Below are 56489 nucleotides of genomic sequence, written 5' to 3'. Positions count from 1 at the left end.
CCTTGCGATGCGCCTCGCCCATCGCCTCGGCGAGGGGGCCGAGAAGCTGGTCCTTCTTCTTGACGAGGTGCAGCGCCGCGCGGCGCGCCGAGCGCGGGCCGAGACCCGGCACCTTTGCCAGAAGCTGGATGAGTTTTTCGATTTCGGGACCGGTGACTCGTTTTGCCATTGCCGCTATCTAGCCCATATCCAGGGGAAACGGAATCCACCTCTCGGGAGGCAGCGCTTGATCAGAATTCTCGCCGTATGCACGGGCCTTGCCCGACCGGTTCCCGGCAAAAGCTACAAGACCGGCATTTTCAAGACGCCGACCGATGCGGCCGTGGTCGTCGACCGGGAAGGCCTGCTGGGCGACGCCATCTGCAACCGCAAACATCACGGCGGGCCGGAACAGGCCGTGTACGGCCTCGGCTCCATCGATCTCGACTGGTGGTCGAAGGAACTCGGCCGCACCGTCGCGCCCAGCACCTTCGGCGAGAACCTCGTCGTCGAGGGCGTCGACAGCCGGAACGTTTCCGTCGGCGACCGCTTCGAGACGGAGAGCGTGCTGCTGGAAGTGACCTCGACGCGCATTCCCTGCAACACGCTGACCGCCCGCATGGGCGATCCCGCCTTCGCAAGACGCTTCATGCAGGCCGGGCGACCCGGCTTTTACTGCCGGGTGCTGCGCGACGGCGTCATCCAGACCGGCGATACCGTGACCTATACGCCCTTCGACGGCGACCCTGTCACCATGCCGGAGCTGCTGCGCACCTACGGCCGGAACCTTTCCGAGGAAGATCGCCTCCGCTACCTCGCCGCGCCCATCAACGACAAGCTGCGTGCGGCCCTCACCGGCTGATCAGCGGGCGGCAATCGCCGCAGCCGCGCCGGCCATCGTGCCGGCACTGAGCCGGTTGGCGATGCGCACGGCGCGCGGGCTTTTCAGGAAGAGCCGGGCGCGCGAGGCGAGGAACACCCAGGCAAGATCGATCGCGACGAGAACGACGAACATGGTCGCCACCAGTTCCGCCCAGCCGACCAGCGTGACGGCGCCGAGATCGATGATCGCCGGCAGCAGCGCGACGTAGAACATCATGATCTTGGGATTGCCGAGCGTCACGGTCAGCCCGGCGAAGAACAGCTTCAGGCCGGAGCGCGCCTCGGGCAATGCCTCGTCGCCCGTATCGGTAGGGGCGAACCACATCTTCCAGGCGAGATAGAGCAGATAGGCAACGCCGAGCCACTTAATGGCGACGAAGGCGGCGTGGAAGGTTTCCGCGATGGCGGCAAGGCCGAGCACGGCGCAGGTGAGCCAGACACCCTCGCCGATCCACATGGCGGCGAGGAAGGGCAGCACATCCTTCGGCCCGCGGGACAGGACGCGGGCGACCAGAGCGGCGATGCTCGGGCCGGGAGAGCCGGCCGCCATCATCAGCGCACCGGCAAAGATCAGCAGGGTCGTCAGGCTCATGGGAATTCCTCCTCGGGAGCCACGACCCTACAGGATCAGAACGGCAGTTTGAAGCCGGGCGGGATCGGCAGGCCGGCGGTCAGCGCCTTGGTCTTTTCGGCGGTCTCGGCCTCGGCCTTGTCCTTGGCATCCTTGTGGGCTGCGACGATCAGGTCCTCGAGGATTTCGACATCGTCTTCCTTGAAGAGCGAGGGATCGATCTTCAGGCCCTTGAGGTTACCCTTGCCGTCGAGCGTGACGGAGACGAGGCCGCCGCCGGAGGTGCCGCTCACTTCGAGCGCAGCGATCTCCTCCTGCATCTTCTCCATCTTGGCCTGCATTTCCTTGACCTTGCCCATCATGCCCATGATGTCGCGCATCGGTCTCTCCTCTTCGTCCTGTTACGTCAGTGTTCGATGTCGTCGCCGGGCAGGATGTCGCCCTCGGCGGATTCAGCGGCGGCCGCAACCTCGACGGTCTCGGCCTCGTCTTCCGTTTCCTGCACCTTGATGCGCACGTCGGTGATCTTGGCGCCGGGGAAACGCTGCAGGATAGCAGCAACATCAGGATCCTGGCGCGCATCGGCGACGCGCGCTTCCTGCGCCATGGTTTCGGCTTCCGACAGGGTCGGCCCGCCGGCTTCCCGCGAGAGGATCACCAGCCAGCGGATGCCGGTCCATTCCAGAAGCCGGTTCTGGAGGTCGGCGATAAGCGACTTGGGGGCATCGTTGGCAAGGCCGATTTCCAGCTTGCCAGCCTCCACGCTCACCGGGCGGACAAAGGCGCGCACGAGCGCGCGCAAGCGGATGTCACGGTTCTTCGTGCAGAGGTCGGCGATGTCGGAGATCGACTTGACCGGCACTTTCGGCGTAGCCGCCGGCTGTTCGGCAGGTGCGGCCTCGGTGCGGCCGACGGGCTGGGGCGCGGGATCGGCCTGCGGCACCGCACGCAGCATGGTCGCGCCGTTCGACTGGGCACGCACCGGCGCATCGGGCTGGCGCGCGACGGCGGCGACGGATGCCTGAGCCGAGGGCTGGCCCGAATAGCCGCCGGATTGCGGCGCACGCCCGCCATTGCCGCCACCCTCGCCGCTCGAAAGCTCGGCAAGGCGGCGCGCGGCCTCTTCCGGCGAGGGAAGGTTGGCGGCATGGGCGAGGCGGATGATGACCATCTCGGCGGCGCCCGCCGGGCGACTGGAGGCTTCGGTTTCCGGAATGCCCTTCAGCAGCATCTGCCACATGCGCGAAAGCGCGGTGACCGCGATGGAATTGGCGAATTCGACGCCGCGCGTGCGCTCGATCTCGCTCAGCGACTGGTCGCCGGCAGCGTCGGGCACGTATTTCATGCGGGTGACGAGATGGGTGAAATCAGCAAGATCGGTCAGCACGACGGAGGGGCTTGCGCCGGCCTCGTATTGCGCGCCGAATTCGGCAAGCGCCGCCGCCGCATCGCCCTTCACGATATGCTCGAAGAGATCGACGATGCGGGCGCGGTCGGCAAGGCCGAGCATGGAGCGCACGGCATCGACCTCGACGCGGCCCGCGCCATGGGCGATCGCCTGGTCGAGCAGCGACAGGCCGTCACGCGCCGAGCCTTCGGCCGCGCGAGCGACCATGGCGAGCGCATCCGGCTCGAACTCGACGCCTTCCTTGCCGAGGATGGTGGTGAAGAGGCCGACGAGGTCCGACGCGCCGATGCGGCGCAGGTCGAAGCGCTGGCAGCGCGACAGGACGGTGATCGGGACTTTACGGATTTCCGTCGTCGCGAAGATGAACTTCACGTGCTCCGGCGGCTCTTCCAACGTCTTCAAGAGGCCGTTGAAGGCCTGCGTGGAGAGCATGTGCACTTCGTCGATGATGTAGACTTTATAACGCGCCGAAACCGGGCGGTAGCGCACCTGCTCGATGATCTCTCTGATGTCGTCGATGCCGGTATGGGAGGCAGCGTCCATCTCGATGACATCGACATGCCGACCTTCCATGATGGCCTGGCAATGTTCGCCGGGCACGCGAAGGTCGATGGTCGGTCGGTCGATCTCCGGTGTCTTGTAGTTCAGCGCGCGGGCGAGGATGCGGGCGGTCGTCGTCTTGCCGACGCCGCGCACGCCGGTCAGCATATAGGCCTGGGCGATGCGGCCGGTCTCGAACGCATTGGTCAGCGTTCGGACCATCGGCTCCTGGCCGACCATCAGGTCGGAGAAGTCCTTCGGCCGGTATTTTCGCGCAAGAACGCGATAGGCGGCCGGTTTTTCGCTGGACGGATTTGAGGTTACGTCGCTCATCGACCCTGCCGCTAATCGAACTCAAGAGTCCCGACAGGACGGCCAGGATCAGGACGGTAGGTGGGAGGCTGGCACGATGACCCGTGCCGGGGCTCGTTAGGGCTGCTTCCTTCCGGACCTGACCCGGTTGGCGAGTGGCTCGTCCACCACCAACCTCCCGTCCCCCATATCGGCAATATTCCATCCGAATGCAAGCCGAGCCGATAAAAAACTGTTGGAGCAAGATCGGGTGCGTGTCATGAATCAGGCAAAAGCATTTCGGGAGGGACCCTTGAGCGATTTTCGACCCGACGAACGGCTGGTCCGCGACAGCGATCTCGTGACGAAGATCGGCCTGTGCGAACTTCGGCTGATGAAGGATGCGCGCTGGCCCTGGCTGGTGCTCGTGCCGCAGCGTCCCGGCGCCAGCGAGGTCTTCGACCTGACGCCGCTCGACCAGACGATGCTGACCTTCGAGACGACGCTGGTGGCGGAAGCCCTGAAGAAGGTAACGGGCGCGGCCAAGATCAATACCGGCGCGCTCGGCAACATCGTCCGACAGCTTCATGTGCATGTCATCGCGCGCAGCGAGGGCGATCCGAACTGGCCCGGCCCCGTCTGGGGCTTCGGCGCCGCCGAGCCGCGCTCGGCCGAGGAAACCAAGGCCTTTTCCGCCAAACTGCTGGACGCGCTCACTCCATGAAGCCATCGCTTTTCGATCAATACCGCCCGCATCCGGAACCCAGCACCATGGTGGCCTTTGCGGAAAACAGCCTCGACCGCCAGTCGGAGCACCGCGCGCCGGACTGCCTGGAGCAGGCCTTCAAGGCCGAGAATGTGCATGCCTTCGCGCTGGCCGGCGGCAAGCTCGTCGTCAAGCACGACGAGAAGATCATCGATCCGCTCTTCGCGCCCTATGAACTGGCCGAACTTGGCCCGATGCCGGACGAATCCATCCTGCTCGGCTATCTGAGGAACGGCGAGCCGCGCCTCGCCATCCCCGTCAGCGCCGATCCCGACACCTTACAGGAGCCGCTGAAGGCCGCCGACGGGCGCACGCTCTATCGCCAGCAGATGCTCGACGACGATCTGCTTGGCCAGTTCGCGCAGGCCTCCAGCCTGATGACATGGAACGGCAACAACCGCTTCTGCGGCAAATGCGGCTCCCCGACGCGCTCGGAAATCGGCGGCTACCGCCGCGTCTGCGAGGCGTGCAGCCACACGATCTTCCCACGCACCGATCCGGTGGCGATCATGCTGGTCATCGATATCGAGCGGGACCTGTGCCTGCTCGGCCGCTCGCCGCATTTCCAGCCGGGCGTCTATTCCTGCCTTGCCGGTTTCCTTGAACCGGGCGAGACCATAGAGCATACCGTGCGCCGCGAGACGCTGGAGGAATCCGGCATCAGGGTCGGCCGCGTGCGCTACCATGCCTCGCAGCCCTGGCCGATGCCGCATTCGCTGATGATCGGCTGCTATGGCGAGGCGATCTCCTTCGACATCCGCCGCGACGAGACGGAACTGGAGGATTGCCGCTGGTTCACCCGCGAGGAGACCGCGGCTATGATCGAGCACAGCGCGACGTCCGGCGCCGCGCCCGGCATGGCGACCCCGCCCAAGGGGGCCATCGCGCACCGGCTGATGCGCGACTGGCTCGACTGGAAAAGCTAGAAGGCGCTGCGCATCGGGTGCGCCCGGTAGGTGCCGAGGATACGGACCTTTTCCGAGAAGAAGCGCAGTTCCTCCAGCGCGCGGCGCACCGGCAGGTCGTCCGGATGGCCTTCGATATCGGCATAGAACTGCGTGGCGTAGAACTTGCCGCCGATCTGGTAGCTTTCCAGCTTCGTCATGTTGATGCCGTTGGTCGCAAAGCCGCCCATCGCCTTGTAAAGCGCGGCCGGGATGTTGCGGACATTGAAGACGAAGGTGGTGACGATGATCTCGTCGCCGTCACGCTCGATCGGCGCGGGATCGCGCGAGAGCACGACGAAACGCGTGACGTTGCTTTCCGTGTCCTCGACATTCTCCGCGATGATCGACAGGCCGTAGAGATCGGCGGCAAGGCGCGGAGCGAGCGCCGCCATGGAGCGGTCGCCGGTTTCCGAGACGAGCTTGGCCGCGCCCGCCGTATCACCGGCGATCACCGGCTTCCAGCCGTTGAGGCGGACGATCTTGCGGCACTGGCCGAGCGCATGGATATGGCTGTGGACCGTGCGCACCTCGTCCTTCGTCACGCCCGGCAGCACCATGAGCTGGAAGCGGATCGGCATGAAATATTCGCCGACGATATGCAGGCGGGATTCCGGCAGGAGATGATGGATATCGGCGACGCGGCCGGCAATCGTGTTCTCGATCGGGATCATGCCGAGATCGGCATCGCCATTCTCGACGGCAAGGAAGGCATCCTCGAAGGTCTGGCAGGGCAGCGGCTCCATGCTGGGGAACATGTCGCGGCTCGCCATGTCGGAATTCGCGCCGAATTCGCCCTGGAAGGCGATCTTGTTGGTCTTCATGATCATGGCAGCTATCCGTGTCAGATGGGGTGGGCCGCAAGCATCGCGCGGGCCTTTTCGAGATCGGCCGGAGTATCGACACCGAGCGGAACCGTGTCAACGATCTCCGCATCGATGCGCATGCCTGCCTCCAGCGCCCGGAGCTGCTCCAGCGATTCCCGCTTTTCCAGCGTCGAGGGCTTCAGCGTGACGAAGGTTTCCAGCGCCTTGCGGCGATAGGCGTAGAGGCCGATGTGGTGATAGAGCGGCCCCTCGCCATGCGGCGCGGTCGCGCGCGTGAAGTAGAGTGCGCGCAGACGGCTCTCGCTCAGCGGCGAGCCGACGATCTTCACCACGTTGGGATTGGTCTTCTCGTGTTCGTCGCGGATTTCGGTCGTGAGCGTCGCGATGTCGGTCGAGGCGTTTTCCAGCGGGCGAAGGGCGGCGCGGATCGTGTCGGGGTCGATGGTCGGCAGGTCGCCCTGCACGTTGATGACGATCTCGGCCCGGCCTTCCGGGTCGCTCTTCGTCAGCGCCTCGTGGATGCGGTCGGAGCCGGACTGATGATCCACCCGCGTCATCACCGCCGTGAAACCCGCCGCCACGACCGCATCGAAAATGTCCTGGTGGTCGACCGCGACGACGATCCGGCCGACATCGGCCGCCGCCGCCCGGCGCGCAACCTGCACGATCATCGGCAGGCCCGCAATATCGGCGAGCGGCTTGCCGGGAAGGCGCGTGGAGGCCATGCGCGCGGGAATGAGCACGAGGGTCTTGTCAAAATTGCCGGGAATCATCGCAGGCCCTTCAAAACCCCCGGGAAAAGTGTCAAAAGGTCTCAGTGCGGGGGCTACAATCACTGTTGCAACGAAGCAGCAAAAGACATAGGTTCCGCGCGATTTCAAGACTGGCCGGTAGTCTGTCCGCCGGTTGCTAGGGGAGCGTTTGGATGAACTCTTATGTGAACATGGGCGTGGGTGCCCTTTTGGGCACCGTCTTCGTGCTGATGTCCGTGTCGATCGCTTCTGAAGGCATTTTCCATTCGGAAGCTCCCGAGAAGGAAGGTTTCACGATCGTCGCCGAGGAAGCGGCCGGCGGTGAAGCGGCAGGCGGCGGCGAAGAGGCCAAGGGCACGCCGATCGCGACCCTGCTCGCCAGCGCCGATGCGGCAGCCGGCGAAACCGTCTTCAAGAAGTGTGCGAGCTGTCACACCTCGGAGAAGGGCGGACCGAACAAGGTCGGCCCCAATCTCTGGGATATCGTGAACCGCCCGATCGCCGCGCATGAAGGCTTCAGCTACTCCGCCGGCATGACCACCTTCTCCGAAGGCCACAAGATCGTCTGGGACTTCGATCACCTGAATTTCTTCCTCGAAGCGCCGAAGAAGCACGTCCCGGGCACCGCCATGGGCTTCGCGGGCCTCAAGAAGGAAGACGAGCGCGCCAACCTGATCGCCTACCTGCGCACGCTCTCCGACAATCCCGCCGCCCTGCCGACCGCTTCGAGCGAAGGCGCGGATGCCGGCGCTGCCGCAACGACCGAGGGCGGCGCTGCCGCGACGGAAGCCGCTGCTCCCGCAGAGGGCGCGACCACGACGGAAGGCGGCGCCGCCGCCACGACGACCGAAGGCGCGACGGCTCCTGCCGAAGGCGGCGCTGCGGCGACCACGACCGAGGGTGGCGCTGCAACGACGACCGAGGGTGCTGCCCCGGCCGAAGGCGCGACGCAGGGCACCACGACGGAACAGCCGGCGGCTCAGTAAGTGTCAGCCAAATAGAGAGAATGAAGAAAACCCGGCCTTCGTGCCGGGTTTTTTGTTGGAAGTTGACCGCGCCGATGCTCTCGTGGCGCGCCGTCAGGCCAACAGCCAGGCCCAAAAGGAAACCGTGAAGACACCGAGAGCCGTGGTCATGGTGATGGTGGAGGAGGCGAGCGCGTGGCCGACGCCGAAATGGTTGGCGAGCAGCCAGGCATTGACACCCGTCGGCACCGAGGATGTCAGCACCATCGCGGCGGTCCATTCGGGGCTGAGGCCGAGCAGCCGGCAGGCGACATAGACCGACCCCGGCAGCAACAGGAGCTTGAGCGCGGTCATCGCCAGCGCGATGCCGGCATTGCCGCCGAGCTTGTACTTGTTGAGCGCCATGCCGATGGAGATGAGCGCGGCGGGCGCAGCCGTCGCCGCGATCTGGTCGACGACCGCTTTCACCGGTCCACCGAGCGGCACGCCACCGACATGGAAGAGCGCACCGACGACGAGGCCGATGACGAGAGGATTGTGCACGAGGCTCTTCCCGATACCGAGGAGAAGCGCGGCAAAGCTCTGCGGCGGGCGTGTGCCCTCCTTGCGCTCCGCCCGCTCCATCAGGATCGTGCCGGCGATCATCATGACCGGCAGATGCACGGACAGAAGCACCGAGATCGCCACAAGGCCCTCGTCGCCGACGACCCGCGAGACGAGCGGCAGGCCGATGAAGACGGTATTGGCGAAAGCGGAGGAGACACCGGCGAGAACGCCGATCCGCCGGTCGCGTGCAAAGCCGAGCGTGGCGACGAGATGCGCCACCGTCCATGTCGCCGCCACGCCCGCGAAATAGCCGACCCAGATGCGCCAGGGGGCTTCCCCGGCGAAATCGGCCTCCGCGATGGTGCGGAAGAGCAGCACCGGCACGGCGACCCGGAAGACGAATTCGCCCAGCCCTTCCCCCAGCTCTTCCCGGAGATAGCCGGTGCGCACGAGCAGCCAGCCGATCAGGATCAGCGCGAAGATAGGAAGGACATTGAGGGCGACGTCAGACATGAAACCGTCCGGCAAAGGAGGAAAGGCGGTGTCATGGGTAGGGCAATCGCGGGGATGGGTCCAGCCTTCGCGGCGGGAAGAAGACATGAAAAAAGCGAGGGTTATCCCCCCGCTTCCTCATCCCGGCCTTGCCGGGGAAGTGTTTCGCGCGGTGCCAGTACATCCGTGGTCACTGCGTTTGCGAAACACGACTTTCGTGTCTGACGAGGTTTCTACCGGCCGCCTGTTACAGCGGCATGACAGAGAAGCGCCCGTCGATGATTTGGAGTCTGCGCCGATATGGTTAACAAAAGGTTAACGCAGCGATCCGTGAAAATTTTTCGCATTTCCAGCGATTGAACCGGCCGATCCAAACGTCTTCCCCCTGGTTCCATGCGCCATCCCCTTTCCGGCATCCACAGCGGGCTTCGTCTTTCGATTGACAAGCCCCGGCGGGGTCGGAACAGTGACGGCGACAACGAGACGGGCAGCGGTAGGAGGACTTCATGTCTATGCGCGCAATCTTCGGTTTCTCGGCACTTCTTCTGTCTGCCGTCGCCTCTCCACTCCATATCGCCCATGCCGAAGAGACACGCACCGTCGTGACCACGGACAATGGCGACTATTTCGGTTTCGACCTGCGCACCGTGCAGGATGTGACGCTCGACCAGTGCAAGACCGATTGCATCGACGACATGTCCTGCCGCGCCTTCACCTATAATCCCAAGGTGAAGTGGTGCTTCCTGAAGAGCGACTTCAACCAGCTCAACCATTTCCAGGGCGCCGTCGCCGGCAAGATCATAAAGGCCGACAATGCCGCCGACATCGGTGCGGCGCCGGCCCTTGCCTTCATCACCGAATATATGACGAACGATGCCCGCGCCTTCCGCGATAATCTCGCCATTCCCTCCGGCCAGGAAGGACAAGGTGCGGAAAGCCTTGCCTCGCTCGGCCGTATCGAGACGGCTTCCAGCCGCTTCGACGAGGCGCTCGCCGCCTACAAGGGCGCGCTCTCGATTGCCCCGGACGACTACTATCTCTGGCTCGAGACCGCCGAATCCATGGCCCGTGCCACCAACAACAGCTATCTGGCCGGCCAGGGCGCCCTTGCGGCGATCAACGCCTACCAGCTTTCCCGCACGACGGAAACGCGCGCCCGAGCGCTCGCCGTGCTCGGCGATACGCTCGACGTTTCGGGCAGCTACCGCGCCGGCATCAACGCCTACAAGGCAAGCCTGGAGCAGGAGGAAGACGTCGCCGTGCGCTCGGCCTATGTCAGCCTTCGCACGCGACAGGGCTTCCGCATCGTCAACCACACGATCGATTCCGACAGCGCCAATCCGCGCGCCTGCGTCGAGTTCTCCGAACCGCTCGTCAAGTCGGGCGCCGACTATGCCTCCTTCGTCACGCTCGACGGCGCGGCGCCCAAGGCGGTGGAGGCGAAGGACCGGCAAATCTGCGTGGAGGGCCTGTCTCACGGCCAGCACTACAAGATCGCCTTCCGCACCGGCCTGCCGTCCGCCGTCGATGAGCCGCTGGCCGCGCCGGTCGATCTCGATATCTATGTGCAGGACCGTGCCGCCACGGTGCGCTTCACCGGCGACGGCTTCGTGCTGCCGGGCAGCGTTCGCCGCGGCATCCCGATCGTCTCGGTCAACACCGATAGCGCCGATCTGAAGCTCTACCGCGTCGGCGACCGCGCCATTGCGGGCCTGCTCGCCGAAAGCCGCTTCCTCACCCAGCTCGACGGTTATTCCGCCAGCAATATCGAGAACCAGAACGGCGAATTGGTCTGGCAGGGCAAGATCGAGATCTCGCCGGAGCTGAACAAGGACGTCGTCACCAGCTTCCCGGTCGACGAGGCCCTGCCGGAGCGCAAGCCCGGCGTCTATGTGCTGACCGCCGCCGCCACGAACGGCCGCAGCAACGAATGGGACAGCAAGGCGACGCAATGGTTCGTCGTCTCGGATGTCGGTCTCACCACCTATGCCGGTACGGACGGGCTCAACGTCTTCGCCCGCTCGCTCGACAGCGCCGGTCCGCTGGAAGGCGTCGAACTGCAGCTCATCGCCAAGAACAACGAGATCCTCGGCACGGCGACGACCAATGCGGACGGCCGCGCGACCTTCACCGCCGGCCTGATGCGCGGCACCGCCGCCAACACGCCCGCCGTGATCCTTGCCCGCAAGGGCGAAGGCGACTTCGTCTTCCTCGACATGACGCGCGCCGGCTTCGACCTTTCCGACCGCGGCGTCACCGGCCGCCCCGCGCCGGGCGCCATCGACGTGCTGACCTGGACCGAGCGCGGCATCTACCGCGCCGGCGAGACGGTGCATGCCTCGGCGCTCGCCCGAGACATCGAATCGAACGCCGTCGAGAAGCTGCCGCTCACCTTCATCTTCAACCGTCCTGACGGCGTGGAAGACCGCCGCATGGTGGCCGAAGCCACGCTCGGCGGCTACGCCATCGACCTGCTGCTGATGGAAAACAGCATGCGCGGCACCTGGACCATGCAGGTCTATACCGACCCGAAGGGCACCGCGATTGCCGAAAAGACCTTCCTCGTCGACGACTTCGTACCCGACCGCATCGAATTCGACATGACGAGCGAGGCCAAGGCCATCGAGACCGGCGTGCCTGTCCCCGTTTCGGTCGAGGGTCGCTACCTCTACGGCGCCCCCGGCGCTGGCCTCGAGATCGAGGGCGACGTCGCGCTGAAGCCGACGCGCCAGGACGCCGCCTATCCGGGCTACGTCTTCGGCCTTGCCGACGAAGAGGCCATCGAGGAGAGCCGCATCCCGCTCGACGGTCTCGACGTGCTCGATGACGAGGGCAAGACGACCTTCGACGTGACCGTCAACGACCTGCCCTCCACGACCCAGCGTCTCGAAGCGCTCGTGACCCTGCGCATGATGGAGGCGGGCGGCCGCGCCGTCGAACGCAACCTCACCCTGCCCGTCAAGGCGACCGGCGCGATGATCGGCGTGAAGCCGGAATTTGGCGGCGACCTTTCGGAAAACAGTGTCGCCAACTTCCACGTCGTCGCCGTCGATCCCGATGGCAAGCGCGAGGCGATGCAGGGCATGCCCTGGAAGCTGCTGGAGATCGAGCGCAATTACCAATGGTATCGCGAGGGGAGCTCCTGGCGTTACGAGCCTGTCATGACGACGAAGCAGATCGCCAACGGCACGCTCGACGTCACCGCAGACGGCGGTCGTATCTCCGCACCCGTCACCTGGGGCCGCTACCGCCTCGAAGTCGAAAGCGCCGAGCCCGATGGACCGGCGACCAGCGTGGAATTCGATGCCGGCTGGTATGTCGCGGCAAGCTCGACGGAAACACCCGACGCACTGGAAATCTCGCTAGACAAGGAAAGCTATGCGATCGGCGACACGGCGAAGCTGAAGGTCTCGCCGCGCCATGCCGGCCAGCTTCTCATCACGGTCGGCGCCGAAAGCCTCGTCTCCACCCAGACCGCCAGCATCGGCGCGGAAGGCGGCGAGGTGGAAATCCCCGTGACCGAAGCGTGGGGCTCCGGCTCCTATGTCACGGCGACACTCTTCCGCCCCGGCTCGGACCAGGAAAGCCGCATGCCGATGCGCGCCATCGGCATCACCTGGCTGAAGGTCGACCCGGCCGATCGCAAGCTCGATATCGCGCTCGACGTGCCGGAAAAGACCCTGCCGCGCCAGCCGCTCGACATTTCGCTGAAGGTCGCCGGTGCTGGCGCGAACGAGGAGGCCTATGTCACGGTGGCCGCGGTCGACGTCGGCATCCTCAACCTCACCCGCTATGAAGCGCCTGATCCGGCCGGCTGGTACTTCGGCCAGCGCCGCCTCGGCATGGAAATCCGCGACCTCTACGGCCGCCTGATCGACGGCTCGCTCGGCGCCACCGGGCGGCTGCGCACCGGCGGCGACGGCGGCGAAGGCGCGCTCCAGGGCGATCCGCCGAAGGAAAAGCTCGTCGCCTTCTTCGCCGGTCCCGTGAAGCTCGATGCTGACGGAAATGCCAAGGTCAGCTTCGACATCCCGCAGTTCAACGGCACCGCCCGCGTTATGGCCGTCGCCTGGACGAAGACCGGCGTCGGCAGCGCATCCAAGGACGTCGTGATCCGCGATCCTGTCGTCGTGACCGCGAGCCTGCCGAAGTTCCTCGCCCCCGGGGACCGTTCGGACCTGCGCCTCGATATCGCCAACACGGATGCACCTGCCGGCGACTACACGGTCGAGATCACCCACAACGCCTCCGTGATGGTCGAACAATCAGGCGCGGGCCAGACGATCCAGCTCACGCCCGGCGGCAAGACCGCGCTCACCCTGCCGCTCATCGGCGGCGAGGCGGGCGACGGCCTCGTGACGGTCAAGCTCACCAACGGTTCCGGCATGTCGCTGGAACAGGCGCTCAACGTGCCGGTCCGCCCGGCCGCCATGCCGATCACCACGCGCCGGCCGATCGAGATCGCCGCCAATGGCAGCCTCACCATCGACGACCAGCTTCTGGCAGACAGCCAGCTTGCCGACGCGTCCGTCAGCCTCAGCGTCTCGCGCGCCGCGGCCTTCGTCATCCCGGCCCTGCTGATGGCGCTCGACCGCTACCCCTATGGCTGCACGGAGCAGACGACCAGCCGCGCGCTGCCGCTGCTCTATCTCAGCGAACTCTCCAAGCAGTCCGGCCTGCCGGAGGACCCGGAGACACAGAAGCGAGTGCAGGATGCGATCTATCGCGTGCTCGCCAACCAGTCCTCCTCCGGCAGCTTCGGCCTCTGGTCTCCGGGCTACGGCGACCTCTGGCTCGACGCCTTCGTCACGGACTTCCTGACCCGCGCCCGCGAACAGAAGTTCGACGTGCCGGAGCAGGCGATGCTGCAGGCCCTTTCCAACCTGCAGAATTCCATCTCCTATGACGTGAACGTCTCCACTCAGGGCAACGAGATCGCCTATGCCCTCTATGTGCTCGCCCGCAACCGCAAGGCCGCGATCAGCGATCTGCGCTACTATGCCGACACGAAGCTCTCGGAATTCTCCTCGCCGCTCGCCCGCGCGCAGATCGGCGGCGCGCTCGGCCTCTATGGCGATGCCCAGCGCTCGATGACGATCTTCTCCAACGCGCTCGGCCTTTCCCGCGAAACCGCCATGAACGCCAGCCTCTCGCGCACCGACTACGGCTCGTCGCTGCGCGACGGCGCCGCGATCCTGGCGCTTGCGGCGGAAGCCCGGCCGGTCCCGACCATCATTCCGGACCTTTCCAAGCAGGTTGCCAAGCAATGGGAGGACAAGCGCTGGACCAGTACGCAGGAACAGACCTGGATGCTGCTTGCCGCGCGCTCCGTGCGGGATGCCGACAAGGACCTGAAGCTCGAAATCAACGGCGCCGAACACGCCGGCGGCTATGCCGCACAGATGACGGGCAAGTCGCTGCTGGAAAATCCGCTGACCGTCGCCAACCGCACGAACGAGCCCGTCTCCGCCGTGCTGACGACGGTGGCCGCCCCTGCCGATCCCCTGCCCGCGGGCGGCGACGGCTTCTCCATCGAACGCACCTACTACACGCTCGACGGCGAGGAGGCGAACATCACCGAGGCGACACAGAACGAGCGTTACGTCGTGGTGCTGAAGGCGACGGAGCACAATGACTGGGCCTCGCGCATCATCATCACCGACCTCCTGCCCGCCGGGTTCGAGATCGACAATCCGAGCCTTGTCGACAGCGCGAAGCTTTCGAACTTCGACTGGCTCGGCGAGACGGAAGCGGCGCATACGGAGTTCCGCTACGACCGCTTCGTCGCCGCCTTCAACCGCAGCGAGGGCGACAACCGCGACGTGACGCTCGCCTATGTCGTGCGCGCCGTCACCCCCGGCACCTATGACCTGCCGGCCGCGCAGGTGGAGGACATGTATCGTCCGCAGTTCTCCGCCCGCACCGCGACCGGCCGCATGCAGGTCGTCAAGGCCGAGTAAGGGGAAACGGCGATGGCGCTCTGGCGCAAGCTCCTCATCGGTTCCGCAAGCGGGGCGGCGGCCATCGCCGCCCTCGCCTTCGGGCTGGATTATGCGGACCGCGCCTATCCGCCGCCCGTCGCGGTGGCGGAGACCGTCTCGAAGGAAGTGCTCGACCGCGACGGCCGCCTGCTGCGCGCCTTCGCGACGCCGGAGGGCCATTGGCGGCTGAAGACCACGGCCGCCGATGTCGATCCGCAGTTCCTGCGCATGCTCGTCGCCTATGAGGACAGGCGTTTTGAAGAGCATTCCGGCATCGACCCCCTGGCGCTGCTGCGCGCCGCCGGCCAGTTCGTCACCAATGGCCGCATCGTTTCCGGTGCATCCACGCTCTCCATGCAGGTCGCCCGGCTGATCGAGCCGCGCGAGAACCGTTCAATGCTGGCGAAGCTGCGCCAGATGGCCCGCGCCATCCAGCTCGAACGGCGGCTTTCCAAGGCGGAAATCCTCGACCTCTACCTGACCCTCGCGCCCTATGGCGGCAATCTGGAGGGCGTGCGCGCGGCAAGCCTTGCCTGGTTCGGCAAGGAGCCGAAGCGCCTTTCCGTTGCCGAGGCCGCCCTGCTCGTCGCCCTGCCGCAGCTTCCCGAAAAGCGCCGCCCCGACCGGCATCGCGACGTTGCGGAAAAGGCCCGCGAGCGCGTCCTGACCCGCATGGCCGTCTCCGAGGTCATCGGCGAGGGCGAGGCCGAGCGCGCGAGCGCCGAAGCCGTGCCCGACCGCCGCCGCCAGCTCCCCTCCTATGCCGCGCACCTTTCCGAACTGGCACTACGCAAGGACCCGAAGGCAACCGAGCACAAGACATCGCTCGACCGCACGGTGCAGGACGGGCTGGAAACCGTCGCCCGCGAGGCGGCCGAACGGCTCGGGCCGAAAATCTCCATCGCCATGGTGATGGCCGACGCCCGCACCGGCGAAATCCTCGGCGAGGTCGGCTCGGCGGACTATTTCGACGGCAGCCGTGCCGGCTGGATCGACATGACGCGCATCCGCCGTTCGCCCGGCTCGGCGCTGAAACCCTTCATCTACGGCCTTGCCTTCGAGGAGGGCCTTGTCGCGCAGGAAACCATCGTCGAGGACCGCCCCTCCGACTTTTCCGGCTACCGCCCGCGCAATTTCGACATGACCTATCAGGGTGATGTCAGCGTGCGCAAAGCCCTGCAGCTTTCGCTCAACGTGCCCGCCGTGCGCCTGCTCGAAGCCGTCGGGCCGACGCGCATGATGGTGCGCTTCCGCCGCGCCGAGGTGCGGCCCGAACTGCCGCTGGGCGAGACGCCCGGCCTTGCCATCGGCCTCGGCGGTCTCGGCATCACATTGCGTGACCTCACCCAGCTCTATGCCGCGCTTGCCAATCGCGGCATGCCGGTGCAGCTCGGCGACGGTATCACGGGCGATGCGAAGGTCATCGGCGGCGATCCGCTGCTCGATCCCGTCGCCGTCTGGCAGGTCTCGGACGTTCTTTCCGGCGTCACGCCGCCCGCCGGCAGCCGCCGCCTCGGCATCGCCTACAAGACGGGAACGAGCTATGGCTACCGCGACGCCTGGTCCGTCGGCTACGACGGCCGGCATGTGCTCGGCGTCTGGGTCGGCCGCGCCGATAACGGCGCCGTGCCGGGCCTGACGGGCTACGGCTCCGCCGCGCCCATCCTCTTCGAGGCCTTCGCGCGCTCGGGCGTTGCCATCACCGCGCTCCCCCGCGCGCCGGCCGGCGCGGTGCGTATCGCCCAGTCCGAACTCCCGGCAAGCCTTCGCCGCTTCTCGACGACGGCAAGCGGCCTCGTCGCGACCGTCGCACGCGAACCCGCCCCCGAGATCGTCTATCCGCCGGAAGGCGCGCATGTGGAACTCGGCGCGACTGCGGGCGCAGACCTCTCACCGCTCATCCTGAAGCTCCAGGGCGGCCGCGCGCCCTTCCGCTGGCTCGCCAACGGCAAGGTGCTGCCCGACGCCTCGCGCCGGCGCACGACGCAGTGGATGCCGGAGGGCGCAGGCTTCTCGACGCTGACGGTGATCGATGCCGCCGGGCGGGCGGCGAGCGTGCGGGTATTCATCGAGTAGCAGTGGGTGTTGCCCTTCATCCGCCTGCCGGCACGTTCTCCTTGGCTGCGGCGAGAAGCGATATGCCGCGCCGGCTTGCCAGACAATAACGGTTCGTGGGGCAAGTCCCCTCTCCTCGCTTGTGGGGAGAGAGTTAGGCTGAGGAACCTTTCCAATCACGCCTTCGCGTCGACCACCCATTTCGCCTTGCGCTTCTCCAGAAAGGCCGCGATCCCTTCCGCCGCCTCGGGCGTCTCCCAGGTATCGGCAAGCCGCGTCAGCGTCATCTCTATGAGCGTGTCATCAATCGGCGGGGCCAGCGCATGCGCCAAAGCCTTCGATGCCGCCACGGCCTCCGGCGAGGCCGAGAAATAAGGCGCGATCTCCGCCTCCACCGCCTTATCCAACGCCTCCGGCACGACGATACCGCTCAGGAGGCCGATCCGCTCGGCGGCTCCGCTATCGAAGAGCCGGGCGGAGGTAGCCAAACGCAGGAAGGCGGCCGGGCCGATGCGGGCGGCGACATAGGGGCTGATCGTTGCCGGGATGAGGCCGAGGCGGGTTTCCGTCAGGCCGAAACGCGCGCCCTCCACGGCGATTGCGGCATCGCAGACGCTGATCAGCCCGACGCCGCCGCCATAGGCCGGGCCGTTGACGCGGGCGATCAGCGGCTTCGGCAGGTCGCGCAGCGCCTTCAGCATCAAGGCAAGGTGGCGGGCCTCGGCAATGCGCTCCCCGCGCGTCGCCGCGATCTGCGCCTTCATCCAGTTGAGATCGCCACCCGCGCAAAAACTCTCGCCCTCGCCCGTCAACACGACGAGGCGCACCGCCTTGTCTTCTCCCAGCATGCCGGCAGCGGCGGTCAGTTCGCGGATCATCAGGCCGGAGAGCGCGTTGTGCTGGGCGGGACGGCACAGCATGAGGGTCGCCACGCCGCGCCGGTCGACGGCAACCGAAAGGGTCTCAAAAGTCATGCCTTGAATCTCCTGCGCACTCGCGGCCCGCTACGCGCTCTTCCTTGTATCGTCCTTGCCGGTGATCCGCCGCGCGAAGGCAGCCGCCGCCGTCAGCTTCTGCCGGTCCAGCCCCGTCTCGTAGCCTTCCGATGCCAGCATGTCGGCGACGGCAAGCGTATCGACATTGCCGCGCGCACCCGGCGCATAGGGGCAGCCGCCGAGACCGCCGACCGAAGCGTCGAAGACGGTGAGACCATGATCCAGCGCCACGCGGATATTGTCGAGCGCCAGCCCGTTCGTATCGTGGAAATGACCTGCCAGGTTTTCCGGGAAGGCGACGGCGAGCACGACATCCAGCATGGCCGCGACCTCGGCGGGCCGCGCCCGGCCGATGGTGTCGCCAAGGCTCACCTCATGGCAGCCGAGGCGCAGAAGCTGGCCCGTCACCCGCGCCACGGCACAGGGTTCGACCGGCCCGTCATAGGGGCACTGCACGACGCAACTCACATAACCCCGCAGCAAGAGACCGTCCGCCTTCGCCGCCTCCGCGACCGGACGGGCGCGCTCGATGCTTTCGGCAATGGAGCAGTTGAGATTGGCGCGGGAAAACCCCTCGGACGCCGAAAGGAAGACGGCGACCTCGTTGACACCGGCCGCCTTCGCCGCCTCGTAGCCCTTCATGTTCGGCACCAGCGCCGCATAGGAAACGCCCGGGCGGCGCGTAATGCCCGCCATCACGGCGGCCCCGTCGGCCAGTTGCGGCACCCATTTGGGACTGACGAAACTCGTCGCCTCGATACGCTCGAAACCGCAGCCGGACAGAAGGTCGATCAGCGCGATCTTGTCGGCGGAAGGGATGATCTTCTTCTCGTTCTGCAGCCCGTCGCGGGCCGCCATCTCGACGATTTCGACGCGCCGGCTCATGCCGCCTCCTCGGGCTCCAGCGACAGGAGGAGCGCGCCCTCCGCCACCTGGTCACCCACCGCCACCGGCACCGCCGCCACCACCCCGTCGCGGGGCGCGGCCAGCACCAGCTCCATCTTCATCGCTTCCATGGTGACGAGCGCCTCGCCCCTGGCGACCCGTGCGCCCGGCACCGCCGAGACGATGCGCACCAGGCCCGGCATCGGGGCCGAAAGCCGGTCCCCGCCCGCCGCCGCCTCGCCGTGATGACCGGCTTCCTCCGCGATCGCAAAGGCATGGGCATGCCCGCCGAAGAAGACCGCGATACCGGTCGCATCGCGATGCACGGTTGCGGAAAACACATGGCCGTCACAGTCCAGCCGGATGGAATCATCATCCACCGAGAGGAGGCCGACTTCCGTCGAGAGGTCGTTATGATCGAGACGGAAGCGCCTGCCGCCGAGCATGACGACACGCAGCGCATGTTCCGCCCCGCCATGATCGAGGAACACCGTCCGTGCCGCTTCCCCCCACAGGCGGAAACCGCGGATATGGGTCCAGGGGTCCGAACCGGCCGGCGTTTCGAGAAGGCCGAGCGCCGAGAGGGCGGCGAGGGCAAAAGCCTCTTCAGACGCGTCAGGTTCGACCAGCAGCCCCTCGCCTGCCCGACCGATCAGGCCGGTATCGACATCGCCGGCAGCAAAGGCCGGCAGGCGGCAGAGCCGGACGAGGAAACCGGCATTCGTCGTCACCCCGCCGACACGGCTCTTTTCCAGCGCCGCCTCCAGCCGCGCCAGCGCCTCCGCCCGCGTCGCCCCATGGGTGATGACCTTGGCGATCATCGGGTCGTAATAGGGCGTGACGATATCGCCCGCGCGCACGCCGGAATCGATGCGCGCGCTATCCGGCAGGTCGAAAACGGAAAGACGGCCGGTCGCGGGCAGGAAGTCGCGCGCCGGATTCTCCGCATAAAGCCGCGCCTCGAAGGCCCAGCCGTCGATGGAAAGCTCCTCCTGTCGCTTCGGCAGAGGCTCGCCCGCCGCAACGCGGAGCTGCCATTCGACGAGGTCGAGACCGGTGATCGCCTCCGTCACCGGATGCTCCACCTGCAGGCGCGTGTTCATTTCCATGAAATAGAAACGGTCCTGCCTCAGGCCTTCGGAAACGTCGGCGATGAATTCCACCGTGCCCGCGCCGCTATAGCCGATGGCCGCCGCGGCCCGCACCGCCGCCGCTCCCATCGCCTCGCGCATCTGCGCCGTCATGCCGGACGCCGGCGCTTCCTCGATGACCTTCTGGTGACGGCGCTGAAGCGAGCAGTCGCGCTCGAAGAGATGCACGACATTGCCATGCCCATCACCGAAGACCTGCACCTCGATATGGCGAGGCTTGGCCATGTATTTCTCGACCAGCACGCGGCCGTCGCCGAATGCGCTTTCGCCCTCGCGGCGCGCGCTTTCCAGCGCGGCGGAAAAATCGGCGGGGTCATCCACCCGCCGCATGCCCTTGCCGCCGCCGCCGGCGCGCGCCTTGATCAGCACCGGATAACCGATGGCCGTCGCCTCGCCGGCAAGGAAGGCGGCGTCCTGCCGCTCACCGTGATAGCCGGGCACGACGGGAACGCCCGCCTTTTCCATCAGCGCCTTGGCGGCGTCCTTCAGGCCCATGGCGCGGATAGCGCTTGCCGAGGGGCCGATGAAGACGAGGCCGGCGGCCTCCACCGCCTCGACGAAATCAGGATTTTCAGAAAGAAAGCCGTAGCCGGGATGCACCGCCTCCGCGCCGCTCGCCCTCGCCGCCTCGATGATCGCGGCAATGTTCAGGTAGCTTCCCGCCGCTTCCGCTGGACCGATGCGGATTGCTTCATCCGCCATCTCGACATGCAGCGCATTGCGGTCGGCATCGGAATAGACGGCGACCGTCGCCACACCCATGCGCCTTGCGGTGCGGATGACCCGGCAGGCGATTTCGCCGCGGTTGGCGATGAGGATCTTTCTGAACATCCCGACTCCGGTTCTCATTGCGCTGCGATGGCCTCGACTTCGAGCAGCCATTTCTCGTCGAAGATCGAGCAGATGACGACGCTCATCGCCGGGGCGATGCCGCCGAGATAATCGCTGCGAATCTCGCGGTTGGCGGTGGCGTGGTGCCGGTCGGAAAGGAAGGTCGTGACCTTCACGAGATCGGCTTTCGTCATGCCCGCGGCCTTCAACTGTGCGTCGATATTGCGCCAGACGAGCCGCGCCTGATCCTCGAAGGTCTCCGGCACCTTGTCGTCATCGGCAACGGGGATCTGGCCGCTGATGAAGACCAGTGTCTTGAAATCCTCGATCTTCACGGCCTGCGAATAGCCGCCACGCGGAGCGGGTGCATTTTTGGCATTGATCGATTCGCGTTTCATGACTTGCCTCCTCTACATCCTGAAGACGCCGAAACGGGTAGGCTCGATGGGCGCGTTGAGCGCCGCCGAAAGCGAGAGCGCCAGCACGTCGCGCGTCTTGCGCGGATCGACGATACCGTCGTCCCAAAGCCTTGCCGAAGCATAGAGCGGATGGCTCTGGCGGGCGAACATGTCGATGGTCGGCTGCTTGAAGGCGGCCTCCTCCTCCACGCTCCAGCTTCCGCCGACCCGCTCGATGCCCTCGCGCTTGACTGTCGCCAGCACGCCCGCCGCCTGCTCGCCGCCCATGACGGAGATGCGGCTGTTCGGCCACGTCCAGAGGAAGCGCGGCGAATAGGCCCGTCCGCACATGCCGTAATTGCCCGCGCCGTAGGAGCCGCCGATCAGTACGGTAAGCTTCGGCACCCTCGCCGTGGCGACGGCGGTGACGAGCTTGGCGCCGTGCTTGGCGATACCCTCCGCCTCGTATTTGCGGCCGACCATGAAGCCCGTGATGTTCTGCAGGAAGAGCAGCGGAATGCCGCGCTGGGCGCAAAGCTCGATAAAATGCGCGCCCTTCAGCGCCGCCTCGGAAAACAGCACGCCATTGTTGGCGATGATGCCGACGGGAAGGCCGTGCAATGCGGCAAAACCGCAGACGAGCGTGGTGCCGAAGCGCGCCTTGAACTCGTCGAAGCGCGAGCCGTCGACCACGCGGGCGATCACCTCGCGCACGTCATAGGGCGTGCGCGTATCGGCCGGCACAATGCCGAGCAGTTCTTCGGGGTCGTAGAGCGGAGCGTCGCCATCTCCGGATTTGGTAATATCCTGCTTACGCATATTGAGATTGGCGGCGATCTGGCGGGCGATGGCGAGTGCATGGCGATCATCGCGCGCGAGGTGATCGGCGACGCCGGAAAGGCGGGTATGCACGTCGCCGCCGCCGAGGTCTTCCGCCGTCACCACCTCGCCCGTCGCGGCCTTCACCAGCGGCGGGCCGGCGAGGAAGATGGTGCCCTGATTCTCGACGATCACGGTCTCGTCGCTCATGGCCGGCACATAGGCCCCGCCCGCCGTGCAGCTTCCCATGACGACGGCGACCTGCGGGATGCCCGCTGCGGACATCTGCGCCTGATTGTAGAAGATGCGGCCGAAATGATCGCGGTCGGGGAAGACCTCGTCCTGGTTCGGCAAGTTCGCCCCGCCGGAATCGACGAGATAGATGCAGGGCAGCCGGTTTTCCGCGGCGATCTCCTGCGCGCGCAGATGCTTCTTCACGGTGATCGGATAGTAGGTGCCACCCTTCACCGTCGCATCGTTGCAGACGATCATGCATTCGCGGCCGGAAACGCGGCCGATGCCCGATATCATCCCGCCTGATGGAGAAGCCCCGTCATAAAGGCCGTGGCCGGCGGTAAGGCCGATTTCGAGGAAGGGCGAGCCGGGATCGAGGAGCTGCGCCACGCGGTCGCGCGGCAGAAGCTTGCCGCGGGAGACATGGCGCTCGCGCGCCTTCGCCCCGCCGCCATCCATGGCAAGGGTCGCCGCCTCCTCCACCAGCGCCAGCGCATCGAGCATCGCCTTGCGGTTTGCCGCGAAGGTCTCGCTGCGCGTGTTTACCGTGGAGGGAAGGACCGGCATCACAGCGTCTCCTGGAAGATTTCGCGGCCGATCAGCATGCGGCGGATTTCGGAAGTGCCGGCGCCGATCTCGTAGAGCTTGGCGTCGCGCAGCAGGCGGCCCGTCGGATAGTCGTTGATATAGCCGTTGCCGCCGAGCGACTGGATGGCCTCCAGCGCCAGCTTGGTCGCCATCTCGGCGGAATAGAGGATGCAGCCGGCGGCATCCTTGCGGGTCGTCTCGCCCCGGTCGCAGGCGCTCGCCACGGCATAGACATAGGCGCGGCAGGCATTGAGCGTGACATACATGTCGGCCACCTTGCCCTGCATGAGCTGGAATTCGCCGATGGGACGGTCGAACTGCTTTCGCTCGTGGATATAGGGCACCACCACGTCGAGGCAGGCGGCCATGATACCGAGCGGGCCGCCCGACAGCACGACACGCTCATAGTCGAGACCGGACATCAGCACGTTGACGCCACGCCCCACCGTGCCCATCACGTTCTCCTCCGGCACCTCGCAATCGGTGAAGACGAGTTCGCAGGTGTTGGAGCCGCGCATGCCGAGCTTGTCGAGCTTCTGCGCGGTGGAAAAACCCTTGAAGCCCTTCTCGATGAAGAAGGCGGTGATGCCGCGCGAGCCGGCGTCGGGATCGGTCTTGGCATAGACCACCAGCACATCCGCGTCAGGCCCGTTGGTGATCCACATCTTGTTGCCGTTCAGCACATAGCGGTCGCCACGTTTTTCCGCGCGCAGCTTCATGGACACGACATCGGACCCCGCGCCCGGCTCGGACATGGCGAGCGCGCCGACATGCTCGCCGGAAATCAGCTTCGGCAGGTATTTCTCCCGCTGCGCCGGCGATGCATTGCGGACGATCTGGTTGATGCAGAGATTGGAATGGGCGCCGTAGCTGAGGGCCACCGAGGCGGAGGCGCGGCTGATCTCCTCCATCGCCACGCAATGGGCGAGATAGCCCATGCCCGTCCCGCCGAGGCTTTCCGGCACGGTGATGCCGAGCAGGCCGAGATCGCCCATCTCCCGCCAGAGCGGCATCGGGAAATTGTTGCTGCGGTCGATCTCCGCCGCCTGCGGCGCGATCCGGTCCGTCGCAAAGCGCCGCACGCTCTCGCGCAGCGCCTCTATGTCCTCGCCAAGCCCGAAGCTCATGCCGGCGTCATACATGTCCGTCCTCCCCTCGCGGTTCTCAAGCGACCGCCTTTTCCTGCCCTGCCGCCTCGAAAGCCGTGCGCATGCCGGCCTCGCGCGCCTTCACGCGCTTCGCCGCTTCCTCCTTGACCGGGCCGTAGCCGCGAATCTCGCCGTAAAGCGAAAGAAGCGCAACGGCAGCGTCGAGGTTCTCGCGGCGAAGGGTCTTCAGCACATGGTCCACCAGCGCCTCGTAGTCAGCGATCAACTGGCGCTCCATGCGACGCTCGGCCGTGCGGCCGAACGGGTCGAAAGCGGTGCCGCGCAGGCCCTTGAGGCTGGCGAGCAGGCCGAAGGCCGGCAGCATCCACCGGCCGAAGCGGCGCTTGCGCGGCCGGCCGTTGGCGTCCTCGCCCTTGAGGAAGGGCGGCGCGAGGTTGAAGGCGATGCTGTATTTGCCCTCGAACTGCTCGGCCAGCCCGGCTTTGAAAGCCGGATCGGAGAAGAGCCGCGCCACCTCGTATTCGTCCTTGTAGGCAAGGAGCTGCGCATGGACATGGGCGACGATGCGCGTCAGCCGGTCGTCCGGCCCCAGCGCCTTTTCCGCCGCCTGCACCCGGTCCACCAGCGCCTTGTAGCGGTTCGCCAGTGCGGCGTTCTGATAGGCCACCAGGTGCTTCATGCGATGGGCGATCAACTCTTCCGTCGCCATGGTCTCCAGCGTCGGCACCGGCTTGCCGGGATGCAGCAGGCGCTCGGCGCGGGCGGGATCGGCCGCAATCAGCCGGCCCCAGCCGAAGGCCGAGAGCGTGGCATCGACGGCGACGCCGTTGAGCGCGATCGCCTGCTCGATCGACTGGCGGGTGAGCGGGATCAGCCCCTTCTGCCAGGCATAGCCCGTCATCAGGATGTTCGTCGCCATGGCATTGCCGGCGACCTTTTCCGCCACCGTCGTGAAATCGAGAAGATACGAGGCCTCGCGCAGCGCAGCGCGCACCGTGCCCTCCACGTCGCGGCGGCGGAAGTCGAAGTCGCGCTTGCGCACGAAATCGGCGACCGGCGTCAGCTTGGTGTTGACCACGCCCGTCGTGCGGTGCGGATCGCACAGCGTCGCGGCATCCTTGGAGGCAGCCACCACGTCATCGGCGGCGATCAGCAGGTCCGCACCGCCGGTGATGATGCGCGGCGAGGAAACGTCCTGGTCGTGCAGGCCGATGCGCAGATGGCTCATCACGGCCCCGCCCTTCTGGGCAAGTCCCGCCATGTCGAGGATCATCGGCGACTTGCCGTCGAGATGGGCGGCCATGCCGAGGATGGCGCTGATCGTCAGGATGCCCGTGCCGCCGATGCCGGCAATGGCGATGTTGTAGGAACGGTCGCCGATCCGCACGATATCGGGGTCAGGGACACCTGACATGTCCGGGTTCGAGCGTGCCGCCCTGCGCAACCGTCCACCCTCCACCGTGACGAAGGAGGGGCAGAAGCCCTTGAGGCAGGAATAGTCCTTGTTGCAGGTCGACTGGTTGATCTTGCGCTTGCGGCCGAAAGCCGTGTCCAGCGGCTCGACGGAAACGCAGTTCGACTGGGTGGAACAGTCGCCGCAGCCCTCGCAGACCGCCGGATTGATCATCAGCCGGACCGGCGGATCCTCCATCAGGCCGCGCGAGCGGCGACGGCGTTTTTCCGCCGCGCAGGTCTGCACATAGACGATGGCCGAGCAGCCGGGCGCCTCGCGGATATCCCGCATCACCCGGTCCATCTCGTCGCGATGGCGCACGATGACGCCGGGGGCGAGCGTGGAAGGCGAATAGGCTTCCGGGTGATCGGAAACGAGATAGATCGGCTCGACGCCCTCGTCATAGAGCTGGCGCGTCACCGCCTCGGGGCTGATCGGCCCGTCAACGGCCTGACCGCCGGTCATCGCCACCGCGTCGTTGTAGAGCAGCTTGTAGGTGATGTTGACGCCGGCGGCGACCGACTGGCGCACCGCCAGAATGCCGGAATGGTAATAGGTGCCGTCGCCGAGATTGACGAACATGTGCTTTTCGTCGGTGAAGGGCGCGATGCCCGACCACGGCACGCCCTCGGCCCCCATATGGGTGAAGGTCGTCGTGTCGCGGTCCATCCACTGCACCATGTAGTGGCAGCCGATGCCTGCCGCCGCGCGGCTGCCTTCCGGCACCTTGGTGGAGGTGTTGTGCGGACAGCCGGAGCAGAAATAGGGCACGCGCTCGACCGGAGCCGTATGCGTCTTGCGGATCTTCTCACGCTCCAGGAGATAGGCGAGTTCGTCGGAAATCACCTTCTTCAGCCCGTCATCGAACTCGAAATGCAGGAGCCGCGAGGCGATGGCCCGCGCCACCATGCCGACCGTCAGTGCCTGCGAGAGCGGCAGGAACGGGTGATCCTGATGGTCGAACTTGCCGATGATGCGCGGCCGCTCGCCGGGATGCCAGTTGAAGAGCTGCTGCTTGATCTGGTTCTCGATGATCTCGCGCCGCTCCTCGACGACAAGCACCTCTTCCAGCCCCTGCGAGAATTCGCGCACACCCTCCGGCTCCAGCGGCCAGGGCATGCGGACCTTGTAAACCCGCATGCCGATCTCGGCCATTTCCGCCGGCCCGAGCGACAACTCCTTCAGCGCCTGCAGCACATCCTCATAGGCCTTGCCCGAGGCGATGATGCCGAAACGGGCGCGGGGCACGTCATGCGTCACCTCGTCCACCCGGTTGGCGCGGGCAAAGGCGATGGCGGCATAGCCCTTGTAGGTCTGAAGCCGCTCGTCCTGCGGCAGCGGCGGATCGGGCCAGCGAAGATTGAGTCCGCCCGGCGGCAGCTCGAAATTCTCGGGGGTCACGAACTGGCGGCGCTCGCCCGCAAGGTCGACGGAGGCCGTCGTCTCTACCGTGTCGGCAATGAACTTCATGCCGACCCAGCAGCCGGAATAGCGCGACATGGCCGTGCCGAGCAGGCCGTATTCGACGAATTCATGGATGGACGAGGGATAGAGCACCGGGATCAACGCCGACATGAAGGCATGGTCGGACTGGTGCGGAATGGAGGACGACTTGGCCGAATGGTCGTCACCGGCAAGACAGAGCACGCCGCCGTGTTTCGATGTGCCGGCGGCGTTGGCGTGTTTCAGCACGTCGCCGCAGCGGTCGACGCCCGGACCCTTGCCGTACCAGTAGCCGGCAACGCCGTCATAACGCGCGCCCGGCGACAGGTGCAGCTGCTGGGTTCCCCAGACGGCGGTGGCCGCCAGATCCTCGTTGACGCCCGGCCGAAACACGATGCCGTTCGCCGCCAGATGCTTGCCGGCCTTGGCAAGCTGCTGGTCGTAGCCGCCGAGCGGCGATCCGCGATAACCCGAGATGAATGCGGCGGTGTTCAGCCCCGCGGCATGGTCGCGCCGCATCTGAACGATCGGCAGGCGCACGAGCGCCTGGATGCCGGAAAGGAATATCCTTCCTTCTTCCGCCGTATACTTGTCCTCGAGAGAAAAGCTCTGCTTCAGCATGACTTCCTCCTCGATGGCCCTCCTCCACGAAAGCCATCCTCCTGATGTAGGAGCTTACGCAGAGATTGGGAGGAGCGCGTCCCTATTTTCGCAGCGGAAATTCACATCCTGAGGATGGCATCCGCAAAGGACGCCTCCTCACGCAATCGCATCCTATTCCGCTCAAAGCGGCACGCGGTGCGTGTTCTTCAACTCGTCGAGCGCGAAGCTGGAATTGACGAAGCCGACACCCGGCAGTTTCAGCAGCGCCTTCTTCAGAATCTCCTCGTACTGGCGCACGCTGCTGGTCAGGACACGCAGCACATAGTCGTGGTCGCCGGTCATCGAATAGCACTGCACGACCTCGGGCATGTCCTTCACCGCCCTTTCGAACTCCAGCAAGGTCTCCTCGTCATGCTGCTTCAGACGCACGAAGCAGAAGACCGAGACCTCGAAGCCGACAAGCTTCGGGTCGATGGCGACGATACGGCCGCGGATGATGCCGAGCCGCTCCATCTCCTTGATGCGCCGCCAGCACGGCGTATGACTGAGACCGACGCGCTCGCCGATCTCCGCGACCGTTAGTTCCGGTTCCGTCTGCAGGAGCCGCAGGATCTTGCGGCTCGTCTCGTCCAGCACGCCCTCGCCCATCCTAGAGCAGCCCGCGGGAGGAAAGGTTGCGCATCAGCGCCGCCATGCCGAAGGTCCAGGGCGGGCATTCGGTGGAAAGTCGCACCGTGTTGACCAGCGCGCCCAGCTCCGCATTCGAGATCGTCACCCTGTCGCCCGCCTTGTGAGTAAAGCCCTGCCCCGGCGCATCGCGGTCCTCGACGGGCGCAAACAGCGTTCCCATGAACAGCATGAAGCCATCGGGATATTGATGATGCCGGCCGACGGTCTGGGCGACGAGGTCGAGCGGATCACGGCTGATCTCGCGCATCGTGCTGCGTCCCTTGAGCACGAACCCGTCCTCGCCTTCGATGAGAAGATCGAGATCGGCCCTGCGCACATCGTCGATGGAATAGGTCTCGTCGAAGAGGCGGATGAAGGGGCCGATAGCGGCAGAAGCATTGTTGTCCTTCGCCTTGCCGAGCAGCAGCGCCGAACGGCCCTCCACGTCGCGCAGGTTCACGTCGTTGCCCAGCGTCGCACCCTTGATGCGTCCGGCGCTGTCGACCGCGAGCACAATTTCCGGCTCCGGATTGTTCCACCTGGAAACCGGATGCAGCCCGACGGAAGCGCCCCAGCCGACTGCGGCAAGCACCGGCGCCTTGGTGAACACCTCCGCATCCGGCCCGATGCCGACCTCAAGATATTGCGACCAGATGCCCTCATCGATCAGCGCCGCCTTCACCTTCGTCGCCGCTTCCGAGCCGGCTTTCAGGTCGCGCAGGCTATCACCGATGATGGCGGTGACACGCCCGCGCACCTTTTCCGCCCGCGCCGGATCGCCCGCCGCCTTCTCCTCGATCACCCGCTCGATCATCGAGCGGGCGAAGGTGACGCCGCAGGCCTTCACCGCCTGGAGATCGCAGGGCGCGAGCAGATGCAGCCGCGAGAAATTGCCCGCGCCTTCGACGGAGGCTTCCAGCACCACATCGAGCATTGCAAGGGGCTCGCAGGACGCCGCACGGGCGGCCGCCGCCGGATCGTCCTTCTCCAGGAGATCGCGAACGGTCGGGATGTCCCGGGAGGTGATATCGCAAAGCTTGCCATCGCGCAAAACGACCACAGCAGGTCCCTGCACATCCGGCCGCCAGACCCGTCCGACAAAGGTCCCCCGCGAAAAATTTCCCGCCGTCATCGTCACGCGCCATTCCTCCCCGATTTCTCGTCAGGAGTTCTAGACCGAAACGGCCGGAGGGCAAACGTGTAATCAGCGCTGACCGCTTTCCAGGCCGAAGGAGAGAGCCACGCTCGCCAGGATCACCAGCGCCGCCGCTCCCAGCACCGTACGCACCACGAGCCAGAGGGCCAGGGAGCGTCCCACACCAAGATCATGGCGGAACCAGCGGACCTCCACCACAAGATACCAAAGGAGGGAAAGCAGCGCGACGGCGCTGCCCGTCAGAATCATCTCGTGACGGCCCGTCCGCAGGAGGTTCACGCCAGCACTGAGGCCGAAGGCGAAGGGCGCCGCGACATAGCACTGGCTATAGAACGGCGCCTTCAGCGTTTCACGATCGAGCGGAAGACCGGCCCGTTTCAAAAGCCGCACCGCCATGAGCAGAGGGAAGATGCTGAACAGGAAGGCGCGGAAGATGAGCAGGTTCGCATCGTCCCGCATGACGGCAGGCAACAGGCTGTCATCCCGGCGCGCGATCAGCGCCAGTTCCAGTCCATGGGCAAGGAGGAGCGTGAGAAGCAGGAAGAGCGGTGGACTTAGCGTATCCGTATAGCGTTTTTCAAGCGTATCGCCGAGCTCGCTGTCGGCATAGCGCATCATCTCGCGCGGGCGGGTAAGCGTGCGCCAGAGCGTCACCGGATAGAAGACGAGCCAGGACGCCAGCTCGTAGAGCAGTTCCTCCAGCGACTGTAGCAGACGCATGAAATCCATGAGCGATCCCCGTAACGCGACCCTTCCGCAATATCGGGTTTCCGCGCCTGCGAGAAGTAGCGCCGGAGCAGGGGCTTGCGATGGGCAAGGCACACAAAGCCAAGGGCCGAGCCGTGCTGCTCCGAAGGGAAAAAGTGAGGCCGACCGTTTCTCCTGGCGCGACACCGCTCGAGATTCGGTCGGCGACGTGCCCCTTGGCCGACGACAGGCCCGGCGGATAATCCTACGGTCCGGTTGACACAGCTCCCGTCCATGTGTTTCGGCATGGGGTACTGCCCCCTCTGGCGGGATTGACCGCCGGCATGAACGGCGCATCGCTGGGCGGCCGGTATCGAGTTGGCCGGCGGCCCGGTCGATTTGTCGAATGCCGAGTATATTGTCGGACGCAAAGGAACGACGCATTGAGGAAAATTGCCACCATCACCTGCATCCTGCTCGTCACTCTGGCTTTATCGAACTGCGCGGGCCGCCAGTGCAGCGATTGGCCGGGGACGTGCATCATCCAATGATGAGGGCGAAGGGAACGGTGCTCGCACCGCGCCTCAGCACCATAAGCGCCTGAGTAACCAGCATTTCCAATGGGGAAAAATGGTGCTGCTAGAGAGATTTGAACCCGACCCGGAGACCATTGGAATGCTGGTTTTGTAGGGCTTTCCGGAGGAATTGTCTAGGGGCGTGTACATGAGTATGGTTATGCGTGCAGTCCGAGGACAACTGAGTCTTTTGGCCACAGAAGTAACGCTCATAGGGCTCCCCGCCCTCAAGCTCGAATCCAAGTTAGCTCAGAGAACTCTCATTTAACCCGTGCGGCGCGTAACCGCTCACGAGCCACACATCGTGAGAAAACTCACCGTAGATGATTCCAACTACCAACACGCACACGATACTCGGGCTGCACCATCACTTGATTGGCCCATTGCGCCTCGCATACAGCCTGATCTGTCGCATCTAACGCTTTTATTTTCTCACCATCCGAGTCTCGAAAACTGAGCACGTAATCAACGCTGGTGGTCCACCTAATTCCTTCGAGGCTTTGACACGCTGCGCTCACCTCGAGCGCAATTTCCTCGCGCTGGTCATACGACCGTATTAGATCGCCGATACCAGACGCATCCAACCGGACTGCAACGGTTATGGTTTCGGCCCCACCTCCATGCGTCAATGGGACAGGTAAAGGCACCTGTTCCATTGTTTTGGCCCATCCTTTACCTTTCAACTTCGCGCTAACCACCACATTCATAGCGACATCATTCAGCGCCCGTACATCGAAGCTGGCTTTAAATCGCACGCCTCGAGGCCTAGTCGATACGGGCTCATCAAATACGATACGTTCTACTTCGCTTATTTGACAAATGACCAAAGGCTTTCTGCTAACCCGGCGGCTCGAGACGTCAATCCAAATTGTCACCGCGACAGCAAGAAGGGCAAGCCCGGAGAAAAGGGACGAGATCGGCCCGAAAAGATCGCCAACTTGGCCGAGGCGGGCGAACACGGAATTGCAATCATCGCTAAGGATTCCGTCAGGGGGTTGGCAATTCGGGAGCTCCGCTCTTAGAGCTGGCTCGGGAAATCTGCACAGCGGGGATAAGTGGAGTTTCTGCCTGACTTCGGCTTAGATGCCGGGAACAGGAGAGACCATGACGAGACGACCGCGCCGGAACCATAGCCCGGCTTTCAAGGCGAAGGTGGCACTTGCCGCCATCCGAGGTGAGCAGACGCTGGTGGAGTTGTCCCAGCAGTTCGATGTGCACGCCAACCAGATCAAGCAATGGAAAGACCAGCTCCTTGAGGGGGCGACAGGTGTGTTCGGCGATGAAACGAAAGCGGAGCCGTCGGGTCCGACCATCGATGTCAAAACGCTGCACGCGAAAATCGGCGAACTGACACTGGAGAACGATTTTTTATCCGGTGCGCTCGGCAAGGCGGGATTGCTGGGCGGAAAGAAATGATCGACCGCGAGCACAAGCTATCCGTCGTGCGCCAGGCGAAGCTTCTCGGCTTCAGCCGTGGCAGCGTCTACTATCTGCCTCGTCCGGTGTCTGACGGCGATCTGGCCCTTATGCGCCGGATTGACGAATTGCATCTCGACTACCCCTTTGCCGGAAGTCGGATGTTGCAAGGGCTCTTGAGAGGAGAAGGTCTGGAGACCGGGCGGCGACACGTCGCCACGCTGATGAAGAAGATGGGCATCGAGGCGATCTACCGCCGCCCGAACACCTCGAAACCAGCGCCAGGGCACAAAATTTATCCCTACCTCCTACGAAAGCTGGCAGTCACTCGGCCCAATCAGGTGTGGGCAATGGACCTGACCTACATCCCCATGGCGCGGGGATTTGTCTATCTGTGCGCCGTCGTGGACTGGTTCAGCCGGAAGGTCTTGTCATGGCGGTTGTCGATCACGATGGAAGCAGCCTTCTGCATCGAGGCGGTGGAGGAGGCACTTGCCCGTCATGGCAGGCCGGAAATCTTCAATACCGACCAGGGATCGCAGTTCACCTCCATCGACTTCACCGCCGTGCTGAAGAGGTCACAGATCGCCATCTCGATGGATGGCAAGGGTGCGTGGCGAGACAATGTCTTCGTCGAGCGGCTCTGGCGTTCGATCAAATACGAGGAAGTCTACCTCCATGCCTACAAGACTGTGTCCGAGGCACGCGCTGGCATCGCCCGATATCTGAACTTCTACAACACCAGACGCCCACATTCATCCCTTGACCGGCGGACGCCGGATCAGGCCTACTTCAACGCGCTGACACCAATGATGGTGGCGGCATAATCGAGGCGGAAATCCACTTAGCGAAACGCCCGAAGCTGTTCAGACAAACCGAGCCACCTCTCTTAATGTGCTCTCCAGAGAGCTTGCGACCAGAGGCCCGTAAAACCATACCAAAAAAGCAGTCAGCAGGAATATTGCAGTGATTACTACTGCATATATAGCACGCTTCACCATTCAGAGCACACCCTTCAAGAAACTTGAAGTTCTACGCATCGTAGAGAGATCGAACCCCTGCTCTTTCAAGTAAGCGCCGCCCATCAAATCCGCTACCAAACTCGAGCTAAAATTAAATCTCCTAAGCCCATCTGTTGAAATTAATATTGTCTGAGCAATTGTGGTACTTTGAGCCAACTTCAAAAGTTGCCCCCTCTCTGACAGCTCATACCATTCTACTTTTGTTGAGCCAAATAACTCCTCTCCCGTAATCGGATCGGAAATACCGCTGGCTAGAATCAACGCCGTCAAGCCACGCAATATCAACCCATTTGAGCGTGCGGGGATTGAAAGCAATTTGAACCGCGCCGAGTTTACCGGAGACCGTTTGGTTTAAGTTATGCGGCCATGGCTGGCGCGTCCAGCATGGCATGGTATCGTTCTTCTGCCTCGGCTGGCGGTATGTTGCCGATGGGCTCCAGAAGGCGTCGGTTGTTGAACCAGTCCACCCATTCGAGTGTGGCGAACTCCACGGCTTCGAAGTTGCGCCATGGTCCCCGGCGATGGATGACCTCGGCTTTGTAAAGGCCGTTGATCGTTTCGGCGAGAGCGTTGTCATAGGAATCACCGACGCTCCCGACAGACGGCTCGATGCCCGCCTCCGCCAGCCGCTCAGAATAGCGAATCGACACGTATTGCGAGCCGCGGTCGGAATGATGAACCAGCCCGCCCCGTTTGACGGGCCGCCGATCATGAAGTGCCTGCTCCAGAGCATCGAGGACAAAGCCCGCATGGGCAGTCCGGCTTGCCCGCCAACCGACGATACGTCGGGCAAAGGCATCGATCACGAAGGCCACGTAAACGAAGCCCTGCCAGGTCGCGACATAGGTGAAATCGGATAACCACAGCATGTTCGGCGCGGGAGCCTTGAAGTGGCGATTGACGCGGTCGAGCGGACACGGGGCAGACTTGTCCGATACAGTGGTTTTGATCGGCTTGCCACGAATGATGCCTTGAAGACCCATCATTCTCATGAGCCTTGCGACGGTGCAGCGAGCGATATCGAAGCCTTCTCGCTGCAACTGTCGCCACACTTTCCGCACGCCATAGACCTGGAAGTTCTCGTTGAACACCCGGCGTATCTCGACTTTCATAGCCATATCGCGCCGGGCGCGGGCCGATAGGCGACCCACGTCCGTGCGCTTGGCGACGACTTCATAATAGGTGGACGGGGCAATCGGCAGCAGCCTGCAGATCGGCTCGACCCCGAGCACCGAGCGGTGTTCGTCGATGAAGGAAATCATCGCTTCATTGGGCGGTCGAGCTCCGCCATCGCAAAATACGCAGAGGCTTTGCGCAAAATCTCGTTGGCCTGACGAAGCTCGCGGTTCTCCCGCTCCAGAGCCTTCATCTTCTCGGCGACGTCACTCGGCAGGCCAGCTCGCTTGCCGCTGTCCACCTCAGCCTTCTTCACCCATTCATTGAGCGTATGCGCCGAGCAGCCGATCTTGGCAGCTATGGAAGACACGGCCGCCCACCGCGAAGGATGCTCTGCTTCATGCTCGACAACCATTCGAACGGCGCGGGCGCGCACTTCGGGAGAAAACTTGTTCGTCGTCTTGCTTGTCATAGACCCTACTTCTCACAAGTTGGGGTCTCCGGCAAACCCGGTGCGGTTCATAGACCCTACTTCTCACAAGTTGGGGTCTCCGGCAAACCCGGTGCGGTTCACTAGCCTCAAAGCCGTACTCCAAACATCCCGCCAACCCCAGCACCATCGACCAATTTGGTACAAGGTACGACGCGACAACTCCAAACTCCTGCATTTTTGTGAGTGCTCTGACGTAAAGAGAGACAGCATCATCCCAGTAACGCGATATCAACTGCGGGTCCAATGAGAGGACATCGCCCTGCCGAACACCCTTGGAGAAGGATCTCCCTTTTCGGCCACGGACCAAAAGCGCTATCATCTTAACTATTTCGAGCCCATCAGGGTCGAACTTCGAAAGAACTTGACTATCTCTCTTGGCGCTATCCCACTTTTCCCGAAGATTAAAGCTAGTCGGTGGAGGGTAGAGCTTTGCAACCAAAAGATCGAAGGCGTTAAGTCTCACACCTGTTTTATTTAGAGTCTCGAAAATCTTAGCCAGCGCTTCAAGTTCGATTCCCTGCTCCAACTCAGTCGCTAACAGTTTATAGACTTTTGACTGGAGGCCTCCGAGACGCCGTTCGCGGAAGCTGACGAACTCATTCCGACGCTGAGCGTCAGCGATGCGGTCTAGCCAAGCATGAAACCGCTCATTGTCCCAAAAATCGCATACCAGCGCGACCCCAGCTTCCGCTCTGCTTTCAAGCGTTTTATACTTGCGCTCAAACCTTATGCGCCGGTCCCAAGATATTACTTCGTCGTCTTCTCTAGTGGCATTAGCGAAATCTACAAAATAGACGAATGGTGAGACATTCTGGATTGCGTGATAGACTGAGGTGACCCGCTGCTGCCCATCCAAAACATAGAGGTCAAGCTCTGGATGCAGTACGTCAGGTGCGGAATCAATTGACCTAAAAGCAAACGGCTGCGGCCCCTTTAGGAGAAGCAGCGAGCCTATTGGCCATTCTCGAGCTATACTTTCTAATAGATCAACAACCTGGGTAGGAGACCATACAAAATCGCGCTGAAAGTCAGGCAGCGCTAGGGTCAGGACCCATTGATTTGAACTGACGGCTGTGATTCAGACGGGCGTATAGGAGCCCGACTGATGAGTAATTTGTTTTGGCTGACGGACGAGCAGATGGCCCGTCTTCAGCCTTATTTTCCCAAGAGCCATGGTCGCCAGCGCGTTGATGACCGACGCGTTCTGAGCGGCATCATTTTCGTCAACCGCAACGGTCTCCGGTGGTGCGATGCGCCGAAGGAATATGGCCCGGCCAAGACGCTTTATAACCGCTGGAAGCGCTGGGGCGACAAGGGCATCTTTATCCAGATGATGGAAGGCTTGGCTTTGCCTGAGGCAACGGATCGCAAGACGATTATGATCGACGCGACCTATCTCAAGGCCCACCGCACGGCTTCCAGCCTGCGGGTAAAAAAGGGGGCGCGGGCCGCCTGATCGGACGCACGAAAGGCGGCATGAACACCAAGCTTCATGCCGTAACGGATGCGAGTGGTCGCCCGATCAGTTTCTTCATAACAGCCGGTCAGGTCAGCGATTACACCGGTGCTGCCGCCTTGCTTGATGAGCTTCCCAAGGCCAAGTGGCTGCTGGCCGACCGTGGCTATGATGCCGACTGGTATCGTAACGCGTTACAGGCGAAGGGGATCACGCCCTGCATTCCGGGTCGCAAATCCCGCAACAAGACCATCAAATACGACAAACGCCGCTACAAACGGCGCAACCGGATCGAGATCATGTTCGGGCGTCTCAAAGACTGGCGGCGTGTCGCTACGCGCTACGACAGATGCCCAATGGCCTTTCTCTCCGCCATCGCTCTCGCTGCAACCGTTATCTTCTGGCTCTGATCAACGAGTCCTGAGCCTAGCTCATTGCCAGCCCACTGCGGTTGCGTGATTCCCTTGCCTTTGCGCTTGGCTTCGGTCTTGGCCTCATAGAACAGCGGCCCCTCTGGTGACGCTCGGACGAAATCAAGGAAACCCATCTCGACAAGATGTGGATGTAGCGGCACGTCACGATATTGCCCGGTCTTCACGCTCCCGGCCTCAGGCGTGATCCGAATGAACGGGACGCCTTCCGTCTCCTGCACATCCTCTTTGCGCAACTGCGTTATCTCAGCAACCCGCGCGCCCGTGTAGCACAAGACCCAAGGCACCCACCTGGCGACTCGCTTGTTATGCATGGAGCGCCGGTCTCTGGACCCGTCAGACGGGGGCAGCATGGCCCGGTTGGCAAGGGATAGGATCAGTTTGGCCTCTGCGTCAGTGAAGCCCGGTGGGCGGCTCTGCGCCTTCTTTACGACCTTCTGTTGAACGGCTGCGGCTGGATTGTGGTCGATCAGCTCGCGCTCATAGCCCACCCGGAAGATTGCCTTTAGGCAGGTCAGGTAGCGGCCGTTGACCGTCTTCGCGGATAGACCCTTCTCATGTACCAAATGGTCACAGAAGTTTTTGATTATGCCGCGCGTCACCCTGCTGGCGTCGTCATGGCCGACGTGCTTGGTGAAATGCTTCACGATGTTCCGATAGTCGGCGGTGGTCTTTGCGGCCCTGCCGTGGGCCAAATGCTCCCGCTCCCACAGGGCCAGCAACTCCGTAACGGCGGTGCCTTTCGTCGGCTTGGCCGCTTCCGCTGCCGAGAACTTGGACAGGTTTGGGTCGGGGGAGAAGTCCCCACGCTCCATCTTGGAGACCTCCCCCGCAAGGCTGCGGAACGCATCGGCCACCTTCTCCGCAAGAAGCTCACGGCTACGCTGATCGCCAGACAGGCCGTGTTCCAACAACTTTGCATCGGCGACTTCTGCCAGCCAAGGGCGGTTCTCAGCACGGGCGTTGAGAGCTTCCCAGATCATCCCCAAATCACCCGGCCCCGCTGCCACCTCGGCATTAGCCCTCTGCTCGCGGTAGACCTCGCCAGCCATGGCCACAATAGACGCGAAAGAAATGGCTTCAGGCGCTCGGCGCAGGGCAGCGTGTTCGCGATCTTTCTGCGCCACCATCGCGTTGAAGCGTTCGCGAGCGATTTTAGGGTCTTTTGTCCGCAATGAAATCGAGTAGACCCGCTTCCCCACGGCCTCAACGAGATCGGTAGGAACGCGCACGGCGTACATATAGACCCCGTGTTTATTCTTGGTCGGATTCGCCATTCGAAGCACCATGTACACGACCCTTGTATAGGAGTCGGGCCACCTCAACGGCTTGCCATCATTCAACTATTTGAAAAACAACGGAGAAGAATGGTGCTGCTAGAGAGATTTGAACTCTCGGCCTCTCCCTTACCAAGGGAGTGATGGAACGCAGAACGCCTGATAATCAGGCGCTTCATCCGATGTCGATGACAGAAACTTCACGATCTGTTCTCAAGTATCTGTCAGGTTTCTGTCAGTGCATGCCGGCTTGACTCTACCTCATATCTCAATCATTTACTCCACAGGGGAACGTGAACACATAGAGAACGAAGGATGCGGCCCTTCGGATGGAGATGCCGCATGCGCAAAGCAGAACCACAGCTTCTTGATGGCATATTCGGGAATGACCGAGCCACGTTCCGAAACCTCATCGAATGGTACGAGCTTGGCGGCCGATGCTCGAAGTGCGAGCGCGAAGGCTGGGTTGATCGCTGGGAGCTAGGGCGTCGGTTTGGCGACCACACCTACATCCACCAGAGGGAATCGCTCCTTCGCTGCAAGGGATGCGGCAACAAGGGAACGAACAGGTGGATCGTAAGGCAGATGGCGCGATGACCTGGCAGCGGAAGTACGAGTGGCGCGTTACGTGGCCCGGCGAGGATAGGAAGGACTGGATCGCCCAACATGACCGGCTTACGATTGGGCGGATTCACCTGGACGTGACAAGTCCGAAGGCCGGCACGTATTTATGGGCGCGAAATTGTTCATGCTGGTGGGGGTTCGAAAGGCCGCTCCCTGATAGGGGATGGGAGGAGACGGCAGCTGAAGCGGCGAAACGCGTCGAGGACTGGTACGATGCCGGCTGCCTCGCGACTGGCCCACGACCGCCGCTGGTCGCCAAGGTAATTCGCGATCTGGAAGAGCGCATGGCCAAGTGGCCGGCGAAGCGCTAGGCAAAGGGCGGCCTTGCCGGGCTGAATGTCCCACCCTATCCTTTTGACGAGCGGGGAGGCCAATATGTGCAATCTCTACAATATGAAGAAATCCGCGGAGGAGATCGCATCTCACTTCCGTGTGGCGACTGCTACGAGTTCGAATGCGCCTGACGAGATTTATCCCGGAACTCCGGGGTTAGTCGTCCGAGAAGAGGATGGCGCACCGATCTTGCAATCGATGACGTGGGGCTTCCCGTTGCGACTGAAGGGAATGAAGCCGGACGCCAAGCCCAAGCCGGTCAATAACATCGCTGACCTGAACAAGCCAATGTGGGTCGGATTGGCGCGGAAACCGCAGTGGCGCTGCCTAATCCCGCTAACAGCTTTCGCCGAGGCCGAGGGTGTGAAGGGCAAGATGACGAGGACGTGGTTCAGCTTGAGGGATGAGCCCATTTTTGCCTGGGCGGGTCTTTGGCGGGTCAGCGACGAGTGGGGACCGGTCTACTCCGGCGTGATGACCGACGCCAATGAAGCCGTGACAGCTGTGCATGACCGGATGCCGGTGCTGCTCCACCGCGATGAGTACGATCAATGGCTTCATGGAAGCTTTGAGGATGCGGTCGCATTCCAGAAGCGTGTTTTCCCTGCCGACGAGATCGTCATGGAGAAAACATCGGAGCTGTGGGTGCGCAAGAAGAGCGAGCCAGAAGTTGAGCGGAGGCTGCTATAACCGATGACCTATCTCATATCTGCACTAGCCATCCTGTCCGCTGTTCTCGCTTTCAAGCGGCCGACGATCTGGGTGATGTTTGCGGCAGGCACCCTGAATTTCGCCGCAGCCTGGATGATGTGGGGTCCCGTCTAGCCAGACCACCCGAGCTTGATGGCTACCCATTTGCCGAACGCTCCCAGCGTTGCACCGAATGTGGCCGCAACGAACACAATCAGCATACGCATCCCCAAAAACCGCTCCTTCCAGCGGTCGATCTCCTCTGTCGTGGTTTTCACCTGGGTGAGCTGGCTCTTCAGGGCCTCTGATTTCCTGTCGACATCATCCAGCCGACGCTCAAGGTTCTCCAGCTTGGAGTATTGCTGCTTACGGTCAGCACGAGCTTGGTCCTGATCTGCCAGAACGCGATCCATCTTCGCGTCCAGCGCGCCGAGCTGCTGATGTACGGCGGCGTCAATCTCGGGTGGACTCATTTCATTTGCTCCTCGACCGCATCAATGGATTTCACCAGCGCCGCATGCCGTCGCCGACACTCCCCAAGTGCCGCCCTGTCCTGACCCCAAAGCCGCTCGGTGGTTGTCGACGACAGCGCTCCTTCCGGGAGATCGACTACCGGCCGGCACGCCTGTTTCAGGCTCTGCGGGATTACGGCCGGATCAATCCCGCCCGATGGCATCGAGGATGTCGCGCAGCCGGCGAGACACGGCAGGACCACAACCAGGAGCAGGAACGCTCGTCTGTTCGTCTTCAAGGGCTTTCTCCAGTTCGGAAATGCGGACAGCATCGGTCGATTGGCGAGCGAGGTAGTCCCGCTCTACCGCGTCGATCTTCACTTGTGCCTCGGCGCGCGCAGCGGCCCGTGCCAACTCGGCGCGGCGCTGCCCCTCTTGCCAGACAAGCCGCTCCTCCAGCCGGCCGGCGTTGCGCACCCGGCCGACACGGCCTTGCGCCAGGTCATCGACCATAGGACCGACAGCCGGAACGAACCGCAGGTAGGGCGTCAGATAATTCGCGCCGGGTAATCCTTCGTAGAAGATCAGCACGGCGACGATGATCAGGCCTTGCAGCCCAAGGAAGCGCGCGAGCGCGAAGAGTGACGGCATAGCTACAACCCTGCAAGGCAGAGTTCGAGTTCACCGATCCGCGTCGCGTCGCCGTATTCCCGCCGACGCTTCAACCCTTCGATGACTTTGCCGCCGGCACGATTGAACCAGGCGACCGCCTCGCAAGCGCCCCGATAGTTTTTCGCCATGGCACGCTTGGCGGCCGTCGACTTGCAGATCGCCGCAACCCCGACATTGTAGCCGGCGTCGAGCAACGAGGCCTGGAGGCCGAGCGGCAGGGTGTCGAAATTGCCGATGCACTTTGCCAGCGGTCGGCGATAGTCGCGCTCCAGCCGCTCATAGAGCATCCGCAGGCATTCCTGGTCGCTGTGGCGATCGCCAGCCTTCACATCCTTCGTCTCGCCGTGGCAGACGGTCCAGACCTTCCCCAGCCGGTCATAATAGGCAAGGTTCTCTTTGCCCTCCCAAGGTCCGGCCAGATAGGTCGCGACCAGGGCGACGACACCGAGACCGGAGGCGAGAGCCGCCTTCGCGCGCTTACTCATCGGAAATTCCTTTCTGCGCGACAATTCGGGCGACGAATGCCGCTGCGGTGACGAGGAGGGAAAGCCCGGCAAAGAGGCCGGTCGGGATGGGAAGCACGTCGCCCGCCAGCGGCAGGGCGACTTCGATGCCGGAAAGAATGCCGGCGAGGGCGATGAGGCGGATGGACCACGCATAGCGAAGCACCGCCCGCCAGTTAGCGACGGGGCGCATGACAATGTCCTGTTGAGTTAAAGCTGTCAGGAGGCGGCGAGGATTTCCGCCGCGCGTTCGGAGCCGAACAGACTGGTCGCCACGCTGACCAGCAGCGGCCAAAGCTCATGATCGCTACGATAGGATGAAGCGGCGCGGAATATGTTCTGGATTCGAACCGGCTGAGTCGTCATCGCCTGCACCACCGCATCAGCCTCGGCGTCAGTCATGCGGGACCAGAGATCGACGGGGTAAACGATGCTGACAGGCTCCGGTGGTCCCGGGATCGGCGGAGCGGCCCACGTCTCGCCGTCATAGGTATATCCCGGCTGCACCTCGTCAGGGCATTCGATATAGCCATCTGGCGGATTTCCGGTCAGGTCGAGTTGAACAACAATGCCATTTTCAATCAGAACGTGGGGCATCTTAATCGACCTTCCAGAACTTCGCTTTGGTGTATACTTCAGGACGACCACTCAAACTTGCCTCCACTCCGAAGCCATTGGCCGCGTTGGCTGTCTGCATGCCGTGGACGATTTCGAGCTGCGTCGTTGCTGCAAGAGTCAAGCGATCACTGATGATAGACTTGGTTGCCGATGATCCTGGCGGGGAATACTCGGATGATCCATTCATGAGATATGTGAGCGACACCGCGTCGCGCAGGTCGATCTTGTGGCGGTTGACGGCGATAGCCGGCGCCGAGATCTCCACTTCGTAGACGCCGGCTGGAAGGGTTATCTTGTTGGACGCAAGAGAGGCACCAGGTATCCCGTTCGTGACAACGGTGTTCAAAGTACGAACGTTGTCGCCCGAACTTGTCGCCCCGCCACTCATTCCCGACGTTTTCTGGTCTCGGACGTGAATACTGAGGGAATCACGCGCCGCCACCAACTTGTCACCCGTTAGTGGCGTCAACGCCACGGTGTCACTCGTACGGCCCTGCGCCTGCGAAGTGTTTGCTTTGGGTACCGTGATTGTGCGGTTCTCGGAAATATCACCACCGCCAGTAGCGAGACCATCGGCAGAAATTATGAGAGCCTTTTCAGCTTTGGTCTCCAAGGCGTCAGATAGCCCGCTGATGTCTTCAGTATTAAGCAATTCAAGTATTTGAGAGATTGTTAATTTAACGGTTACCCCATCCCGAATTGCCGGAACCTCATGGAGCCTAGACGGCAGCGCGGTCGGGTTTAGGTGGTCAATCCTGACGGCCATCGTTATGTCCTCGCAGCCCAGCCCATACGAATATCATTGTCGCCTTGCCCCCACAGTGCGAGGCTGTATCGACTGTCAGCGCGCACGCCAATACTGAACTCACCAATGGAGGACGCGCCTGTAACGACACGATGATCAGGCCGGATATCGTTCGCCGCGGTCAAATAGGCTTGCGGCGACCGGGCCCAATTCAGTGAGATCGTTCGGAACTTAGTGATCTGAGACGGAAGTGCATCGTTGTCGAATTCGCTGTTGTCCATCGCTGTATTGAGTTCACCTGTCGCTCGAAGATCATGCTTGTTAGTCAGGTTCGTAATCGTCGGCACGTTGCTGGAGTTGGTGACCACCCGCGCCACGAGCATGTCGTCATAGCCGCTATCGAACGCGGCGTTGGTCTCCGCCACGGCGGACGGATTGTATCCTGCATCGGCGAGGTCTTTCAGCGAGAACCCGTCAGTCGGATTCCAGCGGAGGTGATAGATCTTGTTCGCCGCGGTCGCGAAATCAATCTGCTCGGTCGTCACCAAAAAGATGCCACGATGCAGGAACTCATAGCCGGTCGGGACGCGCACCTGCCCGCCCGAAGGGGAGACGACAGGCAGCCGACCATCGGATGTCTGGATGTCGGGAAAAATCGGCAGGCGGATGCGCGCTTGCGTCATGAGGACGTAGTTGTCATCACCGCCGCCGCCTGTGGCAGCAAGAATCTTCTGATCGATCGCCTGGTCGAGTTGCGTCGGGTCTGCCTTGTTCGGAGTGAGACCCGCATTCTTGATCACGGTGACGATCTCGCGCTGCGGCATCTCGACGGCGGCCGCCGGCACCCTCGAACCGGAGACCGCGCCCGGGGTGTTACGGTCGACATAGCCGGCATTCGGATCGGCGCTGCCATAGGGTGCATTGTAGTCCATCGTTTTCCTCGCGCTTCAGGGGTCAATAGTGACGAGTATCTGATTGCCGTACTCGTCGATGATGGGGGTGCCGTCCTCGGTCGTGAGATAGTCGAGGTAGATCCACGGCTGGAGGATCGGGAGCGCCCAGCCAGGTGCATGCTGGCGCAGAAGACAGAGGATCTGTTCTGCCTCGCCTAACGCGAACAGGCGATCCTCGCCGGCCTGGCTTGTGCCAATTTCGAAGTAACTAATTGACGCGCCCTTGACGCGCACGATCCAGTACGTCTCTTCCGTCGGCGACCCGACCGGGTGGTAACTCCCGCATTCCGAAAAGCCGCACTCGAAGATACAAGGCTCCTCGATCTCGATTTCGAACCCGAGGTCGGACGCGAGCCGCACGAAATCCTCGGGAACCGAGATCGGCGTCGCATTCACTTTCCGGCGGAGGGCGGTAAGCCGCTGTGTTGCGGATTGCTCACCCAGGAAGCAGCGCTCCGGCAACCCATAGTCCGCCTCCCAGCCGTCAAGCGTCTCGCTCAACGTCTGCGCGCTCGATTCCAGGGCCAGACGCCACGACCTGGCATAGAGCCACTCGAAGGGCGAAAGCAGAACCCGCGTAAAGCGAGCAAAGACCGACCGAAGCGAAACAGCTTCGCCGTCCGGCGACCCCCAGGCCGCGCCCGTGGGCCAGAACGAAATACCAGATGAAATCAGGTCGTCGTTCGATGGCGCGGAGAGTGCGTCGGTCGGCACATCCAGAACGGGGATCGATACCGGCGTAAATCCGGCGGTGACTGTATGTTCGTACGAATTCCGCCTAGCCATGGCACACACGGTCAAACAAAGCTGATGGTGCCGGCGACCGGATACCGGCCACCCGTATAGGGCAGGTCGTCGAGCGGCCATCGAAGCTCGTGACTATCCTCGCCGACCACGCCGGAAACAGCTTCCGATATCCAGCTGCGCGAGAGCCAGAACACATCGCCGGCAACACCGGGTCTGGCCTTCTCGTAAAGTACCTGATCGATCGCGGCGGCGATGCGCATCCGCACGTCCGAGCTGTCGGTCATGAGATTTGCGATGATCGGGTTCAGCGGCGCGGGTGTCGGAGCCTCGACCACGCTGTCGTTGACACGGATCAGGCGATGTTCATCGACGGCGGCCTGCACGACGATCCTGTCACCCTCCGTCGGAATCCGATCCGGCCGGCCGTCGAACAGAAAGAACACCACCAGGAACGAAGGCGTCACTCCGTCGCGATAGGCCCAGGCCTTCAGGACGCCAGGCACGTCTCGCACGATACGCTCGTAATCCGAGAGCTTCCCGGCGCCGGGCGGGTTCGCCTTGCGGAAAAGCACACGCCCCCGCAGCTCCTCGATGTCCTCAATGTCTGCGCCGCCACCAAGCCCTGCAGCCGTGACGGTGAAGTTGTTTCCCAACGTCGGCTCCAGCCCGGGGGCTGAAAGCGTCAGGAGACCACCCGCCGCACGGTTTGTGACGCTCCCCCTGTCTTCGGCGGTAACGGCGAAGAATACGACACCGACCGGGCTTGTCTGCGCAGGAGACGTCGAAATGTAGGTATTGTTGCCGGAGACGAAACGCACTCCCGCAGGATAGACCTTGTTGGGTTCGCCGACGCCTTCGATGACGCCGCTTGCAGCGGCAGCCGGCTTGCGGAAGATTCCGACATCGGCGCCATGCAGAATAAGGAAGGGCAGCGATGCCGTCCGCGCGAAGATCTGGCGCGCAACGAAGCCCATGCGCAGTTCGAATTCCTGCGACATGCCGGCCAGCACTTTCGTGACGACCGTCACGAAGTTGTTCTTGAGCGCGGTATCCGTTCCGGGAAGATGCTGCCGGAAAGCACCGCGGATTGCCTGCGATGCCTCAGCCAGCGAGCGGATGGACCACGCCATTGATCTGCCTCCAGAGAAGTTCGAATTTCCGTTCATAGACCCGGGCGCCGTCACGGCCGGTCAACGTCACGACGTAGTCGACCCGGTTGCCGGGCCGGTCGACGGTCACCGCCACGTCGATCGAGGCGACCGCGCCCTGTGCGATCAGCGGCTCCAGGGCCTCCCGCACATAGTCGTCGACATCGATCTCGATGCCTTCGTAGATTTCCCGCCGGCGCAGCAGCCACAGCCGCGAGCCGAGCGGCCCTTCGCCGTCCATCAGGTCGAAGCTGTCGCCGAACCATCCCCGGTTCTGCTCGCCTTCCGGCAATTCGCTTTCCTCGACACGGCGATCCGTCATCAGGTGGATCAGCACCTGCGTTGCAAGGCCCTGCTCGGCGCGCAGGTCGCCGGGCGCGGTCGGATGGTCAAGCGCATTGAGGATCAGGTCTCCAGCAACGCCGTCCCATCCGATATCCGGCGCGCGGTAGGGTTCCTCGCTCTCGTCGAGCGGAATGATGCGAAGCATGAGCCTGGACCTCTAGGGAACGACTGTTCCGGACGTGCCGGTACCTGTCTCGACATTGTCGTGCCGGTGGGTCTCGTCGACACGAACCCCGTTGACCTTCAGGTATCCGCCGACAATGTCGACGCCGTCGCCGGAAATCATGAAGGTGACGCCGCCCTTGCGGACCGTATAGGCTGCCCCGGCGAGATCGAACGTCACCCCGTCGCCGAGCAGCATCTTGATCACGTTGCCGCCGGCGTCGTAGAGCGCTTTCCCGCCTTGCGGCAGGTCCTTCGGCCGAAGATCGGGATGCTCCCCACCAAGCACGAAGGCAACGTCCGGATTGCTAGGCATGGGCAGCAGCAGGCCCTGCGCGCCCTTCACCGGAACGGAAGCGAAGCCATGCGTCTCTATGCGATGGATCTCGGTCCAGCCGTCCGATTTCGAGCCGCGCCCCGAAACGAATTGCTGGCCGCCGCGCTCGGCATACCGGCCGTCGAATTCGAAGCGTTTCATTCGTCCTCGTACTCCGCCTCGGTCACGCCCGGCGCCGCGTAGCCGCCGGCCGTCCGGCCGCGTGGATTCTCGCCGCCGAGCGCACGCGGATCCGCCAGGGAGAGGACCGCCTTCGTTTTGTCGTCGGCATCCTGCGACAGGGTCACGCTCTTGATGATCATCATCCCCTTGATGCCGAGCCAGTCATCGTCCACATCCACCAGCCAGTTGGGTTGCCAGAACCGGCCCTTCTCGTCCCGCCATCCGCTGACGGGAAGGCTCGCCGTCACGCTGTTGCCCGCCATACGCCGCGCCTGCCAGGTCGCCCGCTTGCGCATCCGGTCGATGGAGGCCTGCCCCTCGTGCGGCAGGATAAGCACCCGCTTGCGGGCGACGCCGCTATCCTTCACCTTCGTCTCCGGTCGCAGATGCTGCTTCTGCGTACCTTCCGTTTGCTGCCCCCGAACCATAATGTCGGAATACCGGCCCTGTTCGGTGAAGCTCGCGCTCGCGCCATCCGTCAGGATGTTCACGCCACGCTTCAGGGTTCCGGCATGAACACCGCCCGGCTTCGTCGACAGCTTGAGCCGCCCCTTTTCGGTGTCATGAATCAGCACCCCGCGCCCCCGCACGCGCCGCTCGATGGAGGAATAGACAGGCTCCCCCTCCATGAGCTTGTGCCGGGGTTCGACCGGAAACGACGATCCATCCGTCTCGATGCCGATGCCTGTACTATCCAGCTCCCGCGCGATGGCGACGATGTCCTTGTTCAGAATTTCGCCCGAGGCATGGTCCGCCGAGGTCTCGATCAGGTCGATCGTGCGGGAAACGAACGAGCAATCGAGCGAACGGGCGCTCCCCGAATACCCCGGCGTGACGTCGCGCACGTAGCCGGTCAGCAGCAGGTCTCCGTTCGCCGTGATCCTGGTCGGAAGGCCAGGGAATACCGGGACGCCGGGTCCTATGATGGCGAAGGTGCCGCTTGCCGAGCGCGCGGCCTCCTCTGCCGATATGGTGATGTCGATCGTCAGGACCTTCGGCAGCCCTTCGACGACGACGGCCTCGAAGGGCCGGTCCATGGGATATCGCACAGGTCAGCTCTCCAGGGCGTCGAAGCCGATCGGCATCAGCATGGGCGTCGTGCTACGCGCGATCTCGACCAGCGATTGTGCCCGGGCAGCATCGCCGTAAAGGTGATAGGCAAGCACCGTGGACGGAAGCGATATGCCGGTCTCCACCCGAACGATCGGCACAGCCGTCGCCGCCCGGTCCGACACGATCAGCACGGCGATCTCTACGATGCGCGACAGGTAGCGGTAGAGATCCACCGCACCCGCCCCCATCCCGGCGACCGCTGCAAGGGCGGCCTCGCCGTGAGCGGCGATGCGGCTTCGCGCGGTGCGGGCCTGCGGTCGGGAAGACCAGGCCACCCGCGGCCCGGCAATACCCAGGCCGAAGGCCGTGAGGATCGTGGCAGCTGCAAGCGTATCGGCATCGAAACCCACCGGAACCGCGACGACATCGAAACCTGCCGGCGTCTCCACGCTTTCGGCGATGACCCGCATGATAGAAAGGACCTCGGCGGCGAACGCTTCGCCCTCCAGATCCGTCGCGACCGCCGTGCGGTTCGCCAGGTCCGCGGCGTCCAGCGTGTCGGCGACGAGCGAGCCGGCAAGGATGGCGAGCCAACCCGCGATATCTGTACGGCTGGCGGGCATCAGAAAAGGCTCCCGAAGCTGCGCGCGGCCGCGGCAAGACCGTTGAGGACGGCGGACGCGATGTCCGCGCCACCGAGGACGGCGCCCGCCTCGCTGGAATAGGGCAAAGCCGTGAAATCGAATGCGATGAAGCCCATGCGGTCCTTCGCGCGGACGCGCCGGAAATCGACGATGGATGCCATCTGCCCCCTGTCCATGGGCAGGACGAGCCGGCCCGGCCCGGCGGCCTGCGCGGCGGCGACAAGGCGCATCGCGCGGACATCGCTGTCGTCACCAAGCAGGTATGCCGTCGCAGTGAAGGTCGACGTCGAAAGCCCCATCTCCTCGAGAAGGGGCTGTCGGCCGTCGGCATATTCGTGGATACCCATGCGCTTGCCGCCGCCAAGCTCATCGTCGTCCACCCAGAATTCCACGCCGCGGAAGCTCGCCCGGCGCAGTGTCTTCGTCCAGTCCCGCATATCCGGCTCCCGCTATCGCGACGTGCTCGGCGGCAGACCCAGGCTCGCCGGCATGGATCGGCCAAGATCGGCGTTGATCCGGACGCCGCCACCGACATTCACGCCGACCTTCACCTGGCTGGCTCCGGCGGCAAACGCCTGGGCGATCGCTGCGCCGATCTGCGGCGCAATGGCTCTCATTGCCTCCTGTACGACGCTACCAACTTCCGAACCCACCGCGCGCGCATCCGAACTCATTCGCTCGATCGCCGCCGCACCGACCTCGGTACCGACCTTTTCGCCATCATCCATCCAGGGCCGACCGCTGCCACCTTTCTCGACACGATCAAGATTGGCGAGGAGATGCTGGAGATCTGCATTGCGCTGTTCGGGTCGCAATCCGACGACGGACGCACTGTTATTGGCGAATTCGATTTCGCCACGGCGCGCAAGCATTGCGGCAGTGATCCGGTCACGACCGGGGACAGCATTCAAATCGGTGGGTCGGAAACGAGGTATGGGACCGACTTCGGGCATCTTCCCGCCGGACGTTCCTCCACCGGGAAATTCGTTTTCCGGCTTCCACCCCTCCGGCAGACCCGGGCCGAACTGGTATTTTTCGCGGAGACCCGGATCTTTAAAGCCCCCCTCGATGGCAAGGAGATCCTGATCCTTCTGGCTGAGACCAACCTGGTAAATTTGGCTTTTCAGATAACCCATACCACGTTTTTTCAGTGCATTGTCGATGGCATCCTGCTTATCGGTTGCTGAAACGACAGCGTCGATGGCCGGCGTGGCGACGGTTGCCACCTTCTCACCGAAGCGTTTCACCAGCGCATCCCAGCTTCCTGAGAGCCTATCGATACTCGCCTGGGCATCTTTCGTTACACGCTCCAGATCGCGGAATACCGTGCCGTCAACCTCGGCTGAATTGACCGATTCGAGAAAGCCTCTCCAGCTATCCGTACTCGTTATGAGCGACTGCATGCCGAGCCGGAATTCCTGATCGGTGAAGAGCTGGGGAAGCTTGGAGAGGTCCCCCTTGATCGCCTCCTGGGATAAACGGACGAATGCCTGCAGGGCGCCCTCCCCTTGCTCTTGCGCCGCCTTCAGTTCCTTGCGCAGATCGATCCCGAACTTGGCGAATTTCTTCGCCGTATCGTCGTTGAACATCTTGCCGAAGATGTTCTGCGCCTGGGTGGCCGCCGCAGACGCAGAGCCGGTATCCTCACGGATCGTCTGCAACATAGCGATAAGCTGCTTCAGGCCTTCCTCGCCCGAATAGCCGAGTGACGCGAACGAATTGGCAAGCTCGGGGATATAAGTCGCCATATCCTTAAGTTCGAACTGCCCTGCCTTGCCGCCCATGACCATGATGTCGAAGGCTCGCTGCATTTGCGAGGCCTCGATCTTCAGCGCGGAGGCCGCCTTGATCGCAGTGTTGGCGATATCCTCAGTCGCGGAGCCGGAAGCTTGCGCCGTCGCCAGGACGGACGGCAGGAAGTCCATGGCGTCCTTCAGCGACAGCCCGGACGAAACCAGTGTATCGACAGCAGTCACTGCCGCGTCCACCGGCAGGGCCATCTCCTTAGAGACGGTCTGCATGCGCCGAAACGCGTCTTCGGTCTCAGCGGCGCTGGCGTCGGCCGTGATGCCGATGCGAGTCATTTGACGCTCAACCGCAGCGAAGTTTTTCAGGGCGCCGGCGGAGAATGCCGCTACAGCCGCAGGCGCGAGATAACGCGACATGACGGCCATGGTCGATGCGGTCGTCTTTCCGAGCATGCCCTGCTGGCGGTTCAAGGATGCAGCCTGCCGGTTGACCTGCTGCATGCGACCCGCAAGCTGCTGCATGACGCGGCCCGTCTTGTCGACGGCCGATATCTTGAGGCGAGCTTCGACTTCTCTCGTCACGGCTGGCGCTCCTTCATGGCGATTGCCCGTTCAAACCAGTAGTGGATCTGCGCGAGCGTCATTCGCCCGACGCGATCCGCGTCCCATCCGAGCCGGAAGACGAGGACGTCGGCGACCTCGTCTGTTCCGGCTCGGCCGTGAAAAAAGCCTTCACCTTCGTCGCCAGCGCCAGGCTGTCACGCGCGTTCAACTGGCCGAGATTGTCGGCGGTCGGCTTGACGGCCAGGCGTTCGACATAGGCGTTGATTACGTCCGGCAGGGTGATGAGGACGGGCTGGCCGTTCGGGCCGGGCTGCCATTGCTGCGGCTCGCCGAGACCGTCGATGTAGATTTCCTTGAAGGTCGGCTCGCGCAGATCGACGGAGGAGAACGGACCGTCATGGCCGGTATAGCTCTTCGAGAGCGGGACGGTGATGTTCGCCATCGATCAGTCCTCCGTCTTCCGATACGCCTCGGCGGCGATGGAAATGCCCGTCACCTCGCCGGTGATGCGGTTCTTGACGGGGTCGCCGACGAGAAATGCCCGCGTGAAATAATGCGTAACGCCCGTGCTCTCCTCGATGAAAGTCACGTTGAAGCGGTCGGACTGCATCAGCTTGTTGTGGTCGAGTCCACGGTCCGCGAAGGTGATCTCCGCGCGACGCGCCGTCGGCGTCATCGTCCTGTCGACGGAGCCGTCCTGGTTGGTCACGGCCTCGCTTGCGATGCCGGACGTGCTCATGTTGAGCGTACCGCGCAGCGGAATGATCTCGCCGGTCGAAAGCCGCATGCGGATCACGCCGCCAAAGTCTTTCTTGCCCATGTCTCAGGTCCTTCTTAGCGCGGCGGATCAGGCCGCGAGATTGGTGTTGATCTGGCTGTTGGCGACGGCGAGACCCGCGAAGATGTCGAGCGGGTTCACGAAGTCGAGCGGCAGATGAATGTTGACGCGGTTCGGGTTCTCTGGATCGCGCACCACCGTCATCGCCTCGATCGCCGCGTTGGCGTTCTCCAGCACGCCGGACATCTCCAGGTAGCTGTGCACCAGCGTCGCCTTGATGTCCTTCACCGTGGTCAGCGCATCGAGGTTGTCCGGATTGTCGTTGGAGATCGCCTTGTTGGAATGCTCGGCAGCGAGGTCCGCCCGGAACTTCTTCAGCGCGTACATCAGCTGGTAGGGCCGCTGGATATCGCGGAACGTCGTGTCCGGCGCGCCGTTCGTCGTCTGCTGCTGCGTGATGATCTTGTCGATCGTCACCTCGCCGGTGCGCGAGACCTTCCACGTCGAGACGCCGTTCTTCAGCCAGGCCTCGCGCGTCTCGTATTCCGGCCAGTACCCACGATCGCGCGGCGTCGAGACACCGTCGACGATGAGGCCGGTCTGGTTGCGCGAGACGTCGCCATTCGAACCGCCGCCGAGCCAGGGCGCGATGCGCCCGATGATACCGGCGAGGAATTCGTAGTCCGGCTCCGCGTTACCGCCGGAGGCGAGCCGAGGCACGAGGGTCAGGTGCCAGTTGTCCCGCGCAAGGCCGGCCGTGGTGATATCCGCCGACGATCCGGTCTTTGTGTAGAAGTAGTGGCCGTAAAGCTGCTGCGCGTAGGACCAGCGGCCGGAGATGTTGTTGAGGAAGCCGGTCGCCTTCGTGAGATTATCGGTATCCCCGAAGGCTGAAATCATCGTTTCGAAGGGATCGTCGCCCATAGCCGCCAGGACATTGGAGATGTCCGGCACGCCGGCGCCGGCCGTCGCGGTGGCGAAAGCGAGCTTGCCGGTGAAGGCATTGTTTCCGTCGGAAACCGGAATGTGGAAATCATGCCCGGCGGCATAGACACCCTTATGGCGGGCGGTAACGCGGACGATCGTCGCGTCCTCCCCGTCGATAGCCGCCGTATACGGCAGCGAGCGCTTCGACAGCCGGTCATAATAGCCGTTGATCGCCGTGACGAGAGCGGTGGCGACATTCGCCGCTGTCGCCCCGGCCGCGATCTCGATGGAGATCGTCCGGCCGGCGATGGAGAGAATACCCTGCCCGCCGGCGGCAGGAGGAGCCGAGCAGGTGATCGTGCGCACCTCCACCGTACCCGTGTCGGCGACATTGCCGATCCAGATTTCCTGCGCGGGCGCGTTGCGCCTGGCGGCAAGGAACATGCCTTCCAGCATAGACCCTGCCCCTGCAAGGATGCGGGCGTCCATCGAGGACGAGCAGATAGCGACGGCGCCGGGGGCGAGCGTGGCGGTGCTGAGGCCGTGGCCGATCAGGATCACGCGGCTCTCGTTTTCGAACTGCCCGCCGGACGTGACGTCGAAGGCGAGGATCGGGGCCGTCAGGTTGCCCGGAATATTGCTGGTCATGCGTCATCTCCTGCGGGTTTCCGGGCCTTCCGCTGGCCCTCCGTTGCCGGGACTTTTTCGAGATCGCCGTCGCGCACGAGCCGCGCGACATACGGATTGGAGAGATCGGCCGGCAGGCCGCTCGCCGGCCAGGCCTGATTGCTGCCAGGCAGCGGCACGCGCCGCCCCTGCGCAGGTCGGTAAAGATCCATGACGATGTCCTCTGGTTAACTCTGCGGCAGGCCTTCGCCCGTCACGCCGAGATCGGTCGTGATGCCCGCATTCTGAAGGTCAGGAAGGGATTGCATGACGAAGAATGCGGCCAGTTCGTCGAGCTTCTCTTTGGCATAGGAACCGGCCGGCAGCTCCATGTGAAGGCTTCGGCACGGCTCCGGGAGAGACCCATTCGGCACGTCGAAGTCATCATCCGGAATGTCGATACGCAGGCGGATCGTGTTGCGCAAAAAACGTACGCCCAGTTCGGGAGAGCCGTACGTCCTGATCTCGATCGAGGAAATCGAGCGTGCATATTTACGGAAGAGCCGGCCGCTCGGGGCATGCTCCAGGAGATACAGCACCTGCGCGGTCAAGGCCTCCAGCACCAGGCGCGCCTGAGGATCATCCTCGGAGCGAACATAAACCTCGCTGTCGCCCTCGTCGTCGCCGGCCACCGCGATCTCCGCAACGATATCGAGGACCGTCGTGCCGGCGCGATCGTCAGCCCCGGCGACGGCCCCGCGAAGCGTGGCGCCGCTTTCGGCCGTATGCAGCACCAGCACCGGCGTGAAGGCCTTCGAGAGGTCGATATCCTGAAACGCGACCTGTCGGCTATCGAAGACGCGGTGCTGCGCCAGCGTCGGAAAGCCGGTCCCGCTTTCGCGCATGGCGGTCGGGCAAAGAACCTCAATGGCGGCGAGGCGCACGGCAGTCGCGGAAAGCATCAGGACCTCGACCTTTTTGCATTGAGAACGGCAAGCACGGTCCCGACACCATCAGGCTTGAAGCTTGCAATCTCGAAGTCGCGACCGTCACCGTCACGACGGAGAAGAAAACCAGCCTCAAGGGATTTCCCGTCGATCAGACGGATCGATGCGGTGATCGCCGGAGCCGCATTCTGCAGCCGCCCCTGTCCGGTCAAAGGACGCGAAAGCGCATCGTTCTCCGCGAGCGTGTTTTCGAAGAAGCACGCAACGGTTTCATACGCCGCCCCGTCGACGACCTTCGCGGTGGCGTTGACATCCGTCCCGCGCGTGGTCGGGAAGACGGTCACCGCATCGCCATGAACACGTTCGACGGCGATGCGGGACAGGCTGGCGAGCCGCTGGAAGTCCGTCACGGTCAGACCGTTGTCGGACCAAGCAGGACATCACCGAAATCGCTCGGATTATCGGCAGCGGCTGCGGCGATACCGATGAGCGTGTTTCCGCTGGAGGTCGTCGTGGCCTGGTTGCTGCTCGTCCAGTAGATCTTGGCGCCCTGGGTCCACGCCTGCGCGGAGACCTTCGGCAGGCGATAGACGCCTTCGCGCTGGAGCACGAACGGCTTGCCTTCATCGGCCGTGACCGAGGAGATGCCGATCAGAGAACCGATGATGACCGGGCGGCCGGACACGACCCCGCCCGACGGTGCGATGCTGTCAATGGCGCTACCCGGCTGAATGAAGTTCTTCATGGTGCAATCCTCATGAGTGGAGTGTCGTTCAAGCGCCAGCGAGAAGGCTTGTCTCTCGCTGGCTTATTCGTGGATACCGTTTACGCGCCGGCGTTCTTGTATCCGCCACGGAAGTCGGTCGGGCCGCAGCCGAAGTCGTGCTCGACGGACATGGCGAAACCCTGCTGCCCGAACGGCTCGTCGAAGCGCACGCGCGGCGCCTCGTATCCATCAAGGTATCCCCAGCGATAGTTCGAGATGCCCGAGGCGGGATCGGCAAAGAGATACCAGGCATTGCCGGTGATCTGCGCGGTTTCGACGGGTTCCAGGCGACCGGAGAAGATGTTGACGTTTGAGACCGTTGCAGGCGTGATGGAGGCAACGAGCTTTTCCGCCTCCGTGATCTTGTCCGGGCCGACGAGCAGGATGCGTGCGCGGTTTTCCAGCAGCGGGTTGCCGTCGAGCGACTTCTGTTTGGAAAGCGCTGCGCGACCCTTGCCGACATCGTCTACGGTGATCGCGCTTGCGGCTCCGGCGACGTTGCCGTGGTCAGTGTGGAAGACATCCTTGCCATCCGCCAACTTCCCGTTGAATGCGCCGGCATAGAACGTCAGTTCCTCGAAGAGCGCGACGGAAGACCCGTAACTGCCGAGCATTTCCGAGATGGCGCCGAGATCGTCGTTGATCAGCATCTGTCTGGTAATGCGCAGTGCGATCGCGTAGCTGAAGACGGAGATCTGCTCCTTACCTTCCGAGAAGGTGCCGTACTTGATCTCCCCATCTTCGAGGACCTTCTTCAGCATCGGGAAATCGCCGAGCTTTACGGAGGTGTGCGGACGGAAGTCGCGGAAGTTACGCTTCCGCGAAATCCGGCGATAGGTCGGCTGGGCAAGCGCATAGCGACCTTCGAGCGTACGGTTGATTGCACCCTCGAAGATTGCCGGGAAGTCGGAGGTTGTGTGCGAAGCGCGCGTGTAGATGTCGTCGATCTGGCGCGCATTGAGAACCATGCCGCCGCGATGGCCGATAGATTCGGCTGCGATCTCGATAAGTCCGCGCGACATGAACGGACGCGCAGCTTCGCTAGGCCCAGCCTGAGGGATCGCCGCACCCATACGATAGGCGAGTGCTTCGGTCATTGCTGCACGTCGGGTTTCCTGTTCGTCACGCAGGACCCGCGCAGGCTGGGTCTGGGTGGCCGCCGAACGGGCTGCGAGATGATCGAAGGCTCGAACGCGGAAGTCTACCACGCTCACGCCAGCGCGCAGCGCGTCGGTGATCGCAGCATCGTCCATGCCCGCCTGACGGCCGAGCGTCATGATTTCGGCGGAGCGCTGCCCCTCCGTCGTGAGCAGAGCAGTCGAAGCAGGCGTCGACACGACAGCCGCTGCACGCCCATCGACCTCCTCGATCTCGGCTTCACGCTTCGCGATTTCGGCCTCGGTTTCGCCGATTTCCTTGAGGATACCCTTATGCTCGTCTTCGATAGCACGCGCCGCATCCGGCTCCATGCCATCCTTGACTTCAGCGAATTTCGCGGCAGCACGCGCCTTGAGCGTGGCAAGGTGCTCCCGCATTTCCTTGAGAGTTTTCATCTTTCACTCCTTGAGGAGATGCCGCGCCCCGGACGGCGGTTGACGGGCAATGACGGTGCGGGGTCCGCTAACTCGCCAAACCATGTTGCGCGGCGGCCATGCGCATGCGAATGCGGACCAGCTCGCACACGTCTGCCGGATCGCTGATGATGCGGCAGGCAAAAGTCTCGTCTTCGTTGGATGTCGCGCGGATCTGGGCGCCGGCGTCGAAAGGGATCGGCACGGCCGAAATCTCCCATGGCTCCCAGTCAATGACGCGATGCAAAGGCGTCTGGCCTGCGCGTTCTTTCTTTTCCACGGCGTGAATGCGATAGCCGACAGAAATATTGGAGACGACGCCCTCCTTGATCTTGGCGACGCGGTCGGCGACATCGGCAGCACGGGACAGGAGAACCTTGGCAATCCCCAAGGAACCGTCGATACGGGCGCTTCCACGAACCACGGAGCCAAGCACGTCCGAAAGCGACCACTTCGAATGCGTGTCGAGGAAAGGCGCACCGTTGTTCAAGCGGTCGAGGCGGACGCTCTTCTTGTTGACGACAAGCTCTTCATCGAATTCTCCATCCACCCAGGATACGCGCCGCCCGGTCGCACCGGTCGTGAAGA

At 63.4% G+C, this 56489-nt stretch carries 54 protein-coding genes, 1 other RNA gene and 1 other annotated feature (2 of these 56 only partly in view); of the genes, 9 read left to right on the top strand and 46 right to left on the bottom strand.

The features are described from left to right. A protein-coding gene (gene recR / locus MOE34_RS01425) for a recombination mediator RecR (RefSeq protein ID WP_242220152.1) crosses the window boundary here: on the bottom strand, window positions 1-169 show its 5' portion. The gene continues 437 nt to the left of window position 1, outside the view; the window shows 169 of its 606 coding nt (coding positions 1-169); it begins with the start codon at window positions 167-169; its stop codon lies beyond the left edge, outside the window. A gap of 60 nt (window positions 170-229) precedes the next feature. On the opposite strand from recR, the gene MOE34_RS01420 reads away from it, so the two are divergent. Then, a complete protein-coding gene (locus MOE34_RS01420; protein WP_242223684.1) occupies window positions 230-841 on the top strand; it encodes an MOSC domain-containing protein in 612 nt (203 codons plus the stop codon). Here MOE34_RS01420 and MOE34_RS01415 read toward each other — a convergent pair whose 3' ends face one another. The 4 genes from MOE34_RS01415 to ffs form a co-directional block, all read right to left on the bottom strand. Continuing rightward, window positions 842-1453 carry a LysE family translocator gene (locus tag MOE34_RS01415; protein WP_242220150.1) on the bottom strand — a complete coding sequence of 204 codons (612 nt, stop codon included), beginning with the start codon at window positions 1451-1453 and terminating at the stop codon, window positions 842-844. A gap of 35 nt (window positions 1454-1488) precedes the next feature. Beyond that, the gene (locus MOE34_RS01410; protein WP_242220148.1) at window positions 1489-1812 is read right to left on the bottom strand and encodes a YbaB/EbfC family nucleoid-associated protein; all 324 of its coding nucleotides are present in this window, start codon (window positions 1810-1812) and stop codon (window positions 1489-1491) included. Between the two features lie 26 nt (window positions 1813-1838). Then, on the bottom strand, window positions 1839-3713 hold the full coding sequence (locus tag MOE34_RS01405) for a DNA polymerase III subunit gamma/tau (RefSeq protein WP_242220146.1): 1875 nt from the start codon (window positions 3711-3713) through the stop codon (window positions 1839-1841). Between the two features lie 60 nt (window positions 3714-3773). Next, window positions 3774-3871: signal recognition particle sRNA small type (gene ffs / locus MOE34_RS01400), an RNA gene on the bottom strand. 80 nt (window positions 3872-3951) lie between these two features. Here ffs and MOE34_RS01395 point away from each other — a divergent pair. Both MOE34_RS01395 and nudC read left to right on the top strand, forming a co-directional pair. Further along, entirely contained in the window at window positions 3952-4395 is a 444-nt protein-coding gene (locus MOE34_RS01395) for an HIT domain-containing protein (RefSeq protein WP_242220144.1), read from the top strand. Next, on the top strand, window positions 4392-5363 hold the full coding sequence (gene nudC / locus MOE34_RS01390; RefSeq protein ID WP_242220142.1) for an NAD(+) diphosphatase: 972 nt from the start codon (window positions 4392-4394) through the stop codon (window positions 5361-5363). The genes MOE34_RS01395 and nudC overlap by 4 nt, the downstream gene beginning before the upstream one ends. Here the strand turns inward: nudC and MOE34_RS01385 are convergent. Continuing rightward, complete coding sequence (locus MOE34_RS01385; RefSeq protein ID WP_242220140.1) at window positions 5360-6211, bottom strand: prephenate dehydratase; 852 nt, start codon at window positions 6209-6211, stop codon at window positions 5360-5362. The two genes, nudC and MOE34_RS01385, sit on opposite strands and share 4 nt — an antisense overlap. Window positions 6212-6225: 14 nt before the next feature. Then, window positions 6226-6981, bottom strand: coding sequence for a 3-deoxy-manno-octulosonate cytidylyltransferase (locus MOE34_RS01380; RefSeq protein ID WP_242220139.1), 756 nt, complete (start codon window positions 6979-6981; stop codon window positions 6226-6228). 152 nt (window positions 6982-7133) lie between these two features. Between MOE34_RS01380 and MOE34_RS01375 the strand changes: the two genes are divergently transcribed. Further along, window positions 7134-7946 (top strand): c-type cytochrome, encoded by an 813-nt coding sequence (locus MOE34_RS01375; protein ID WP_242220137.1) that lies wholly within the window; start codon window positions 7134-7136, stop codon window positions 7944-7946. Window positions 7947-8039: 93 nt separating this feature from the next. Here the strand turns inward: MOE34_RS01375 and MOE34_RS01370 are convergent, their stop codons facing one another. Then, window positions 8040-8984, bottom strand: a complete 945-nt coding sequence (locus MOE34_RS01370; RefSeq protein ID WP_242220135.1) for an AEC family transporter — start codon at window positions 8982-8984, stop codon at window positions 8040-8042. A 485-nt stretch (window positions 8985-9469) separates the two neighbouring features. On the opposite strand from MOE34_RS01370, the gene MOE34_RS01365 reads away from it, so the two are divergent. Both MOE34_RS01365 and pbpC read left to right on the top strand, forming a co-directional pair. After that, the gene (locus MOE34_RS01365) at window positions 9470-14923 is read left to right on the top strand and encodes an alpha-2-macroglobulin family protein (RefSeq protein ID WP_242220133.1); all 5454 of its coding nucleotides are present in this window, start codon (window positions 9470-9472) and stop codon (window positions 14921-14923) included. A gap of 12 nt (window positions 14924-14935) precedes the next feature. Next, window positions 14936-17020, top strand: coding sequence for a penicillin-binding protein 1C (pbpC, locus tag MOE34_RS01360; RefSeq protein WP_242220131.1), 2085 nt, complete (start codon window positions 14936-14938; stop codon window positions 17018-17020). Between the two features lie 155 nt (window positions 17021-17175). Here the strand turns inward: pbpC and MOE34_RS01355 are convergent, their stop codons facing one another. The 11 genes from MOE34_RS01355 to MOE34_RS01305 form a co-directional block, all read right to left on the bottom strand. After that, window positions 17176-17973 (bottom strand): crotonase/enoyl-CoA hydratase family protein, encoded by a 798-nt coding sequence (locus tag MOE34_RS01355; protein ID WP_242220129.1) that lies wholly within the window; start codon window positions 17971-17973, stop codon window positions 17176-17178. 30 nt (window positions 17974-18003) lie between these two features. Beyond that, on the bottom strand, window positions 18004-18879 hold the full coding sequence (locus tag MOE34_RS01350; RefSeq protein WP_242220127.1) for a hydroxymethylglutaryl-CoA lyase: 876 nt from the start codon (window positions 18877-18879) through the stop codon (window positions 18004-18006). After that, a complete protein-coding gene (locus tag MOE34_RS01345) occupies window positions 18876-20861 on the bottom strand; it encodes an acetyl/propionyl/methylcrotonyl-CoA carboxylase subunit alpha (protein ID WP_242220123.1) in 1986 nt (661 codons plus the stop codon). The genes MOE34_RS01350 and MOE34_RS01345 overlap by 4 nt, the downstream gene beginning before the upstream one ends. 14 nt (window positions 20862-20875) lie before the next feature. Then, window positions 20876-21259: a RidA family protein gene (locus tag MOE34_RS01340; protein ID WP_242220121.1), complete on the bottom strand. Its 384-nt coding sequence runs from the start codon at window positions 21257-21259 to the stop codon at window positions 20876-20878. A gap of 12 nt (window positions 21260-21271) precedes the next feature. Continuing rightward, window positions 21272-22879 carry a carboxyl transferase domain-containing protein gene (locus tag MOE34_RS01335; RefSeq protein WP_242220119.1) on the bottom strand — a complete coding sequence of 536 codons (1608 nt, stop codon included), beginning with the start codon at window positions 22877-22879 and terminating at the stop codon, window positions 21272-21274. Continuing rightward, on the bottom strand, window positions 22879-24027 hold the full coding sequence (locus tag MOE34_RS01330) for an isovaleryl-CoA dehydrogenase (protein WP_242224199.1): 1149 nt from the start codon (window positions 24025-24027) through the stop codon (window positions 22879-22881). The genes MOE34_RS01335 and MOE34_RS01330 overlap by 1 nt, the downstream gene beginning before the upstream one ends. A 37-nt stretch (window positions 24028-24064) precedes the next feature. Next, window positions 24065-27526, bottom strand: a complete 3462-nt coding sequence (locus MOE34_RS01325) for an indolepyruvate ferredoxin oxidoreductase family protein (protein WP_242220116.1) — start codon at window positions 27524-27526, stop codon at window positions 24065-24067. A gap of 162 nt (window positions 27527-27688) precedes the next feature. Next, entirely contained in the window at window positions 27689-28144 is a 456-nt protein-coding gene (locus MOE34_RS01320; protein WP_242220114.1) for an Lrp/AsnC family transcriptional regulator, read from the bottom strand. 13 nt (window positions 28145-28157) lie between these two features. Beyond that, window positions 28158-29309 (bottom strand): fumarylacetoacetate hydrolase family protein, encoded by a 1152-nt coding sequence (locus tag MOE34_RS01315; RefSeq protein WP_242224197.1) that lies wholly within the window; start codon window positions 29307-29309, stop codon window positions 28158-28160. 72 nt (window positions 29310-29381) lie between these two features. Then, window positions 29382-30062, bottom strand: coding sequence for a permease (locus tag MOE34_RS01310; RefSeq protein WP_242220111.1), 681 nt, complete (start codon window positions 30060-30062; stop codon window positions 29382-29384). Window positions 30063-30909: 847 nt separating this feature from the next. Beyond that, on the bottom strand, window positions 30910-31554 hold the full coding sequence (locus MOE34_RS01305) for a hypothetical protein (protein ID WP_242220109.1): 645 nt from the start codon (window positions 31552-31554) through the stop codon (window positions 30910-30912). A 145-nt stretch (window positions 31555-31699) separates the two neighbouring features. On the opposite strand from MOE34_RS01305, the gene MOE34_RS01300 reads away from it, so the two are divergent. Then, a protein-coding gene (locus MOE34_RS01300) for an IS3 family transposase (protein ID WP_168168997.1) occupies window positions 31700-32838 on the top strand; the annotation gives its coding sequence in 2 pieces (ribosomal slippage) (window positions 31700-31958 and window positions 31958-32838; 1140 coding nt in all). Between the two features lie 551 nt (window positions 32839-33389). Here the strand turns inward: MOE34_RS01300 and MOE34_RS01295 are convergent. Together MOE34_RS01295 and MOE34_RS25550 are read right to left on the bottom strand one after the other, a co-directional pair. Beyond that, window positions 33390-34621 (bottom strand): IS3 family transposase gene (locus MOE34_RS01295; RefSeq protein WP_129567183.1). Its coding sequence is split into 2 segments (ribosomal slippage): window positions 33390-34330 and window positions 34330-34621, totalling 1233 coding nucleotides; the frame shifts between segments, so codons are not numbered across the junction. Then, window positions 34221-34337: a sequence feature (AL1L pseudoknot), on the bottom strand. It overlaps the preceding gene by 117 nt. After that, the gene (locus tag MOE34_RS25550; protein ID WP_431522455.1) at window positions 34548-35678 is read right to left on the bottom strand and encodes a DUF262 domain-containing protein; all 1131 of its coding nucleotides are present in this window, start codon (window positions 35676-35678) and stop codon (window positions 34548-34550) included. The genes MOE34_RS01295 and MOE34_RS25550 overlap by 74 nt, the downstream gene beginning before the upstream one ends. Before the next feature lie 69 nt (window positions 35679-35747). Here MOE34_RS25550 and MOE34_RS01290 point away from each other — a divergent pair. Continuing rightward, window positions 35748-36508 (top strand): IS5 family transposase gene (locus MOE34_RS01290; RefSeq protein ID WP_242220107.1). Its coding sequence is split into 2 segments (ribosomal slippage): window positions 35748-36072 and window positions 36072-36508, totalling 762 coding nucleotides; the frame shifts between segments, so codons are not numbered across the junction. Here MOE34_RS01290 and MOE34_RS01285 read toward each other — a convergent pair. Then, a complete protein-coding gene (locus MOE34_RS01285) occupies window positions 36439-37806 on the bottom strand; it encodes a DUF6538 domain-containing protein (RefSeq protein ID WP_242220105.1) in 1368 nt (455 codons plus the stop codon). The genes MOE34_RS01290 and MOE34_RS01285 overlap by 70 nt on opposite strands. A gap of 999 nt (window positions 37807-38805) precedes the next feature. Here MOE34_RS01285 and MOE34_RS01280 point away from each other — a divergent pair. Further along, window positions 38806-39453: an SOS response-associated peptidase gene (locus tag MOE34_RS01280; RefSeq protein ID WP_242220104.1), complete on the top strand. Its 648-nt coding sequence runs from the start codon at window positions 38806-38808 to the stop codon at window positions 39451-39453. Window positions 39454-39584: 131 nt separating this feature from the next. Here the strand turns inward: MOE34_RS01280 and MOE34_RS01275 are convergent, their stop codons facing one another. From MOE34_RS01275 to MOE34_RS01160, 24 genes are all read right to left on the bottom strand, one after another. Then, a complete protein-coding gene (locus MOE34_RS01275) occupies window positions 39585-39926 on the bottom strand; it encodes a DUF1515 family protein (protein WP_242220103.1) in 342 nt (113 codons plus the stop codon). A 183-nt stretch (window positions 39927-40109) separates the two neighbouring features. Then, window positions 40110-40556 carry a hypothetical protein gene (locus tag MOE34_RS01270; protein ID WP_242220101.1) on the bottom strand — a complete coding sequence of 149 codons (447 nt, stop codon included), beginning with the start codon at window positions 40554-40556 and terminating at the stop codon, window positions 40110-40112. 2 nt (window positions 40557-40558) lie between these two features. Further along, window positions 40559-41062 carry a lysozyme gene (locus MOE34_RS01265; RefSeq protein ID WP_242220099.1) on the bottom strand — a complete coding sequence of 168 codons (504 nt, stop codon included), beginning with the start codon at window positions 41060-41062 and terminating at the stop codon, window positions 40559-40561. Beyond that, window positions 41055-41273, bottom strand: a complete 219-nt coding sequence (locus MOE34_RS01260; protein ID WP_242220097.1) for a hypothetical protein — start codon at window positions 41271-41273, stop codon at window positions 41055-41057. The genes MOE34_RS01265 and MOE34_RS01260 overlap by 8 nt, the downstream gene beginning before the upstream one ends. Window positions 41274-41299: 26 nt before the next feature. Beyond that, window positions 41300-41677 carry a hypothetical protein gene (locus tag MOE34_RS01255; protein WP_242220095.1) on the bottom strand — a complete coding sequence of 126 codons (378 nt, stop codon included), beginning with the start codon at window positions 41675-41677 and terminating at the stop codon, window positions 41300-41302. A gap of 1 nt (window position 41678) precedes the next feature. Then, a complete protein-coding gene (locus MOE34_RS01250) occupies window positions 41679-42464 on the bottom strand; it encodes a hypothetical protein (protein ID WP_242220093.1) in 786 nt (261 codons plus the stop codon). A gap of 2 nt (window positions 42465-42466) precedes the next feature. Beyond that, complete coding sequence (locus MOE34_RS01245) at window positions 42467-43375, bottom strand: hypothetical protein (RefSeq protein WP_242220090.1); 909 nt, start codon at window positions 43373-43375, stop codon at window positions 42467-42469. A gap of 15 nt (window positions 43376-43390) precedes the next feature. Next, window positions 43391-44182, bottom strand: coding sequence for a putative phage tail protein (locus tag MOE34_RS01240; RefSeq protein ID WP_242220088.1), 792 nt, complete (start codon window positions 44180-44182; stop codon window positions 43391-43393). Between the two features lie 11 nt (window positions 44183-44193). Beyond that, window positions 44194-45273, bottom strand: coding sequence for a baseplate J/gp47 family protein (locus tag MOE34_RS01235; protein ID WP_242220086.1), 1080 nt, complete (start codon window positions 45271-45273; stop codon window positions 44194-44196). Next, window positions 45245-45781 carry a phage GP46 family protein gene (locus MOE34_RS01230; protein ID WP_242220083.1) on the bottom strand — a complete coding sequence of 179 codons (537 nt, stop codon included), beginning with the start codon at window positions 45779-45781 and terminating at the stop codon, window positions 45245-45247. The genes MOE34_RS01235 and MOE34_RS01230 overlap by 29 nt, the downstream gene beginning before the upstream one ends. Window positions 45782-45793: 12 nt before the next feature. Further along, window positions 45794-46276 (bottom strand): phage baseplate assembly protein domain-containing protein, encoded by a 483-nt coding sequence (locus MOE34_RS01225; RefSeq protein ID WP_242220081.1) that lies wholly within the window; start codon window positions 46274-46276, stop codon window positions 45794-45796. Continuing rightward, window positions 46273-47346, bottom strand: a complete 1074-nt coding sequence (locus MOE34_RS01220; protein ID WP_242220079.1) for a phage baseplate assembly protein — start codon at window positions 47344-47346, stop codon at window positions 46273-46275. The genes MOE34_RS01225 and MOE34_RS01220 overlap by 4 nt, the downstream gene beginning before the upstream one ends. Before the next feature lie 3 nt (window positions 47347-47349). Beyond that, window positions 47350-47973 carry a hypothetical protein gene (locus MOE34_RS01215; protein ID WP_242220077.1) on the bottom strand — a complete coding sequence of 208 codons (624 nt, stop codon included), beginning with the start codon at window positions 47971-47973 and terminating at the stop codon, window positions 47350-47352. Beyond that, window positions 47973-48431: a DNA circularization N-terminal domain-containing protein gene (locus tag MOE34_RS01210; RefSeq protein WP_242220073.1), complete on the bottom strand. Its 459-nt coding sequence runs from the start codon at window positions 48429-48431 to the stop codon at window positions 47973-47975. The genes MOE34_RS01215 and MOE34_RS01210 overlap by 1 nt, the downstream gene beginning before the upstream one ends. Window positions 48432-48443: 12 nt before the next feature. Continuing rightward, a complete protein-coding gene (locus tag MOE34_RS01205) occupies window positions 48444-50324 on the bottom strand; it encodes a phage tail tape measure protein (RefSeq protein WP_242220070.1) in 1881 nt (626 codons plus the stop codon). 58 nt (window positions 50325-50382) lie between these two features. Then, window positions 50383-50748, bottom strand: a complete 366-nt coding sequence (locus MOE34_RS01200; protein WP_242220066.1) for a phage tail assembly protein — start codon at window positions 50746-50748, stop codon at window positions 50383-50385. A 3-nt stretch (window positions 50749-50751) separates the two neighbouring features. Next, window positions 50752-51126 (bottom strand): phage tail tube protein, encoded by a 375-nt coding sequence (locus MOE34_RS01195; RefSeq protein WP_242220063.1) that lies wholly within the window; start codon window positions 51124-51126, stop codon window positions 50752-50754. Between the two features lie 27 nt (window positions 51127-51153). Continuing rightward, on the bottom strand, window positions 51154-52659 hold the full coding sequence (locus tag MOE34_RS01190) for a phage tail sheath subtilisin-like domain-containing protein (protein ID WP_242220062.1): 1506 nt from the start codon (window positions 52657-52659) through the stop codon (window positions 51154-51156). After that, on the bottom strand, window positions 52656-52850 hold the full coding sequence (locus MOE34_RS01185; protein ID WP_242220058.1) for a DUF2635 domain-containing protein: 195 nt from the start codon (window positions 52848-52850) through the stop codon (window positions 52656-52658). Before MOE34_RS01185 ends, MOE34_RS01190 begins: the two co-directional genes overlap by 4 nt. A 15-nt stretch (window positions 52851-52865) precedes the next feature. Further along, complete coding sequence (locus MOE34_RS01180; RefSeq protein WP_242220056.1) at window positions 52866-53579, bottom strand: hypothetical protein; 714 nt, start codon at window positions 53577-53579, stop codon at window positions 52866-52868. Continuing rightward, on the bottom strand, window positions 53579-53974 hold the full coding sequence (locus tag MOE34_RS01175; protein ID WP_242220054.1) for a hypothetical protein: 396 nt from the start codon (window positions 53972-53974) through the stop codon (window positions 53579-53581). Before MOE34_RS01175 ends, MOE34_RS01180 begins: the two co-directional genes overlap by 1 nt. Before the next feature lie 2 nt (window positions 53975-53976). Beyond that, window positions 53977-54309: a DUF2190 family protein gene (locus tag MOE34_RS01170; protein WP_242220052.1), complete on the bottom strand. Its 333-nt coding sequence runs from the start codon at window positions 54307-54309 to the stop codon at window positions 53977-53979. 80 nt (window positions 54310-54389) lie between these two features. Further along, window positions 54390-55883 (bottom strand): Mu-like prophage major head subunit gpT family protein, encoded by a 1494-nt coding sequence (locus tag MOE34_RS01165; protein ID WP_242220050.1) that lies wholly within the window; start codon window positions 55881-55883, stop codon window positions 54390-54392. 67 nt (window positions 55884-55950) lie between these two features. Further along, a protein-coding gene (locus tag MOE34_RS01160; protein ID WP_242220048.1) for an HK97 family phage prohead protease crosses the window boundary here: on the bottom strand, window positions 55951-56489 show its 3' portion. 139 nt of this gene lie beyond the right edge of the window; only the last 539 of its 678 coding nucleotides appear in the window; its start codon lies beyond the right edge, outside the window; the stop codon is at window positions 55951-55953.

Source organism: Shinella zoogloeoides, assembly GCF_022682305.1.
Classification (GTDB): domain Bacteria; phylum Pseudomonadota; class Alphaproteobacteria; order Rhizobiales; family Rhizobiaceae; genus Shinella; species Shinella zoogloeoides_B.
This window is presented reverse-complemented; position numbering and strand designations above follow the sequence as displayed.

Excerpts from the sequence above, each read along its gene's own strand:
- MOE34_RS01415 (WP_242220150.1), bottom strand. The coding sequence starts at position 1,453 with ATGAGCCTGACGACCCTGCTGATCTTTGCCGGTGCGCTGATGATGGCG.
- MOE34_RS01410 (WP_242220148.1), bottom strand. The coding sequence starts at position 1,812 with ATGCGCGACATCATGGGCATGATGGGCAAGGTCAAGGAAATGCAGGCC.
- MOE34_RS01405 (WP_242220146.1), bottom strand. The coding sequence starts at position 3,713 with ATGAGCGACGTAACCTCAAATCCGTCCAGCGAAAAACCGGCCGCCTAT.
- MOE34_RS01395 (WP_242220144.1), top strand. The coding sequence starts at position 3,952 with ATGAATCAGGCAAAAGCATTTCGGGAGGGACCCTTGAGCGATTTTCGA.
- nudC (WP_242220142.1), top strand. The coding sequence starts at position 4,392 with ATGAAGCCATCGCTTTTCGATCAATACCGCCCGCATCCGGAACCCAGC.
- MOE34_RS01385 (WP_242220140.1), bottom strand. The coding sequence starts at position 6,211 with ATGATCATGAAGACCAACAAGATCGCCTTCCAGGGCGAATTCGGCGCG.
- MOE34_RS01380 (WP_242220139.1), bottom strand. The coding sequence starts at position 6,981 with ATGATTCCCGGCAATTTTGACAAGACCCTCGTGCTCATTCCCGCGCGC.
- MOE34_RS01375 (WP_242220137.1), top strand. The coding sequence starts at position 7,134 with ATGAACTCTTATGTGAACATGGGCGTGGGTGCCCTTTTGGGCACCGTC.
- MOE34_RS01370 (WP_242220135.1), bottom strand. The coding sequence starts at position 8,984 with ATGTCTGACGTCGCCCTCAATGTCCTTCCTATCTTCGCGCTGATCCTG.
- MOE34_RS01365 (WP_242220133.1), top strand. The coding sequence starts at position 9,470 with ATGTCTATGCGCGCAATCTTCGGTTTCTCGGCACTTCTTCTGTCTGCC.
- pbpC (WP_242220131.1), top strand. The coding sequence starts at position 14,936 with ATGGCGCTCTGGCGCAAGCTCCTCATCGGTTCCGCAAGCGGGGCGGCG.
- MOE34_RS01355 (WP_242220129.1), bottom strand. The coding sequence starts at position 17,973 with ATGACTTTTGAGACCCTTTCGGTTGCCGTCGACCGGCGCGGCGTGGCG.
- MOE34_RS01350 (WP_242220127.1), bottom strand. The coding sequence starts at position 18,879 with ATGAGCCGGCGCGTCGAAATCGTCGAGATGGCGGCCCGCGACGGGCTG.
- MOE34_RS01345 (WP_242220123.1), bottom strand. The coding sequence starts at position 20,861 with ATGTTCAGAAAGATCCTCATCGCCAACCGCGGCGAAATCGCCTGCCGG.
- MOE34_RS01340 (WP_242220121.1), bottom strand. The coding sequence starts at position 21,259 with ATGAAACGCGAATCGATCAATGCCAAAAATGCACCCGCTCCGCGTGGC.
- MOE34_RS01335 (WP_242220119.1), bottom strand. The coding sequence starts at position 22,879 with ATGCCGGTCCTTCCCTCCACGGTAAACACGCGCAGCGAGACCTTCGCG.
- MOE34_RS01330 (WP_242224199.1), bottom strand. The coding sequence starts at position 24,027 with ATGAGCTTCGGGCTTGGCGAGGACATAGAGGCGCTGCGCGAGAGCGTG.
- MOE34_RS01325 (WP_242220116.1), bottom strand. The coding sequence starts at position 27,526 with ATGCTGAAGCAGAGCTTTTCTCTCGAGGACAAGTATACGGCGGAAGAA.
- MOE34_RS01315 (WP_242224197.1), bottom strand. The coding sequence starts at position 29,309 with ATGACGGCGGGAAATTTTTCGCGGGGGACCTTTGTCGGACGGGTCTGG.
- MOE34_RS01310 (WP_242220111.1), bottom strand. The coding sequence starts at position 30,062 with ATGGATTTCATGCGTCTGCTACAGTCGCTGGAGGAACTGCTCTACGAG.
- MOE34_RS01285 (WP_242220105.1), bottom strand. The coding sequence starts at position 37,806 with ATGGCGAATCCGACCAAGAATAAACACGGGGTCTATATGTACGCCGTG.
- MOE34_RS01280 (WP_242220104.1), top strand. The coding sequence starts at position 38,806 with ATGTGCAATCTCTACAATATGAAGAAATCCGCGGAGGAGATCGCATCT.
- MOE34_RS01275 (WP_242220103.1), bottom strand. The coding sequence starts at position 39,926 with ATGAGTCCACCCGAGATTGACGCCGCCGTACATCAGCAGCTCGGCGCG.
- MOE34_RS01270 (WP_242220101.1), bottom strand. The coding sequence starts at position 40,556 with ATGCCGTCACTCTTCGCGCTCGCGCGCTTCCTTGGGCTGCAAGGCCTG.
- MOE34_RS01265 (WP_242220099.1), bottom strand. The coding sequence starts at position 41,062 with ATGAGTAAGCGCGCGAAGGCGGCTCTCGCCTCCGGTCTCGGTGTCGTC.
- MOE34_RS01260 (WP_242220097.1), bottom strand. The coding sequence starts at position 41,273 with ATGCGCCCCGTCGCTAACTGGCGGGCGGTGCTTCGCTATGCGTGGTCC.
- MOE34_RS01255 (WP_242220095.1), bottom strand. The coding sequence starts at position 41,677 with ATGCCCCACGTTCTGATTGAAAATGGCATTGTTGTTCAACTCGACCTG.
- MOE34_RS01250 (WP_242220093.1), bottom strand. The coding sequence starts at position 42,464 with ATGGCCGTCAGGATTGACCACCTAAACCCGACCGCGCTGCCGTCTAGG.
- MOE34_RS01245 (WP_242220090.1), bottom strand. The coding sequence starts at position 43,375 with ATGGACTACAATGCACCCTATGGCAGCGCCGATCCGAATGCCGGCTAT.
- MOE34_RS01240 (WP_242220088.1), bottom strand. The coding sequence starts at position 44,182 with ATGGCTAGGCGGAATTCGTACGAACATACAGTCACCGCCGGATTTACG.
- MOE34_RS01235 (WP_242220086.1), bottom strand. The coding sequence starts at position 45,273 with ATGGCGTGGTCCATCCGCTCGCTGGCTGAGGCATCGCAGGCAATCCGC.
- MOE34_RS01230 (WP_242220083.1), bottom strand. The coding sequence starts at position 45,781 with ATGCTTCGCATCATTCCGCTCGACGAGAGCGAGGAACCCTACCGCGCG.
- MOE34_RS01225 (WP_242220081.1), bottom strand. The coding sequence starts at position 46,276 with ATGAAACGCTTCGAATTCGACGGCCGGTATGCCGAGCGCGGCGGCCAG.
- MOE34_RS01215 (WP_242220077.1), bottom strand. The coding sequence starts at position 47,973 with ATGCCCGCCAGCCGTACAGATATCGCGGGTTGGCTCGCCATCCTTGCC.
- MOE34_RS01210 (WP_242220073.1), bottom strand. The coding sequence starts at position 48,431 with ATGCGGGACTGGACGAAGACACTGCGCCGGGCGAGCTTCCGCGGCGTG.
- MOE34_RS01200 (WP_242220066.1), bottom strand. The coding sequence starts at position 50,748 with ATGGCGAACATCACCGTCCCGCTCTCGAAGAGCTATACCGGCCATGAC.
- MOE34_RS01195 (WP_242220063.1), bottom strand. The coding sequence starts at position 51,126 with ATGGGCAAGAAAGACTTTGGCGGCGTGATCCGCATGCGGCTTTCGACC.
- MOE34_RS01190 (WP_242220062.1), bottom strand. The coding sequence starts at position 52,659 with ATGACCAGCAATATTCCGGGCAACCTGACGGCCCCGATCCTCGCCTTC.
- MOE34_RS01185 (WP_242220058.1), bottom strand. The coding sequence starts at position 52,850 with ATGGATCTTTACCGACCTGCGCAGGGGCGGCGCGTGCCGCTGCCTGGC.
- MOE34_RS01180 (WP_242220056.1), bottom strand. The coding sequence starts at position 53,579 with ATGCTTTCCGCGACTGCCGTGCGCCTCGCCGCCATTGAGGTTCTTTGC.
- MOE34_RS01170 (WP_242220052.1), bottom strand. The coding sequence starts at position 54,309 with ATGAAGAACTTCATTCAGCCGGGTAGCGCCATTGACAGCATCGCACCG.
- MOE34_RS01165 (WP_242220050.1), bottom strand. The coding sequence starts at position 55,883 with ATGAAAACTCTCAAGGAAATGCGGGAGCACCTTGCCACGCTCAAGGCG.